This window comes from Desulfosoma caldarium (assembly GCF_003751385.1).
Classification (GTDB): Bacteria; Desulfobacterota; Syntrophobacteria; order Syntrophobacterales; family DSM-9756; genus Desulfosoma; species Desulfosoma caldarium.
The window spans coordinates 403516-460685 of sequence record NZ_RJVA01000012.1 but is presented as its reverse complement, the minus strand read 5'-3'; the positions used below and the strand labels follow the sequence as shown (position 1 = coordinate 460685).

At 57.0% G+C, this 57170-nt stretch carries 53 protein-coding genes (2 of these 53 only partly in view); 18 read left to right on the top strand and 35 right to left on the bottom strand.

Annotated features, from left to right (window positions below):
- A protein-coding gene (locus tag EDC27_RS10255; RefSeq protein WP_148045734.1) for a rhodanese-like domain-containing protein crosses the window boundary here: on the bottom strand, positions 1-79 show its 5' end (the start). 410 nt of this gene lie to the left of the window's left edge; the window shows 79 of its 489 coding nt (coding positions 1-79); its start codon is at positions 77-79; its stop codon lies beyond the left edge, outside the window.
- A 97-nt stretch (positions 80-176) separates the two neighbouring features.
- Positions 177-1460 carry an ACR3 family arsenite efflux transporter gene (arsB, locus tag EDC27_RS10250; RefSeq protein ID WP_123290510.1) on the bottom strand — a complete coding sequence of 428 codons (1284 nt, stop codon included), beginning with the start codon at positions 1458-1460 and terminating at the stop codon, positions 177-179.
- Between the two features lie 450 nt (positions 1461-1910).
- Here arsB and EDC27_RS10245 point away from each other — a divergent pair, with 450 nt between their 5' ends.
- Positions 1911-3212 carry a permease gene (locus EDC27_RS10245; protein WP_170161754.1) on the top strand — a complete coding sequence of 434 codons (1302 nt, stop codon included), beginning with the start codon at positions 1911-1913 and terminating at the stop codon, positions 3210-3212.
- A 38-nt stretch (positions 3213-3250) separates the two neighbouring features.
- Here the strand turns inward: EDC27_RS10245 and EDC27_RS10240 are convergent, their stop codons facing one another.
- The 7 genes from EDC27_RS10240 to EDC27_RS10210 all read right to left on the bottom strand — a co-directional run bounded on the left by EDC27_RS10240 (position 3251) and on the right by EDC27_RS10210 (position 8985).
- Complete coding sequence (locus tag EDC27_RS10240; protein WP_123290508.1) at positions 3251-3673, bottom strand: arsenate reductase ArsC; 423 nt, start codon at positions 3671-3673, stop codon at positions 3251-3253.
- Positions 3674-3702: 29 nt separating this feature from the next.
- Positions 3703-4227 (bottom strand): (Fe-S)-binding protein, encoded by a 525-nt coding sequence (locus EDC27_RS10235; protein ID WP_123290507.1) that lies wholly within the window; start codon positions 4225-4227, stop codon positions 3703-3705.
- Between the two features lie 123 nt (positions 4228-4350).
- Positions 4351-4776: a putative zinc-binding protein gene (locus EDC27_RS10230; protein WP_123290506.1), complete on the bottom strand. Its 426-nt coding sequence runs from the start codon at positions 4774-4776 to the stop codon at positions 4351-4353.
- A 25-nt stretch (positions 4777-4801) separates the two neighbouring features.
- Complete coding sequence (locus EDC27_RS10225; RefSeq protein WP_123290505.1) at positions 4802-5041, bottom strand: thioredoxin family protein; 240 nt, start codon at positions 5039-5041, stop codon at positions 4802-4804.
- A gap of 96 nt (positions 5042-5137) precedes the next feature.
- Positions 5138-5638, bottom strand: coding sequence for a thioredoxin family protein (locus EDC27_RS10220; RefSeq protein ID WP_123290504.1), 501 nt, complete (start codon positions 5636-5638; stop codon positions 5138-5140).
- The gene (locus tag EDC27_RS10215) at positions 5635-5997 is read right to left on the bottom strand and encodes an ArsR/SmtB family transcription factor (RefSeq protein ID WP_123290503.1); all 363 of its coding nucleotides are present in this window, start codon (positions 5995-5997) and stop codon (positions 5635-5637) included. Before EDC27_RS10215 ends, EDC27_RS10220 begins: the two co-directional genes overlap by 4 nt.
- Before the next feature lie 87 nt (positions 5998-6084).
- Positions 6085-8985 (bottom strand): insulinase family protein, encoded by a 2901-nt coding sequence (locus EDC27_RS10210; RefSeq protein WP_123290502.1) that lies wholly within the window; start codon positions 8983-8985, stop codon positions 6085-6087.
- A 179-nt stretch (positions 8986-9164) separates the two neighbouring features.
- On the opposite strand from EDC27_RS10210, the gene EDC27_RS10205 reads away from it, so the two are divergent.
- Entirely contained in the window at positions 9165-10121 is a 957-nt protein-coding gene (locus tag EDC27_RS10205) for a lytic murein transglycosylase (RefSeq protein WP_170161746.1), read from the top strand.
- A 415-nt stretch (positions 10122-10536) separates the two neighbouring features.
- Here the strand turns inward: EDC27_RS10205 and coaD are convergent, their stop codons facing one another.
- The 14 genes from coaD to EDC27_RS16030 all read right to left on the bottom strand — a co-directional run bounded on the left by coaD (position 10537) and on the right by EDC27_RS16030 (position 23160).
- Positions 10537-11055: a pantetheine-phosphate adenylyltransferase gene (gene coaD, locus EDC27_RS10200; protein WP_123290500.1), complete on the bottom strand. Its 519-nt coding sequence runs from the start codon at positions 11053-11055 to the stop codon at positions 10537-10539.
- A 95-nt stretch (positions 11056-11150) separates the two neighbouring features.
- Complete coding sequence (locus EDC27_RS10195; protein ID WP_123290499.1) at positions 11151-11477, bottom strand: NfeD family protein; 327 nt, start codon at positions 11475-11477, stop codon at positions 11151-11153.
- A gap of 31 nt (positions 11478-11508) precedes the next feature.
- Positions 11509-12078 carry a hypothetical protein gene (locus EDC27_RS10190; protein ID WP_123290498.1) on the bottom strand — a complete coding sequence of 190 codons (570 nt, stop codon included), beginning with the start codon at positions 12076-12078 and terminating at the stop codon, positions 11509-11511.
- Between the two features lie 216 nt (positions 12079-12294).
- On the bottom strand, positions 12295-12924 hold the full coding sequence (gene rsmD / locus EDC27_RS10185) for a 16S rRNA (guanine(966)-N(2))-methyltransferase RsmD (RefSeq protein ID WP_245994435.1): 630 nt from the start codon (positions 12922-12924) through the stop codon (positions 12295-12297).
- Positions 12925-12947: 23 nt separating this feature from the next.
- Positions 12948-13976, bottom strand: a complete 1029-nt coding sequence (locus EDC27_RS10180) for an aspartate-semialdehyde dehydrogenase (protein ID WP_123290496.1) — start codon at positions 13974-13976, stop codon at positions 12948-12950.
- Positions 13977-14060: 84 nt separating this feature from the next.
- Positions 14061-14564: a 3-isopropylmalate dehydratase small subunit gene (locus tag EDC27_RS10175; protein ID WP_123290560.1), complete on the bottom strand. Its 504-nt coding sequence runs from the start codon at positions 14562-14564 to the stop codon at positions 14061-14063.
- 128 nt (positions 14565-14692) lie between these two features.
- The gene (leuC, locus tag EDC27_RS10170; RefSeq protein ID WP_123290495.1) at positions 14693-15955 is read right to left on the bottom strand and encodes a 3-isopropylmalate dehydratase large subunit; all 1263 of its coding nucleotides are present in this window, start codon (positions 15953-15955) and stop codon (positions 14693-14695) included.
- Between the two features lie 24 nt (positions 15956-15979).
- The gene (gene pssA / locus EDC27_RS10165) at positions 15980-16816 is read right to left on the bottom strand and encodes a CDP-diacylglycerol--serine O-phosphatidyltransferase (protein WP_123290494.1); all 837 of its coding nucleotides are present in this window, start codon (positions 16814-16816) and stop codon (positions 15980-15982) included.
- Positions 16801-17478 carry a phosphatidylserine decarboxylase family protein gene (locus tag EDC27_RS10160; protein WP_123290493.1) on the bottom strand — a complete coding sequence of 226 codons (678 nt, stop codon included), beginning with the start codon at positions 17476-17478 and terminating at the stop codon, positions 16801-16803. The genes pssA and EDC27_RS10160 overlap by 16 nt, the downstream gene beginning before the upstream one ends.
- 466 nt (positions 17479-17944) lie before the next feature.
- Positions 17945-18946, bottom strand: coding sequence for a ketol-acid reductoisomerase (gene ilvC, locus EDC27_RS10155; RefSeq protein ID WP_123290492.1), 1002 nt, complete (start codon positions 18944-18946; stop codon positions 17945-17947).
- Positions 18947-18969: 23 nt separating this feature from the next.
- Complete coding sequence (gene ilvN / locus EDC27_RS10150; RefSeq protein WP_123290559.1) at positions 18970-19452, bottom strand: acetolactate synthase small subunit; 483 nt, start codon at positions 19450-19452, stop codon at positions 18970-18972.
- A 20-nt stretch (positions 19453-19472) separates the two neighbouring features.
- Positions 19473-21191: a biosynthetic-type acetolactate synthase large subunit gene (gene ilvB / locus EDC27_RS10145; RefSeq protein ID WP_123290491.1), complete on the bottom strand. Its 1719-nt coding sequence runs from the start codon at positions 21189-21191 to the stop codon at positions 19473-19475.
- A 1078-nt stretch (positions 21192-22269) separates the two neighbouring features.
- The gene (locus tag EDC27_RS10140; RefSeq protein WP_123290490.1) at positions 22270-22689 is read right to left on the bottom strand and encodes a hypothetical protein; all 420 of its coding nucleotides are present in this window, start codon (positions 22687-22689) and stop codon (positions 22270-22272) included.
- Between the two features lie 327 nt (positions 22690-23016).
- Positions 23017-23160: a hypothetical protein gene (locus tag EDC27_RS16030; RefSeq protein ID WP_170161745.1), complete on the bottom strand. Its 144-nt coding sequence runs from the start codon at positions 23158-23160 to the stop codon at positions 23017-23019.
- Between the two features lie 334 nt (positions 23161-23494).
- Here EDC27_RS16030 and EDC27_RS10135 point away from each other — a divergent pair, with 334 nt between their 5' ends.
- The 3 genes from EDC27_RS10135 to EDC27_RS10125 all read left to right on the top strand — a co-directional run bounded on the left by EDC27_RS10135 (position 23495) and on the right by EDC27_RS10125 (position 25755).
- Positions 23495-23971, top strand: coding sequence for an FKBP-type peptidyl-prolyl cis-trans isomerase (locus EDC27_RS10135; protein ID WP_123290489.1), 477 nt, complete (start codon positions 23495-23497; stop codon positions 23969-23971).
- Between the two features lie 27 nt (positions 23972-23998).
- Positions 23999-24646: an HD domain-containing protein gene (locus tag EDC27_RS10130; protein WP_123290558.1), complete on the top strand. Its 648-nt coding sequence runs from the start codon at positions 23999-24001 to the stop codon at positions 24644-24646.
- A gap of 257 nt (positions 24647-24903) precedes the next feature.
- Entirely contained in the window at positions 24904-25755 is an 852-nt protein-coding gene (locus EDC27_RS10125; protein ID WP_123290488.1) for a chemotaxis protein CheW, read from the top strand.
- Positions 25756-25949: 194 nt separating this feature from the next.
- Here EDC27_RS10125 and EDC27_RS10120 read toward each other — a convergent pair whose 3' ends face one another.
- The 7 genes from EDC27_RS10120 to EDC27_RS10090 form a co-directional block, all read right to left on the bottom strand.
- A complete protein-coding gene (locus EDC27_RS10120; protein WP_123290487.1) occupies positions 25950-26315 on the bottom strand; it encodes a hypothetical protein in 366 nt (121 codons plus the stop codon).
- A 27-nt stretch (positions 26316-26342) separates the two neighbouring features.
- On the bottom strand, positions 26343-27281 hold the full coding sequence (locus EDC27_RS10115) for an ADP-ribosylglycohydrolase family protein (protein ID WP_123290486.1): 939 nt from the start codon (positions 27279-27281) through the stop codon (positions 26343-26345).
- Between the two features lie 11 nt (positions 27282-27292).
- Positions 27293-29011 carry an ABC transporter ATP-binding protein gene (locus EDC27_RS10110; RefSeq protein WP_123290485.1) on the bottom strand — a complete coding sequence of 573 codons (1719 nt, stop codon included), beginning with the start codon at positions 29009-29011 and terminating at the stop codon, positions 27293-27295.
- 206 nt (positions 29012-29217) lie between these two features.
- A complete protein-coding gene (gene cbiQ / locus EDC27_RS10105) occupies positions 29218-30147 on the bottom strand; it encodes a cobalt ECF transporter T component CbiQ (protein WP_123290484.1) in 930 nt (309 codons plus the stop codon).
- Positions 30144-30761, bottom strand: a complete 618-nt coding sequence (gene cbiM, locus EDC27_RS10100) for a cobalt transporter CbiM (protein ID WP_123290483.1) — start codon at positions 30759-30761, stop codon at positions 30144-30146. The genes cbiQ and cbiM overlap by 4 nt, the downstream gene beginning before the upstream one ends.
- 461 nt (positions 30762-31222) lie before the next feature.
- Positions 31223-31579, bottom strand: a complete 357-nt coding sequence (locus EDC27_RS10095; RefSeq protein WP_123290482.1) for a hypothetical protein — start codon at positions 31577-31579, stop codon at positions 31223-31225.
- Positions 31580-31589: 10 nt separating this feature from the next.
- Positions 31590-31943: a carboxypeptidase regulatory-like domain-containing protein gene (locus EDC27_RS10090; RefSeq protein WP_123290481.1), complete on the bottom strand. Its 354-nt coding sequence runs from the start codon at positions 31941-31943 to the stop codon at positions 31590-31592.
- A 484-nt stretch (positions 31944-32427) separates the two neighbouring features.
- On the opposite strand from EDC27_RS10090, the gene EDC27_RS10085 reads away from it, so the two are divergent.
- Positions 32428-33960 (top strand): hybrid sensor histidine kinase/response regulator, encoded by a 1533-nt coding sequence (locus EDC27_RS10085; RefSeq protein ID WP_123290480.1) that lies wholly within the window; start codon positions 32428-32430, stop codon positions 33958-33960.
- Positions 33961-33991: 31 nt separating this feature from the next.
- Here EDC27_RS10085 and EDC27_RS16025 read toward each other — a convergent pair whose 3' ends face one another.
- Complete coding sequence (locus EDC27_RS16025) at positions 33992-35317, bottom strand: HEAT repeat domain-containing protein (RefSeq protein WP_170161744.1); 1326 nt, start codon at positions 35315-35317, stop codon at positions 33992-33994.
- A gap of 71 nt (positions 35318-35388) precedes the next feature.
- Complete coding sequence (locus EDC27_RS10075) at positions 35389-35943, bottom strand: shikimate kinase (protein ID WP_123290479.1); 555 nt, start codon at positions 35941-35943, stop codon at positions 35389-35391.
- Positions 35944-36279: 336 nt separating this feature from the next.
- On the opposite strand from EDC27_RS10075, the gene aroQ reads away from it, so the two are divergent.
- The 3 genes from aroQ to EDC27_RS10060 all read left to right on the top strand — a co-directional run bounded on the left by aroQ (position 36280) and on the right by EDC27_RS10060 (position 38684).
- On the top strand, positions 36280-36735 hold the full coding sequence (aroQ, locus tag EDC27_RS10070) for a type II 3-dehydroquinate dehydratase (protein WP_123290478.1): 456 nt from the start codon (positions 36280-36282) through the stop codon (positions 36733-36735).
- A gap of 190 nt (positions 36736-36925) precedes the next feature.
- Entirely contained in the window at positions 36926-37714 is a 789-nt protein-coding gene (locus EDC27_RS10065) for a lysophospholipid acyltransferase family protein (RefSeq protein ID WP_123290477.1), read from the top strand.
- Positions 37683-38684, top strand: a complete 1002-nt coding sequence (locus EDC27_RS10060) for a beta-ketoacyl-ACP synthase III (RefSeq protein ID WP_123290476.1) — start codon at positions 37683-37685, stop codon at positions 38682-38684. Before EDC27_RS10065 ends, EDC27_RS10060 begins: the two co-directional genes overlap by 32 nt.
- A gap of 122 nt (positions 38685-38806) precedes the next feature.
- Here the strand turns inward: EDC27_RS10060 and EDC27_RS10055 are convergent, their stop codons facing one another.
- On the bottom strand, positions 38807-41689 hold the full coding sequence (locus tag EDC27_RS10055; RefSeq protein WP_170161743.1) for a PEP/pyruvate-binding domain-containing protein: 2883 nt from the start codon (positions 41687-41689) through the stop codon (positions 38807-38809).
- A gap of 57 nt (positions 41690-41746) precedes the next feature.
- Between EDC27_RS10055 and EDC27_RS10050 the strand changes: the two genes are divergently transcribed.
- The 9 genes from EDC27_RS10050 (at position 41747) to glpX (ending at position 54545) form a co-directional block, all read left to right on the top strand.
- Positions 41747-42718, top strand: a complete 972-nt coding sequence (locus EDC27_RS10050) for a 4Fe-4S dicluster domain-containing protein (protein ID WP_123290474.1) — start codon at positions 41747-41749, stop codon at positions 42716-42718.
- The gene (locus tag EDC27_RS16785) at positions 42715-44880 is read left to right on the top strand and encodes a hydrogenase iron-sulfur subunit (RefSeq protein WP_170161742.1); all 2166 of its coding nucleotides are present in this window, start codon (positions 42715-42717) and stop codon (positions 44878-44880) included. The genes EDC27_RS10050 and EDC27_RS16785 overlap by 4 nt, the downstream gene beginning before the upstream one ends.
- Before the next feature lie 69 nt (positions 44881-44949).
- Positions 44950-46716, top strand: coding sequence for a 4Fe-4S binding protein (locus EDC27_RS10040; RefSeq protein WP_123290472.1), 1767 nt, complete (start codon positions 44950-44952; stop codon positions 46714-46716).
- Positions 46713-47990, top strand: a complete 1278-nt coding sequence (locus EDC27_RS10035) for a hypothetical protein (RefSeq protein ID WP_123290471.1) — start codon at positions 46713-46715, stop codon at positions 47988-47990. The genes EDC27_RS10040 and EDC27_RS10035 overlap by 4 nt, the downstream gene beginning before the upstream one ends.
- Before the next feature lie 13 nt (positions 47991-48003).
- The gene (locus EDC27_RS10030) at positions 48004-49365 is read left to right on the top strand and encodes an amidohydrolase family protein (RefSeq protein ID WP_211334859.1); all 1362 of its coding nucleotides are present in this window, start codon (positions 48004-48006) and stop codon (positions 49363-49365) included.
- 46 nt (positions 49366-49411) lie between these two features.
- Positions 49412-49861, top strand: coding sequence for a (Fe-S)-binding protein (locus EDC27_RS10025; protein WP_123290470.1), 450 nt, complete (start codon positions 49412-49414; stop codon positions 49859-49861).
- Positions 49862-49882: 21 nt separating this feature from the next.
- Positions 49883-50380 carry a 4Fe-4S dicluster domain-containing protein gene (locus EDC27_RS10020; protein WP_123290469.1) on the top strand — a complete coding sequence of 166 codons (498 nt, stop codon included), beginning with the start codon at positions 49883-49885 and terminating at the stop codon, positions 50378-50380.
- Complete coding sequence (locus EDC27_RS10015) at positions 50373-53519, top strand: FAD-dependent oxidoreductase (protein ID WP_123290468.1); 3147 nt, start codon at positions 50373-50375, stop codon at positions 53517-53519. Before EDC27_RS10020 ends, EDC27_RS10015 begins: the two co-directional genes overlap by 8 nt.
- A gap of 36 nt (positions 53520-53555) precedes the next feature.
- A complete protein-coding gene (gene glpX, locus EDC27_RS10010) occupies positions 53556-54545 on the top strand; it encodes a class II fructose-bisphosphatase (RefSeq protein ID WP_123290467.1) in 990 nt (329 codons plus the stop codon).
- A 78-nt stretch (positions 54546-54623) separates the two neighbouring features.
- Here glpX and EDC27_RS10005 read toward each other — a convergent pair whose 3' ends face one another.
- Positions 54624-56123, bottom strand: coding sequence for an ATP-binding response regulator (locus EDC27_RS10005; RefSeq protein WP_123290466.1), 1500 nt, complete (start codon positions 56121-56123; stop codon positions 54624-54626).
- Positions 56124-56408: 285 nt separating this feature from the next.
- Positions 56409-57170, bottom strand: the 3' portion of a protein-coding gene (locus tag EDC27_RS10000) for a DMT family transporter (protein ID WP_123290465.1). The gene runs 108 nt beyond the window's last position; 762 of the gene's 870 nt are visible here — the last part of the coding sequence; the start codon falls outside the window, past its right edge; it ends in the stop codon at positions 56409-56411.

Here is a 57170-nt window from a genome sequence, read left to right as displayed (position 1 = left end):
TCAAAGCCAAGCCCACCAGGGCCAGGCTCTGCCACACGGCCTGGCGCCACGGTGTGCCCACAAATAATCGTTTGCTCACCACCGATCCTTTTCTCGAAGCTTCTCTCACCTTGCCCGCAACGCCTCCGTGGCCTCGGGGCAAAAAGAAAAGAACCTATGAGCCCTTTCTCGGATCCTTACCGAATTCGGGCCTTCAGCTCCCTCAGTTCCTGCTGCATACGGCCGACGTCTTCCATGAGGCGTGCCACCGCTTCATGTAGGTTCATGCCCTTGAGCCAATCCGTGAACCAGTGTCGCGTGCCCAGGCAGATTTTGACCAGCATAAGCATCACCGGCACCTCGATCAGGACCCCCACCACGGTGGCCAAGGCCGCCCCGGAAGCCAGACCGAAAAGCAGCGTGGCCGTGGCAATGGCCACTTCAAAATGGTTGGAGGCACCGATCATGGCCGAGGGGGCCGCGTCTTCATAACGCAACTTGAGCGCCTTGGAGAGTCCGTAAGCGAGCCAGAAAATCAGGTTTGTTTGGATAAACAAAGGAATGGCAATCCAAAGGATGGTCAAAGGGTTGCCGACAATAACGTCGCCCTTGAAGGAAAAAAGCAATATGAGGGTGACCAGCAAGGCGATGATGGTCACCGGGGTCAGGACATGCAAAAATTTCTGTTCAAACCAATCTACACCCTTGGCCCGAATGATAAGTTTTCGAGAAAAATAGCCGGCTACCAAAGGCAGAGCCACATAGATGCCGATGGAAAGCACCAGAGCCTGCCATGGCACGGGAAGACGTCCTACGCCCAGGAGGAAGCCTCCCAACGGCCCGTAAAGAAAAAGCATGGTGAGGCTGTTGATGGCGACCATGACCAGCGTGTGACCGTCGTTGCCGCGGGCCAGATAGCCCCACACCAAAACCATGGCCGTGCACGGAGCGATTCCCAAAAGAATGCATCCAGCCAGATAGCTTCGCCATAAGGGCACTTCCAGCATTTTTAGGCCGTTGTGAAGCACCACCGTGCCCACGCCGTGGGTGGCCCCCACGGGAAGATCCAAGCCCAGCGGCATCTTGACATAGTCGACGGCGTCGGGACCAATGAGCCCCTTAAAGGCGTATCCCAAAAAGAATAATGCGATGGCGTACATGGTGAAGGGCTTAATGGCCCAGTTGACAAACAATGTCAGCCCGACAGGCTTAAGGTTCTTGCCCGCCATCAGCACTTCGCCGAAGTCGATCTTGACCATGATGGGGTACATCATAAAAAAGAGGCAAACGGCAATGGGGATAGAAACCACGGGGGCCTCATTGACGTAAATGGCCAAGCCGTCAAGATAGCGAGCCACCTCCGGAGCGACCCGGCCCAAAAAGATGCCCGCCACAATGCACAAAAGCACCCACACGGAAAGATACTTCTCAAACAGACTGAGACCCCGACCTTCCTTCTTGATTCCTGCCTCTGATGCCATGGCTGCACTCCTCGATTTTCCGTTGAAAGCCCACGGTACGCCTTTTCGCCTCGAAGAAGCACCGCATGGCGCCATAAGAATTGGCCGCCTGCGCCGCTTCCACCATCGCCTTTTTCGACCCCCACATAAAGGCCGCCAGCACGACCGAGACCTTCCCTCTACATTCCTTTCTTTTCATATAGGCGCGCTGCCGCCATGTCAAGGAGTTCCATAACCATCGCTCCGACTAAAAAATCTTTGGAAGACCTTCCGCCTTAACAAGGGGGTTGACAAATCATCATACATTGCTAAATGGTAATACGTCGAGGCAGCCAGGGGCTGCTCGGCGGCGATGTGGTCGCGTGACGGCATTATTCCATTTGAGGAGGTTGTGTCATGGCACGGGTCGATGCCTCGCAAACGAACGTTTCGTTGGAACAGGTCCAGGCCGAAGAAGAGGAAAAAAGTCAAATTACCTGGTCGGAGATTTGGAAACCGTTGACCTTTATTGTGGGCACCTTTCTCATCCTTTTTTGGCTGCCCATGGAAAGTCAGAGGTTTCGCGGCGCGGTTTTGGAATCCTTGGCCTTGGCCAAGTGGTACGCTCAGGAACACGTCTTGCTCTGTCTGGTTCCCGCTTTTTTCATTGCCGGGGCCATCGCCTGTTTTGTCTCCCAGGCCGCGGTCATGAAATATTTAGGCGCCGGCGCCAAAAAGGTTTTGGCCTACGGTGTGGCGTCGGTTTCTGGAACCATTTTGGCGGTGTGTTCCTGCACGGTGCTTCCGCTTTTTGCCGGCATTTGGAAACGCGGCGCGGGACTGGGCCCGGCCATTGCCTTTCTGTATTCGGGACCGGCCATCAACGTCTTGGCCATTGTGCTCACCGCGCGCATTCTCGGATTGCCTTTGGGTATCGCCCGTGCCGTGGGCGCCATTTTATTTAGCATCGTGATCGGGCTGTTGATGCATTTGATCTTTCGTAAAGAGGAACAGCTCAAAGCGGCCGCGGCGCTCCACATGCCGGCTCCGGACGTGGAAAGGCCTCTGTGGCAGAACGTGGTCTATTTTGCCAGCATGGTCGGTGTGCTCATCTTTGCCACCTGGGGCAAACCTTCCTCGCCCGTGGGTTTCTGGAACGCGGTCTACAACGTCAAGTGGTATGTCTGCGGCGCCTTTGCGCTCTTTTTGGGCTATCTTTTGGTGCAGTGGTTTCGCGTCAAAGCCTACAAGATCGTTTTTTCCGCCATCGCCGTGGCCGTCTTGGCCTGGCTGTTTCCTCACGAGCCCCTTATCGCCTTTTCGGCGGGCTTGGTGCTTTTTACGGTGTGTTTGGTCACGACGCGCGGTGAGACCGAAACCTGGTTTTTGTCCACCTGGGATTTCACCAAACAGATCACGCCCCTTCTTTTCGGCGGTGTTCTTGTAGCAGGCCTTTTGCTCGGCCGTCCAGACGGATCCGAAGGTCTGATTCCATCCCGGTGGGTCAGCGGACTTGTGGGCGGCAACTCGCTGGAGGCCAATTTCTTCGCCGCCATTGTGGGGGCGTTTATGTATTTTGCCACCTTGACGGAAGTGCCCATTTTGCAAGGGTTGCTCGGCGCCGGTATGGGCAAGGGACCCGCGTTGGCGCTGCTTTTGGCCGGACCGGCCCTGAGTCTTCCCAACATGCTGGTCATTCGAAGCGTCCTGGGAACTTGGAAGACCGCGGTGTTCGTGACTCTTGTGGTGATTATGTCCACCACGGCAGGCTTGATTTTCGGGGCGTATTTCTAGGCCCCCATGAATCGCTCAACCTTTTCCCTGGGCGCCAACTAGAGATCGAGGTTTTCGACAAAAGTTTTGATTTCGTCGCGAACCCGCCGATAGGGCGCCATGGCCTCCTCCTCTGTGGCGGCTTCGGCCGCCAAGAGAGGAGGATCGTCAAAGGGGACGTGTAACCGTTTCACGCTGGCGGGAAAATAGGGACAGGACTCCTGGGCATGGCTACACAGGGTGACCACGTAGGCGAAGTCCTGAACCGGCAGATCCTCCACCGATTTGGATCGCTGTCCTCTCATGTCGATGCCCACTTCCGCCATGGCCTTGACCGCGCGAGGATCTAGTCCTTTGGGATCCACACCGGCCGAAAAGGGTTCGTAGATATCCCCTTTGAGGGTGCGGGTCCAGGCTTCCGCCATTTGGCTTCGACAAGAATTCCCGGTACACAGAAAGAGAATGCGTTTTCGTTCCGCCACGGAATCTCTCCTTGGCCTGCGGAGGGCTGTCAGCCGGTGAGGTCAAAGGGCTCGAGGTACGTATGCAACGCCCGGCGCTGTTCCGGACTCAGATGTGGGCAGTTTTCCGGACTGCGGCCGCCTTCCGACACATGAACGGCAAAGACGGTGCAGGTGGGATACCCGCACTCGCCACAGTTTGTCTTAGGAAGATGTTTTAAAATAGCAAATACCTGAGGTTTCTTCAGCGGCTCGAACTTGGGCGTGATTTCCGCGCGCTTGTCCCAGATGCTGTTGATTTCCTCGCGCAGCCATTGAAGGATTTTGTCGGCTTCTTCCGGTTCTTTGAGCGCATTGATGGCGATTTGTCGAGGATGGACCGTAATGAGCTTGCCGTGGGCCTTGAAGGTCACCGAGGGAGGTTCACGCGTGAACTGGGATCCTCCCAAGACGGCGTTCAGGTAGGGAATGACTTCCCCAATATCCTGATCCAAGTGAGCGATGCAGTGAAGAGACTGAAAACTGGGATTGCATTCCGGGCGAAAGATTTCTTTTCGATAGCTGCGAAGCAACATAAGGCACCTCCTTAATTCAAGGTACCTTCCAGGTTGGGACGGCACCTTTGAAAAGGCGCCAAGGGCGGCGCCGTTTCAAGGGTGTCCCGAAAAACGTCACGCAGCAGGAAAGAGTGGCATGCATCAACCGCAGCAAATTGACCCGGAAGGGGCGTCTGTGGGAAGGTCTTTACAGGCTTCTCTCACAGCCGCCTTGACTTTTTCTAAAGTTCCACGTTCCAGGGTAAAGTTCTTGTTTTTTTCGATGCCAAGATCTGTCAGCACCACATAGGCTTTGAGGGGCACCTGGGCGTGTTCCAAAATAGCCTTGGCACAGCCCACCTGGCACCCATCGATGGCCACCATGGCCGGTATGTCTTTGGCAGACTGCACAAACCCCGACAAGTGCCCGCCGATGCCCGCGAGGCAAAACATCTTGCCAAATCCTTCCACGGTGAGTTCCACCGCGGCTTGGTTGGACAATTGCCCCACGTTGGACCCTCCCGAGCAGGCTAAAATCATCACGTTTCCTTGAGCACCGCCCCCGGTGGGGCAACACGGCTCCGTCATGGCACAAGCCTCCTTTCTCCCGCGGTCACGATGCCGCACGAATCCACGAGAGAACTTCTTCCTTTTTGGGAATCTTGCCCACGGATTTCACTTCACCGTTAACGACGACAGCCGGCGTGCCAAAGACACCGTAGCTGGCGATTTCCATGGCATCCGTCACATGTCCTACGGAAGCTTGGACGCCGGATTCCGTGACCGCTTCCTTGACCACCGCTTCGGTCTGTTGGCATTTCTTGCAACCGGGTCCCAAGACCTTAATTTCCATGCGTCACCTCCTTCATGCCCCTGCCATGCCGCCTCTGGCCGCTTGCCCGCTCTTGCGCAGCCTTGTTCATTCCAACATGGCAGGGCTTTCATGGATTCATTGCACGTCCTTGAGCGCCTGCAGCAGAAGCTTTTTCAGTTCGGCTCTCAAAGGCACGCGGCCGGAAAACACCACGCGGCCCTTGACCACCAGGGCGGGCACGCCCAAAATCCCCATCTCGCCGATGGCCACGGGATCCCGCACATGGTCCACGTTCACCGCAAGCTTTTCTTCACTGAGAATCTCCATCACCGTTTTTTCCAGCGCATCACACTGAGCGCAGCCGGGTCCCACCACCAGGATCGATGGCGCTTGCTCCGGCTCGTCTTGAACCGCTTCTCCCACAAAGCGCTGCCACTCACGGTACAAGGCCTTACCATAAGCATTCCGCGCACCGGATGGTATATAGTTATCTTTGGCCAGACGTTCCAGCAGCACCTCTTCCACAGCCTCGCGGGGTTGACCTTTGAGCGAATCCGCCAGTTCCTGCAGGGCCTCGTCGAGTCCCACCACGCCCACCGTCTGCCCGTCGATGCGAATTTGCCGTATGGACTTCATCGGGCTCTTTCCGTGGATCGTGTACACACGGCAGCGCGATCCAAAAAGGGAACATTTTGCAGTAGCTTTTGAATTTCCGGATCCTCGTTCAGCCAGTGCTTGAGGTTACCCAAAAGGGTGGCGGCATACGGGCTGCTGTGTCCGTCCGCAGGCCGATAGTTGACCCAGAGGCCGTCTTTGCGCTTTTCCACCAGGCCGGCATCCTCCAGAATTTTGAGATGCTTGGATACGGTCGGCTGCGCCAGGCCAAGCCCCGCTTGCAATTCACACACGCACAGTTCTCGACGCGTCAGCATCTTGAGAATCTTCACGCGGCTCGGATCCGAAAGGGCCTTCATGACCCGAAGGAAATCCTTCATGAATCCCTCCCCTCTTCTTAAATGCCGATATGGAAATATACAGAAAAGGCGATGCCGTCAAGAGCCTGTGCCCTTTTTTCATTGCGTCTACAGGACCTGGCTGATGTGCAGGGCCATGTCTTCGGAGGCCAGGGATTCTCGAGATCCCAGGACCACGATGCGGCCGGTGTCTCGCGCGGAGTCCAACAGTTCGCCAAAGGCTCGAAAATCATCCCGCGTGGTGGCCAGAACTTCGTCACGCATGCGTTGGCGCGCGGCGTCATCATCCCCGGCAAGGTGCCTCATAAAGGACGTGAATCCCTTGGCGTCGGGCAGCAGGTGCCGGTCCAGGTCTCCAATGACGCCGATGATGGCTTTGGTCAGTTCATCCTGGTGAAGCTCAAAGGTTTTGAGAAAATCCGCGCACTGGTCGTAGACGTGCAGCGTCTTGTGTACGTTCGGGTCTCTGTAGGACACCAGGGTGAAATCCCCTGAAAATCTGTCCAGTTGAGTGAAGGCGCCGTAGGCTCCACCCTGAACTCGCACGCGGTCCCAGAGATAACCCGTGCGCAGAAAGTGACTCACCACCAAGGCCGATCCTCGAAAGCGAAAGCCGGCATCGCGCAGGTTCAGACCCTTGGCCACGTAGTTCACGTGCAAAGGGCCCGTAAAGCCTTCTTTGTGGGGCATGCGGTTCGGAAGCCAAGAGGCGCGCGCCGTGTCATGGGCCGGAAGGCCGGCGAGAAGTTCTTCCAAAACGGGGGTAATCTCTTGCCGGGTGGCCTCGTCCACGGTCACATTGGCTCGAAGGTTCTTGGACGAAAGGATGGCATGGCGCACCTGTTCCAGATCGGCCAGAACCCCTTCCCAGTCACTGTCCACGCGTTCGCAAAGCTTTCGCACAAAGAACAGAGACTCGATTCCCTTCATGTTCTCTTCGGCCCAGTGGGCCGCATGCCATGGCGCCTTAACCCTTCGGGCCACAAAGCGATGCCCTTCGGGGATGAGCGACGCTTCACGGCGGGCTTTGGATTCGAGAGCGATTTGTCGAAACCGATCCCGGTTGTCCAGCCGCACTGCGGTCACCAGGTCGCGAAGGATGGCGCACAGTTCCGGCACCTGATGGGTGAGGGCCTTTCCTCGGATCAGAAGCCAACTGCCGACCCTATGGCCGTCGGCACACACGAAAGTGCTGGTTTGAACGCTAATGCCTCCGGTCTTGCGGCTGATGCGTTCATTGAGGCGGACATAGTCTTCCTTTTCCGTGCCCATTTCCAGAAGGGCTCGGCCTAACAGAGGCACATAGCCCAGAAGGTGGGCCGGCACGGCGCTCACCTCAAAAGCCAAGTCCAGGTAGACAATGCCGTTGGTGAACAGATCGTGGGTAAGTACGGGAACCTGGGCCAGCATGCAGTCTTCGGCGGGGATTTTTTTGTTTTCTCTTTCCAAATCTTCCAGTCGCAGTCGAGGAATGGTGGCCAGCGCTTCGGGCGGGTCGGGTGTTTCCTGTAATTGTCGCAGCGTTCGCGTTTCTTTCACGAGACGCTCCAGGTCTTGTGGGGACATGGACGCCTTGCGTTCGGCCAGTTTTTTGGCTTCCTCGGCCCGTTGACGTTCTTCCAAGGTTTCATCCGGTTCCAGAAAAAGGGTCGCTCGATGCGGATTGTTCACCCAGTAGCGGACCAGAAGCTCTTCTAAGAACCCTGTACCGCTCAATGCCTTTTCTTTTACCCAGTTCAAGGGGGTTTCAAAGGCTACGAGAGCCAGAGGGTCCCCGTCGTAGAGCCAGGTGGTGAGGGCGCGCAGCATCAGGGCGAGACCTCTGGGGTAGGGTCCCGTGTTGTTTTCACGCAGGCGAAATTCCAAGGTGTTCAGGGCCGCTTCCACAGTTTCCTTGGGAATGCCTTTTTCGGCCAGCTCCTTGACCACATTCAGAATCAGGGCTTCCACCTTTTCCAGATTTTTGGGCGCCACACCTTTGAGACCCGTGGAAAACATCATCTGTTGCAGTTCAGCCTCCAGACCCACGCCGGCCAGATCTTCCCCGAGGCCCGATTCAATCAAGGCGCGTCGCAGCGGAGACCCCGGCATGCCGAGCAGGACGTATTCCAGAATGTGAAGGGCCAGATGGGTTTCCGGCGGTTCCGTCTGAGTCAGGAGCCAGTTGACGGTCACCATGGCTTTGGGGGGCTGGTCTTTGCCCACGGCATAGGTTTTGTGCACGCGCCGAGGGGCCGTGAATGGCGGCTGCAGAGGAATGCGACTGTCCACGGAACGGGGTTGAAAATCTTTGAGCAGATCTTCCAAAACGGCCAGGCGCCGATCCGGATCGTCATTGCCGTAGAAGTAAAACCAGGCGTTGGATGGATGGTAGTAGGTTTCGTGAAAGGCTTTGAACTGTTCATAGGTCAGCGTTGGAATGACCTGGGGATCCCCTCCCGAATCCAACCCATAGGGCGTGTCGGGAAAAAGGCTCTGCTGGCTGTATTCCACCACCAGTCGGTCGGGTGAGGAGTAGGCGCCGCGCATTTCGTTGTAGACGACGCCTTTGTACTGGAGCGGGCTTTCGCGGTTTTCGAGTTCGTAGTGCCAACCTTCTTGCTTGAAAATCCATGGGGTGATCTTCGGATAAAAGACCGAGTCCAGGTAGACGTCCACCAGGTTATAAAAATCCTGAAGGTTTTGGCTGGCCACGGGATAGCAGGTCTTATCCGGATAGGTGAAAGCGTTGAGAAAGGTTTGCAGGGATCCTTTGAGGAGTTCTACGAAAGGTTCCTTGACAGGGTATTTGCGCGATCCGCACAGCACGGAATGTTCGAGAATATGGGGAAGTCCCGAGGCATCCTTGGGGGGCGTGCGAAAGGTGACCCCGAACACCTTGTTTTCATCGTCGTTTTCCATGGAAAGAATGCGAGCCCCCGTGGGAACATGGGTATAGATTTTCGCCTGTGTTTGGATTTCCTGAATAAACGTGTCGCGATGCAGCTGAAACGCACTCCTGTGCCCCATTGAAAGCCTCCTTTGCGTCTTCATCTTTTCCAGGTCGGCGAGGAGTGAAAGCCGCCCTGGAATCCTTTAGCCGTAAAGGTTTATTTCGACCACGATCCCTGGTAGAAGGAAAGCTTAGTCATGGCGGTCGGCAAAGGAAAGTGCTTTCTCCACGCGATGACCTGTTCAAGGAGGCTGCGGTGTTGGCTCCATCCTTTCGATCGTGGAAACCGGCGTGCGTTTCCTTGGTGGTGGCGGCTTCGGTGATTTTTTCAGGGCTTGCTCCTAGGAGCGTTCATGCGAAGGAGCCGCTGGATCGTGTGCGAAGACTGCTGGAGGCGGAGGGGTGTTCGAGGCATGCCCTATCCGTCCTTTTTTCTTCCGCGGAAAGCCCGGCCTATGGAAACGTGGCGCTGTCCATGAAGATTCGAGAAACGGCCCTCAACTATGAAGCCTTTCTGGATCCGTCCTCCTTGGCCAAAGCCGAACAATTTTGGCGCCTTCACGACGAGACCTTGCACCGCATCGGGGCGGCTTATGAGGTGGACCCATCGATCATCGTGGCCATTTTGCTGGTGGAAAGCGCTCTGGGTGAACGGACGGGAAACCATCCCGTGGCGACCACTCTGGCCACCTTTGCCCTGATGCTCGATCCCGACGAGAGGGAACGCGTTTGGGGTATGCTTTCGGCCCAGGACCGGGCTCGGTGGGCTCGAGACCGATTCCACGCCAGACTGGAACGGCGAGCCTCTTGGGCTCTCAATGAACTTCGCGCGCTCGTGACCCTCATCGACAGGGGCATGCCGGAAGCAGCTCAATGGCGCGGATCCTACATGGCGGCCGTCGGCTGGCCTCAGTTTTTGCCTTCTAGCCTATTACACTACGGCGCCGATGGGGACGGGGACGGCACGGTGGACCTGAACCGCCCCGAGGATGCCTTTGCCAGCATCGCCAAGTATCTCAAGAGTCACGGCTGGCGCAATGACGCCGTGCCGGAACAGCAGGAAAAAGTCGTCCTTAAATACAACAACAGCCGGCCCTATGCCCGGACCGTTCTCGAGGCGGCTCGGCGTCTTCGGGATTTGAGAATCGCCGAACACAAGAAAACCTCCACATCGACACCCGCTCAGGCCCTTTTCCCAGACCCTTCTTCTTAGCGGAAAATTTTGAACGCACAGTTTTTTTTCGTGGAACCCGGCTGCCCATCCTGCCCTTTGTTTAACACACGGCCGAAAAACCCTTCTAAATCGCGGGTGCCCTTCCTGAAATCGCGGGCGTTTCGCCGGTATAAGGAGCGGGCGATCCGTAAAAATTCATCACGCTGGGCGCACCCTCCTTAAGAAAATTCTTCGGCATTTCCGAAAGTGGAAGCACCGGGCAATATGGGATGAACGGGCGGTTGAAAGCGGATGAGAAGGCACGCTGGAGAGACGGCGCACACCTTCTAAAAATTCACTTGAACCTTGGGGGATGCCCTCCCGATGAAGCGTTTTCTCACGTCCATCTCACGAGGGCCCCACAAAGCCCAAAAGCCGAGAGTCAACACGCAGCCATGGGCTGGTCAAACGCGCCTCAGGGCATTGCGCCCACGTGGCCCTTTTGGGCGCGCAATCTTTCGATGAGCTTTTTTTCCACCACTTCGGGCACCAGCCCTTTGACGTCCCCACCCGAGACCACAACTTCCTTGATGATTCGAGAACTGATGTAAATCCAGCGCATGCCGGTCATCAAGTACAACGTCTCAATCTTGTTGTTTAATTTCCGATTCATAAGGGCCATTTGAAACTCGTACTCAAAATCGCTTACTGCCCTCAGCCCTCGCAAAATGGCGCGAGCGCCCACGCGATCCACATAGTTGACGAGAAGGCCGCTAAAGGTATCGACGTCGATGCGGTGGGCAAGGGGATGGTCCGCAAGGGATAGGCGGATCATGTCCATTCGTTCTTCCAAAGAAAACAGAGGATTCTTGGCGGGGTTGCTGGCAACGGCAATGATGACGCGATCGAAGATTTTTAACGCCCGCTCGAGGAGATCCAGATGCCCGTTGGTGATGGGATCGAAAGAACCCGGATAGACGGCCAGCTTGTCCATGCCCCCTCCTTCTTCAGTTGCTCTCACTGAGACCTCTTCTTAGCATCCCTCGCCTGCAAAGGAAGGAAGGAACATAGCGCCACGCTCCTCGAAAGTCAAAGCTTAGGGCAGGTATCGTTCTCTTGTGCCACGGGCACGACCGTCAGAGTGAGCGAATCGACCTGCGTGATGCGGACAACATCTCCTGGGGCCAGCACCTTCGAACTTTTCGCCTTCCATTCTTCACCCTCGAGGCGCACGATCCCCGTGGTGCGGTTCCAGCGAAGAACCTGGGCGTGCTTTTCCAGCATGGATTCCATTCCAATGAGCGGCGATCGGCGGCGCATGCTCCAGCTCCACACGAGAGGAAAGATCACATGCTCGACCACTTCGAACACGAGAACCCCCAAAGCGATGACCAGGAAGAGTTTTCCGCCGTCCATTGGACTCCCTGCGAACCCTTTCCGGCGGTGTTCAGTCCAGGAACTGATGGCCGAGGAACAACAATCCAAAGACGCCAACCACGACAGCGGGATGGGTGTGAATGGCGCGGACCTTTCGGATCAAGGGTTGGGGAATGAGGCGGAATTTGAGGATCATTCCGCTAAGGCCCAAAAGAGTCACCAAGAGCACGGCCCATTCGGGAAGGCTTGTGGAGCGGCACCACGAAAGTCTGAAATGGATGAGGGCCATGATGATGGCCCCGGTGTTCAGAACATAGTGATAGGGCATGAGATCTTTTTTCAACCAGGAGTAGATCTTGCCGGCCGTCTTTTGAAAATTTCCCGACGTCTTGGTCAAAAGGAACCGACGCGTTAAAAGGGTTCCCGCCACGGGAAAATTGGCCACGGCGAAAAGCCATGCGGCCATCTGGCCTGTGTTTTCGTTCCCGTGGTCTTCCTGGGATTTCCCTGAGGTATGTTCCTTGAGTTTGTTAAAAAATTGATGTTCCTTTTTTTCCCGGTGATCGGCGAAGGCACTCACCGACACCACGGCCGAGACAAAAACAATGACTGGGATCAGCACACCTGTTCTTTTCATCATGTCCCGCCCCCTTGCCGTTGGTTCCCTAGCCCATCGTTGCGTTTGTCCGCAACGCCCGTGCCCTGATCCATACCACACTTTTGATGCCGGCGCCAGCACGGATCCTTGATATCCATGAATAGGCTGTGCCCACCGCCTTCCTCTTCCTCTTCCCACCGAACCAGGAAAGCGACGGAATCAGAGCGCAGGCTTTCGGCCCTCGACCGTTCTCTGGGCTCATCCTTCGCCCTCAGGCGCTTCATCCATTCGGGCGAAAAAAGTGAGGCACACAGTGCCGTAGCGGCGCCGGTCCACCAGGTGCCATAGGGAAACCCTGTCCGGGACGGCGTCCTTTTCGTGGTGTTCGGCAATGATTAGAGCATCCGGAGCGGCCACAGCATCCAGTAGGGCCAGAATCTTGGGAATCCAGCCTAGACCGTAAGGCGGGTCCATGAAGATCAGGTCAAAGCGGCGTTTCTGGGCTGCAAGACGCGACAGGGCCACAGGCACATTCACGGCCAGTACTTCCACTTCCGGGAAGGTCACGCCGCAGCGATCCACGTTGGATCGAAGGACGGCGAGCGCTTCGCGGTGCTGGTCCACAAACACCGCACAGGCGGCTCCTCGGCTCAGCGCTTCCAGCCCCAAGGCTCCTGTGCCGGCAAACAGATCCAGAACTCGGCTGTCTCGAACGCGCTGGCCCAAAATACTGAAAAGGGCTTCCCGCACGCGGTCCGCCGTCGGACGCACCCCGTGGGACTTGGGGCGTCTCAGGGTTCTTCCGCGAAAACGTCCCGCAATGATGCGCATGCAGTTGTTTGGCTTTCGGCACAAAAGCCCTTCGATCGCAACCTTGCTGGCCCTCACGAAAGGCGCGTCAGGTCGTGCATCTAAGGCACACGCAGCAGGCCTTGCTTGACCAAAATTTCCGCAATCTGCACGGCATTGGTGGCTGCGCCCTTGCGAATGTTGTCGGCCACAATCCACATGACCAACCCGTTTTCCACGGAAAAGTCCTTGCGAAGGCGCCCGACGAACGTCTCGTCCCGTCCGGCCGCATTCAAAGGCATGGGGTATTCGTTTTGCGCCGGGTCGTCCACAACCACCACGCCTGAGGCCTTTTTCAAGAGGTCCCGCGCCTCCTGAACACTCAAAGGCTGGTGGGTTTCGACAGCCACCGATTCGCTGTGTCCGTAATAGACCGGCACCCGCACCGTGGTGGCGCACACCTGAATGGACGCGTCTTCAAAGATCTTTCGCGTCTCGTTGACCATCTTCATTTCTTCTTCTGTGTATCCCGTGGGCAAGAAGGCCCCGATATGGGGCAGACAGTTGAAGGCGATCTGATGCGGGTAGACGGCTCGAGGCAGAGGCCGGCCCTGAAGGAGAGCCTGCACTTGCGCTTCCAGTTCAAAGACCGCCTTTTGCCCTGTTCCGGAAACTGCCTGAAAGGTCGTGACCACGATCCTCTTGATCCGCGCGGCATCTTGAATGGGTTTGAGAGCCACCACCATCTGAATGGTGGAGCAGTTGGGATTGGCGATGATGCCCGGATGTCCTTGAAGGGCGTTCGGGTTGACTTCCGGAACCACCAGGGGAATGTGAGGCTCCATGCGAAAGGCGCTGGAATTGTCCACGACCACGCACCCTGCTCGGGCCGCCATGGGCGCAAAACGTCGACTCACTGTGGCTCCCGCCGAGAACAGAGCCAATTGCACGCCGTCAAAGGACCGCTCGGTGAGTTCTTCCACGGTGATCATTTTGCCGCGAAACGGCACCTTCTTCCCCACAGACCTGGACGACGCCAAGGCCTTAATGGAGGCCACGGGAAAATTGCGCTCCTCCAAAACCTTGATCATCATGGTTCCCACGGCGCCTGTGGCGCCGACCACGGCCACTCGATAACCCTGCTCACTCATTCTCGATTACGCTCCTTAATTCCAACCATTTCGAAGGCACGGGAGCACGCTCACGGACAGGTTCCGTTCATCCCGCCTTTAGTTTCACAATTCCGTCAGATGGTGTTTCTTCACATAAGCCATCAAGCCTCCGGATTGAAGCAGTTCAATCATGAACGGCGGCACCGGTTCCGACCGGTACGTTTTGCCTTGACGATCATTGCGGATTTCTCCTGTTTCCAGGCACACGGTCAGGGTATCCCCTTCCCTCGCATCGCGCACCGCGTCCGCGCACTCCAAAATGGGAAGCCCCATGTTAAAGGCATTACGATAAAAAATCCGGGCAAAATTGACCGCGATGACACAGGCCACTCCCGCGGCCTTGAGGGCGATGGGCGCATGTTCCCTTGAGGAACCGCAGCCGAAATTCTTGCCCGCCACGACGATATCTCCAGGCCGCACCTTGGACGGAAACAGGGGGTCCGCATCTTCCATGCAATGTTTCGCCAGTTCAGAAGGATCCGAAGTGTTCAGGTACCGAGCCGGTATGATGGCGTCCGTGTCCACATCATCTCCAAAGAGCCACACGCGCCCCGTGATCTTGGTCATTCCGTTTCCGCATTCATTGGCACACACCATGACGCGCTCCATGCTTCTGAAATGTTCACATTGTATTGAGGACCCATTTGGCATCCGCCGAGGGAAACCTTATGGGCAGCGTGGTCCCATAGGACTCCTCAGCGCACTTCGTCCGGATGGGCGATGCGGCCAAGGACGGCCGATGCAGCCGCCACCGCCGGCGAACTCAGGTAAACTTCACTTTCCGGATGGCCCATGCGTCCCACAAAGTTTCGGTTCGTGGTGGCCACGGCGCGTTCTCCGGCGGCCAAGATGCCCATGTGCCCTCCCAAACACGGCCCGCACGTGGGCGTGCTCACGGCCGCTTCCGCATCGAGAAAGATTTCAATGAGCCCTTCCTTCAAGGCGTCATGATAGATCCGCTGTGTGGCCGGAATGATGAGACATCGCACAGAGGTATGGACTTTTCGGCCTTTGAGCACCAAGGCGGCTTCGCGAAGGTCTTCAAGGCGCCCATTGGTGCAGCTGCCGATGACCACCTGATCGATGGCTATGGATGGAAGTTCGGTCACCGGTTTCACATTTTCGGGAAGGTGCGGCAAAGCCACCATGGGATCCAAGGCAGAGACGTCCCATTCGTGAACCACATCGTAGGAAGCGTCCGCATCTGGGGCAAAGAACCTGTAAGGCCTTTGAGCTCGATCCTGAACGTAGTCTCTGGTGATGTCATCCGGAGCGATCAGGCCCACCTTGGCTCCCGCTTCAATGGCCATGTTGGCCATGGTCATGCGATGGCTCATGGGCAGGCGCTTGATGACCGGGCCCGTGAATTCCATGGCCATGTAGCGAGCGCCGTCCACGCCGATCTGTCCAATGGTGTAAAGGATCAGGTCCTTGCCGCCCACCCAGGGTTTGAGCTGTCCGTGATAGATGAGCTTCATGCTTGCAGGGACCTTAAACCAGGTGGTGCCGGTGATCATGGCCGCCGCCAGATCCGTGCTGCCCACGCCGGTAGCAAAGGCCCCCAGAGCGCCATAGGTGCAAGTGTGGCTGTCGGCTCCGATGATCACATCGCCCGGAAGCACCAGCCCCATTTCGGGAAGTAGGGCGTGTTCCACGCCCATGCGGCCTACGTCGAAGTAGTGAACGATGCCGAATTCCTTGGCGAAATCCCGAAGCATTTTCACCTGAATGGCCGAGGCAATGTCTTTGTTGGGCGTGAAATGATCGGGAATCAGAGCGATTCTTTGGGGGTCGAAGACCTTGTGCGCTCCGGTGCCGCGAAACGCCTTGATGGCAATGGGAGCGGTGATGTCGTTGCCGAAGCAGAAATCCACGGGCACTTCCAGAAGTTCCCCGGGATGCACGTGCGATCGGTTCGTATGGGCAGCGAGAATTTTTTCCGCAAGGGTCATGGGCATAGGGCGTTCCTTCCACTTCGAAGTTCAGCAGGCCGAGGATCCGTTTTCCTTGGGCAATTCGTGCGCAGAAGGGCCGTTTTCGGCCGTTTTGACGCGCTTTACTTTGCGATATACGTACCGCACCGGCCCCGAAAGGACATACACCGTAAATAGAATAAAGAGCATCATATACGGTTGAGCCGCCACCACGGTGACCAGAAGCACCAAAACGAAAAGCACGGGCAGAGGCCGTCCCTTGACCACTTCCAATTCCTTAAAGCTGTCATAGGGAATGCTGCTCACCATGAGAAACCCCAGTCCATAGGTTTCCAGCAAAAAGACGATGTGCACGGGACTAAAGTCTGAGCCCTTAATCTTCAACAGAAACAGCACGGTGGTTGCCACCATGCAAGCCGCTCCTGGAATGGGCAGGCCCGTAAAATATTTCTTACTTCCCGTGCCCGCCTGGACATTGAAGCGGGCCAGTCGCAGCGCGCCGCAGGCCACGAAAAGAAAAGCGGCCAGCCACCCTAAGCGCCCGAAGGGCTTGAGGGCCCAAAGATGCATGAGAAGCCCGGGACCCACTCCGAAAGCGACCAGGTCCGCCAGGGAATCGTATTCGACACCAAACCGGCTCGTGGCTTTGGTCAGCCGGGCGATTTTTCCATCCAAAATATCAAAGACGCACGAGACGAGAATGGCGATGGCGGCATTTTCGTAATGGCCATTGATGGAGCTAACGATGCCGTAAAAACCGGCAAACAAATTGGCCGTAGTGAAGAGGTTGGGCACCACGTAAGTCACCGACCCCGCTTGCCCATCGTCGGACCATCGGCGCTTCTTTCGCCGCTTGGCATAAAGCCGATTTACGGAATTCGACACAGAATCGTCTCCCCGGCAAAGACCTTTTGACCCTTGCGGACCAGGACTTCGCCTGTTGAAGGAATATAGAGGTCCAGTCGAGAACCGAACCGAATCATACCGAAGCGTTCACCACGGCGCACCGTGTCTCCCACCTGGGGCCAACAGACGATGCGACGGGCAATGAGGCCTGCCACTTGGGTCACCACCACCGAGGCTCCGGATGCCGTTTCGATGCGTATCCAGTTCTGCTCATTTTCCTTGCTCGCCTTTGCCTTGTCCGCCGCCAGGAATCTTCCTTTCTGGTAAAAGATGTCGGCGATGCGACCGGATATGGGAACCCGATTCACGTGCACGTCAAACACGTTCATGAAGATGCTGATCTTCCAACATGGCTGCCCCGTAAAACGCGGTTCGCTGGTTTTTTCCACCACGATGATGCGCCCGTCCGCCGGGGACACCACATCCCCTGGTCCCGCGTTGGACCATCGCACGGGATCCCGAAAGAAGTGCACCATGAGCACCGTCACTGCGGCCGAAAGAATGGCGGGAATGGCCCAGTCCAACAGGGCGAAGGTGAAGGTGACAAACATGCCCGTGAGCACGTAGGGAAGGCCTTCCGGAATGAATGGCACGTGATGTTTGAGGTGTCGAAAATCCGCCTCCGGTTGCGAATCGTTCATGTCCTTTTCCCGTCAAAACCATGAGCCGTGGGCCACGGTGCTCTCAACTGAATTTAGGCTCATCGTACAACCGATATTGCTCCCGCGAAGCTTGTCCCCGGCAGGAGCGAAGGTGGCCGTCACTTTCCGATGTATTGGGTGCCCCCAAACCGCCTCCACGTCACTGCCGCACAAGCGGGAGTCCACAAAGGCCGAAAACTTATAGATCCCCGCTTTTTCCCCGGGATGTCGGTGTGGGCTGAAATATTCGCGCCTTCAATAGGCGTCCGGTCCCCGCTTTCGCGGGGATAACCTGGCGTTTCTCGCAAGTGACGCGGATTTCAGCGGGAGCCACGCCGTGTTTCGCGCAGATGACGCGGCGTTTTCACAGCGTCAACCAAATCTATCCCCGAACACTTAAGGCGATTGGTCAAAGCAAAAAGCCTTCCGCACATTCTAAGCCCCAAGGGCATCTAAGGGCATGCGGCTAGGCGAATTCCTTGGCGTTCAGGAACGGCATCATGGCTCGAAGCCTCTTGCCCACCTGTTCCACCAGCTGGGCCCGCTCCCGCTGGCGCATGGCGCGAAACATGGGCGTGCCCGCCTGGTTTTCCAGGATCCATTCCTTGGCAAAGGCTCCTGTTTGAATTTCCTGAAGAATCTTTTTCATTTCCCGGCGCGTTTCTTCCGTGATGATGCGCCGGCCGCGCGTGTAGTCGCCATATTCGGCCGTATCGCTGATGGAATAGCGCATGTAGGACAGGCCGCCCTGGTAAATGAGGTCCACGATGAGTTTCAATTCGTGCATGCATTCAAAGAAGGCGATTTCCGGCTGGTAGCCCGCCTCCACGAGGGTTTCAAAGCCCGCCTTGATGAGTTCGGAAACGCCGCCGCACAGCACCGCTTGTTCCCCAAAGAGGTCCGTTTCCGTCTCCTCCTGAAACGTGGTTTCCATGACACCGGCCCGCGTGGCTCCGATGCCTCGAGCGTAGGCCAGCGCCGTCTGCAGCGCCTGACCACTGGCATCCTGGTGAACCGCCACCAAAGCCGGCACGCCGGCGCCCCGCACGTATTCGCTGCGCACCAGATGACCCGGACCTTTGGGCGCGACCATGACCACGTCCACATCCTTGGGTGGCACAATCTGCCCAAAATGAATGTTAAATCCGTGCGAGAAAAGAAGCGTCTTTCCTTGGGTCATGAACGGGGCGACGTCTTCTCGATACAGCTTGGCCTGAATGTGATCGGGGACCAGCATTTGAACCACATCGGCCTTTTCCGCTGCTTCCCGAGCACTCACCGGCTGAAAGCCGTCTTCTACAGCCTTTTCGTAGTTGGCCGATCCCGGCCGCTGCCCGACAATGACTTGAATGCCGCTGTCTCGAAGATTCTGGGCCTGCGCGTGCCCTTGGCTGCCGTAACCGATGACGGCCACCGTTTTGCCCTGAAGATACCGCGCATCAGCATCCGCTTCGTAAAAGATCCGCATAAAAGCCCCTCCTGGCATTTAGGTCAATGTTTTTTGGCGCGCGCAAGCGCGGCCTTACCCGTTCGTGCCACTTCCACGACGCCGATCTGGCCTAGGAGTTCCAAGATCGCTTGAATCTTGCCGTCATCCCCGGTGACTTCGATGGTGTAAAAATGGGGGCTGACATCCACCACCTTGGCTCGAAAAATGTCTACAATGCGAAGAACTTCGGCGCGCGTGTGTTGTTCGGCGCGCACCTTGATCAAGGCCATTTCCCGTTCCACGAATTCTGTGTCGCGAAAATCGTAGACCTTGATCACGTTGATGAGCTTGTTGAGCTGCTTGATGATCTGTTCCAGAATGTGCTGGTCGCCCATGGTCACCAGAGTGATGCGGGAAAGACCCGGTTCATTGGTCTCGGCCACGGTTAAGGATTCAATGTTGAACCCTCGGCCGCTGAAAAGCCCTGCCACCCGCGACAGCACACCGGGTTGGTTTTCCACCAGCACGCCAATGGTATGCCTCAAGCCGTTCTGTCGTGTCATGCTCATACCAGTAACATCTCCGATATGTTTTTGCCCGCCGGCACCATGGGATAGACACCCTCTTCCGGATTGACCCAAAAGTCGATCATTACCGGCCGTTTCGTAGAAAAAGCTTCCCGCAGGACCGGCTCCACCTCTTCGGGCTTGGTGGCCCGAAGCCCCACAGCGCCGTAAGCGTCGGCGAGTTTCACGAAATCCGGGGAAGCATCCAGGCAAGTGGCGCAGTAATTCTTGCTGTAAAACAATTCCTGCCATTGGCGGACCATACCAAGAAATCGGTTATTCAAAATGGCCACCTTGACGGGCAGTTCATGGCACACGGCCGTTATCATTTCCTGAATGTTCATCTGAATGCTGCCGTCGCCGGCCACATCAATCACCAAGCGGTCTGGAAAAGCCGCTTGCGCGCCGATGGCTGCCGGAAGCCCGTAGCCCATGGTGCCCAGGCCGCCTGAGGTGAGAAGCGTGCGGGGTTTGGTAAAATGAAAATACTGAGCTGTCCACATCTGGTTCTGGCCCACTTCCGTGGTGATAATGGCATCTTCGGCGGCCAATTCGAAAATCTTTTCCACCACGAATTGAGGCTTGATGCCTTCCTTTTCCTGCTTGTAGGCCAGTGGATACGTCTCGCGCCACTGGCGGATTTGTTCGAGCCACGGCGTGCGAATTTCGTCCACGTTGGCAATGGGCTCTTTTCCCGCCAGTTCATTGAGTTGCTGCAGGGCCTTTTTGCAATCGCCCACAATGGGAATGTCCACAACCACGTTCTTGCTGATGCTGGTCGGATCCACATCGATGTGAATAATCTTGGCTTTGGGTGCGAAGCCGGAAATCTTTCCCGTCACGCGATCGTCAAAACGGGCGCCGATAGCGAAGAGCACATCGCAGTTCTGTACAGCCATGTTGGCCCGAAACGTTCCATGCATGCCAAGCATGCCCAGCCACAATGGATGCAGCACCCTCTGTCCTTTGTCGTTTTTGATTACGGCGGGAAAGCCACCCAAACCCATGAGGGTCGTCGTCACGGGCGCGCGAAGCCTTTCAGCCAGGCGTAATAGTTCCTTGTGAGCACTGGAAATGATCACACCACCTCCGGCGTAAAAGACCGGACGTTTGGCCGTCTTGAGCAATTCCCAGGCCCTGAGAATTTGGCCTTGATGTGGGTCGACGGTCGGCCGATACCCCCTGAGATGCACGGCCTTGGGGTAGCGAAATTCCGTGGACGATTGAATGACATCCTTGGGAAGATCCACCAACACAGGGCCGGGGCGGCCGGTGCGTGCCAGGTAAAAGGCTTCTCGAATAACACGGGCCAGATCTTTCACATCCTTCACCAGATAGTTGTGTTTGGTGCAAGGACGCGTGATGCCCACAATATCCACTTCCTGAAAGGCGTCGTTGCCGATGAGCGGTGTTGGCACCTGACCGGTGAAGACCACCATGGGCACAGAATCCATGTACGCCGTGGCGATGCCCGTCACCGTGTTGGTGGCCCCGGGTCCCGATGTCACCAAACAGACCCCCACCTTGCCCGTGGCCCGCGCATAGCCGTCGGCCATATGAGCGGCCCCCTGTTCATGACGGACGAGAATGTGGCGAATGGGATGATTGCGCATCTCGTGATAGATGTCCAAAATCGCCCCGCCCGGAAAGCCGAAAATGATTTCCACGCCTTCCTTTTTCAAACATTCGAAAAAAATCTGGGCTCCTGTCAGTTTCATGGGCTTCCTCAAAAGACCTGGAGAACACCGCGGCCCACGCGCCGGGCCACCACGGCCTCCCAAAGGGTTTGATGGTGGCTAACTCCTTTTGTTCCTTTACCTTTCCTTGCGAGTGAAGCGTCACTTTAGAGAAATTGTTCAAGAGTGTCAACGACTGCGCATTCCCCCCAATCCACCGCCTATCAACGGGCGAAGGTCGGCGGGGCTTTTCTCGAGGGCCATTTTTGCGTTCTGACGTTTGTTGCCCAGGGTTTTATGCCGTCGGACCGTGATTTTTATAAAAACGTGCAATGACTCCTAGGAATCAAAACCGAATTGTGCGTTATTGTGATCATGCTACCCTTGGTTTGTCTGTCCGGATCACGTGGTGCCCCGGTATCCATGGGCGTGCCCCAAAGGCAGACACAGGGTGGGGGCATTTGGGCAGGGGACATTTTCATTCCGTGCTCATACCGAAGGGTTGAGATCGCTTTAAACCGCTGCACCCCATCCGAAAACGACATCTGCACCCCATTCGGCAACAATATTTGGACGACATTTCGCAACAACACTCGAATTCCAGATCCGGCCACCCCAACGTAGGGGCAGCCCTTGTGGCTGCCCCTGATTTGATCAGGCACAAGGGCCTGCCCCTACGCGAGGCATCCATGCCGATTGCCAGGGAATTCGGCCGTTTGACAGGGCATTTATTCAGATGTGCCACAGATCGTCGGGTTCTAATGTGGTGGCCGATGGATTCTCGCGGTCTATAGACCAACGTTGGGGGTTGTCCGGTTGACATCGTGCTCGCGTGCCACATTGACGGTGGTTTTAAGGCCTTTGAGAATCTTTATCACCATCTCCCTTTGACGATCGGCAGTCCATCTTTGCCTTCAAAGGGGCTTAACCACGCTTTCTTTCACCACACGCCCCCATTTGCAGACCAAATCGACTTTCAATGGCTGGTCCTGTCCGGTGCGGTCTCACGTATGTGAGGACCGGACGGTGGACCGTGGCTCCGGCTCAAGCTTTTTCCCGAGGAGAATGTGAAAAGAGGCGTGCAGAAGCGTGGGGCGCCTGAATGCAGGAGGATGGGCAGCTACAGGAGATGATAGCTCCTGAGAATAGATGCCAGATCCTCGTTTTTGGCAGCAAATTCGCGCAGGGCCAGGATCACGTCCCGAAGACGGCCTTCCCGCTCCAGGTCCTCCTTGGTCTCCTTTTTCGCTTGCGAGATGATGGTTCGCCGCTCCCAATAAGCGAACCCGATGACCGCCACCACAAGGGATGTGAAAATGCCGGCGAGAATGTAGAGAAAGTGAATGAGCTGATCAAAGCGTTTATCCACTTGCTCAATGCGTTTATCCATCTCCAGCATGCGGGTGCGCAATTCGACGAGCAGATCCCGATCTTGGCGTGTGAATCCGGGCTCTTGGGCGAGCAGCGGGACGGAAGCGTTCAAGACCCCGAAAACCGTGACCATGAGAACCACCAGCCATGCGCGTTGTTGTTTTTTCATCGCAGTCTCCTTCAGACGCTTTACTCGTTTGATTATCACGAGGCGTCGAGATTGGCAAGATGAGCGCAGGTCACAGAACCCAGCGTCTATTGACCGGCAGAGGTTGGCGGCGCCTACGCCTACGGGACTCTCGACACCTTTTCCGAGTCGCGACGTCAACGCCGAGGCAGTCCAAAGGCTTCACCCGGCGAAGCACTGGGCATAACCCTTCGTTGACCTACAGCTCATCAAGATCCGCGACGCACTTTCCCCCTGGGAAATTGAGCAAAATCGGCGCCATGACCATGTGCTCGTCACCCCACCCTTGACGGCTCCCCTCCCAAATCTTCACATGACATGCCGCCTGATGGCATCGCGCATTCCTCCCACCTGCGCCAGGTCGAGATAGGCGGGAAACCCGACCGTCGCGGTGAGTCCGGTAACACGGCCCTGTTCTTTCTCCTCGAAAGGAGGAACGCCCTGTGCCGTCATCTTGCACCTCGTTGGGTATAGCGTGTCTCTGGAATCCGCATCCTATTTAACGTAATGTATGTGCACCAAGAGGTTTTTTCCCCTTTTTACTGATAGTGGATCTGGGATTGACAAGAGGCGTTGGGTGTAGGAAGGTGAGATGGTCCATAGACTGGCGAGGCCGACCTCGGGTTTTTCGAAGCCCCTCGCAGGAACGCCTTCGAAGAAGCGGGGCAAACCGCAAGACCCGATCGCGCCGTGCAGCCCTCTTCGGGATCCTACAGTAAGCGGATTTGCGCGTAGGCTGCCGGCGACTGTAGTTTGTTGTGCTTAGTAAGACCTAGAGGCTGTGCTCATGAAAGTTCAACCCCACTGTTCGGTGACGCTTCACTACACCATGGAACCGGAGGACGACGCGCCCTTTCCTTTTCCCACTGGCCCCTTTCGCATGGAATGCCTCATTGGGCATGGCGTGCTGCTTCCGGCTTTGGAAGAGGCCCTTCTTGGAAGGAATGAAGGGGAGACGGTGGAGGTGCTGCTGCCGCCGGGGGCTTTTGGGCAGGATTCTTCTCCAAAGCGTTTGGTGCCCTTGTCTGTGGAAGACATTGCCGAGCACGGCCCACATGAACCGGGTGCCATTCGGCACATCATGGACGCCCAACGCCGGCTGCAACCCTTTCGCGTGGTGAAGCAGGACGGTCGCCTGGTGTGGGCGGATTTCCGTCATCCCTTTGCCGATCGGTCTTTTCGGTTTCGCGTTCGCGTGGAAAAGGTTCGGTGGGCCACATTGGATGAGATCAAAAACGCGGCCCGTCATGGTGCTCACCATTGACGCCTTGAAAGCATGTTAATGGATTCCATGAAGGACCAAGGCCCTACCGTCGAGCCTTTCGACCAAACTTCCCAATCTCCCGCGGATCTTCGTGCTGTGGCCCATTTCTTTTTCGAGATGGGCATGCTGAAGCGCACGGCCCGTTCCGGGTTTCAATTTTTGGGCACAGGCAAGGAATCCGTCGCCGACCACTGTTTTCGCGTGGCGATCATCGGTTTTGCCTTGGCGCGCCTCAGCGGTCATGAGGACCCATACCGCGTCTTGTGCCTGTGCTTGTTTCACGACATGGCGGAAGCGCGCACGGGCGACATGAACTACGTGAACAAACAATACGTCACCGTCCACGAAGACAAGGCAGTGCGGGATCTTACGGGGCGCCTTCCCTTTGGCATGGAACTGCGCTCTTTCATGGACGAATACCGAGCAGGCCAAACGGAAGCCGCTCGTTTGGCCCACGATGCCGATCAGTTGGACCTCTTGCTGGAACTCAAACAGCAGCAAGACCTCGGCAACGCTTATGCCACCGAATGGATTCGCTATGCCGTTGAGCGTTTGCAGACCCCTTTGGGTCGCCAAGCGGCCCGCGTCATTCTGGAAACCGACTCCGCTGCTTGGTGGTTTGACGGACACGACGACTGGTGGGTGCCAAGACATCGGCATCAAAAAAAGCCCTGAGAAGTGCCCTAGCCCCTCGCAATTCGGGATGGCCGCCGTTGTTCTGAAGCTGATTCCGCGAAAGTGAAAGCCTGCGCCGTGGGGCCACCTCCCTTGAATGGACGACACACCACGAGGCCTTGACCCATGCCGGGGCGCTGTTGGCGCAGGAAGGGCCCCGTCGGGCCGTTCCCATTCCCAACACATTTTCTGATGGGCTCTTAGGTGTTTAGGGATACCAACGACACTGACATTGAAGGCTTGGGAGGTGCCTGAATATGACGGGATTGGAGGACAAATCGTCCAAGGTTCAGAATGTGGCCTACAGAGGTTACATCGATGGATCCGTAGACTTTTTCGGCCCGCAGATAGAGGTCTTAACGGGTTATCGGCGAGATGAATTTCTTTCTCGTCAAGTCAAGTGGACGGACATCATTTTTGAGGAAGACAGACATCATGTGAAAAATGCGTTTGTTCAGGCTCTTAAAGGGGATAAGACCTATAGTCGTCAATATCGTATTCGGACGAAGAAAGGGGACGTGCTCTGGATTCAAGAATGGGGCCAGATCGTCTGCGACGACCAGGGCAAGGTGGAATATGTCCTCGGGATTCTTGTGGACATCACAGAGCGTAAGCACTCAGAAGAATTGGATCTTCGAATAAAGAAAAGAACAGGGAAATATCTCGTATTCATCCTGAACAAACAAGACTTTGCGGTTCCCATTCAAAGGGTGAAAGAAATTGTGGGGCTTCTCCCGATTACTGCACTGCCTCAGGCTCCGCCGCATATCCGCGGTATCATCAACCTTCGTGGAAAGATCATTCCCGTAGTTGATCTGCATTTGAGGCTCCAAGTGGATTCCCAAGGGATTGGAGAGAGAGCGGCCATCATCATTTTGGATGTTGAAGTCGCCAACACGATTATTCCCGTTGGGGTTCTGGTGGATGCCGTCTCTGAGGTGTTGAACATTCAAGGAGAGCATATCGAAGAGATGGAAGAAGTCTTTTATGAGGAAAACAGTAAGATTTTCTCGGGAATGGCCAAAGTGGATGGCAAGGTCAAAATCATCTTGAATGTGGACCGTGTGATAGAAGTGGAAGACCTGGAGACCCTCCCCGTCCAAAGCTGAATGCCTAGACGATTCGAGAGAGGGAAAACGACGTTTCGCTCCGTTTTCTTCTGTCAATGGGACTATGGCCGTCCGTGATGCCTCCTGGTGTTTGTGCCGAGGCCCTTCAGAAGGGTTGGCATTCTCAGGAGAGGTTGCCGAAGGACAAGAGCGAGCGAAGCGACGAGGATCCATTCGGCCGGCATGGTCTGGACTCAGGGTTTCTTTTTCAGCTTGCGTTCCCTAAGCGAAACCACGTTGGACGTCGTCTGTTCTGCAGATCCCTGGCGGTTCTGGGCGCCTTCGCTCCGCCCCGGCGCTTCACGGTCGGCGCCGGAGGCGTCTTCAGCAGGGGCTTCCACTTTCACCAGGCGCATGGGATGTCCGCCCATGGTGAATTCTTCGCCGTTGATATAGGCTTCTCGAAGAATCCAGGTCACGGTGATCAGCGGCACTTGAAGCACCAGCATCTTCACCTGCCACCAGTCCGGTTTGGGATCCGGCGCTATGTTTTCAATGCGAGCAAAAAACGCCGGTTTTCCTTCGATATGAACAAGCACCACATCGCCTTCACGCGTCATGGATCCTCTCCGTATCAGATGTTTCAGTCATGATCGCAGGGTTTCTTGGATTCGTGCGCCATCGATCTGTTCCATCAGCGTGCGGATTTTAGGTCCCGCGCGAAGCGCTTCGATCCATTCTTGAGGAATGGCCCGAAGCCCGTGATGCGCTCCCAGCACCATGCCCACCAAAAGGCCTCGGCCGGCGGAATCCCCACCGACCATAACGTTCTGAATGAGTCCCTCGCGCAGATCTTCGGCATATCGGGCGATGCAATGCACCACGGACGGAAGGGCTCCGTCCACAGCACAGCTTTGCCCGAAATCCAAAACGGCGGCTTCCGTTTCCATGGATGCGCTTTCCAGGCCGTGCCGCACCCATGATGCAAAAAGCTCCGGCAGAGAAAGCTTTTGCAAGGCGCTTTCCAAAGCGTCTTGCGGGTGCTTTCCCACAAGCACCTCTTGGGTGACCACCGTCCAGTAGGCCGCGGCCTCGACCACCATGGCGTTATTGTGGGTCATGGCCGTTTGGGCTCGCGCTGCGGCCACGCACGCTTGGGGATCGTCTGGCATGGCATAGAGGATCGGCCCTATGCGAGCCGCTCCGGCCAAATCCGTCGATGCCGACCCGGACGCCTCCGGCCCGTATCCTTCGGCGAAGCGCTGCAGGGTGCCCTTGGTGGCCTTGTCCACATAGCCTGTGTAGTTTGCGAAAAGTTTTCGCCATCGGGAGGCAAAATCCTGAAGGTCAAAGCGAGCCCGGCAGGCAGCGACGGATTCCAGAAGCACCAGCATCTGATCGCCGTAGTGGGTGAAGTCTCCTGCCGACTTTCCGGGATGGTAGGAATTCGGTCCCGGCGTCACGTAGCGTTCCAAGCGCCCGAAGCGCTCTTGAATCGCTTTGGGATCGTAGATCCAATGGGCTCCTAAGGCCAAAGCATCGGCGGCAAAGGCCGCCCAAAGCATTCCTTGGCGTTTTTCGTCCATCGCGCATTCCTTCACCCATGCTCATGGTGCTCAAGATCACGCATGGCCAGAATCTGCCGGCAGCATCGATTGTGGTACGTCACGTCTAATCCATAACGCGATTGCAGTCCGTCGTCCATGAGGAAATTTTCCGTGGAAAGGTCCTGCACCAAACAGCCCTCATGAAGGAGCAGGATGCGGTCGGTGAGGGAGGAGACAAAGCAGATGTCGTGACTGATGAGGATCAGGGTCGTTGCCAGCTCATCCAGGATTTCAAGAAGCCGTTTTTCGCTTTCCGGATCCAGGTTGGCCGTCGGTTCATCCAAAATGAGCACGCGAGGTTCCATGGCCAACACGGCGGCAAGAGACAATCGCTTGCGCTCCCCCGCACTGAGCTGGTGTGGCACTCGATGCTCCAGGCCTTTTAGGCCGACCAGATCCAGTGCCGACCGAACGCGGCGCCCCAGTTCCGGGTCTTTTACGCCCAAATATTTCAGCCCGAAAGCCACCTCGTCCCATACACTGGCAGAAACCATCTGGTCCATGGAGTCCTGAAAGACCATGCCCACGGAACGCCATAAGTGCTTTTTGACGCGCTTGTCCACGCGTTGGCCCTGAAAACGATAAAGACCCCTTCCGGTGCGAATCCCCAGAAGCACCGACGCCAGGGTGGATTTTCCCGCGCCGTTTTCTCCGAGAAGCGCGATGCGCTCGCCGTCGTGCACCTTCAAAGAAACCTTTCGAAGTCCCCACGTGCCATCGGGATAGCGGTACGAATAGTCGTGCAGTTCCAGAAGCGGAACGTGGTCGACGCCTGCCGCCCGGTCCATGACACAGAATGGCGGCACGGCTTGCCGTGAGCCGGCTCCTGATAGGCCATGCGATTGGGGTTCTTTTCTTACCACGGCGCTTCTTGAGTCATCGGAGTGATGATCCAATGAGTCATGGTCGTGGGCCAAGGCGCCTTCGTGCCCATGGCGGCAGCACTGGACGCGGAAACTGAAATCCAGTCCATGTTCCTTGAGGGAAGCGCGGTGGGCGATGAAGTCATGAAAATCCATGTCGTGATGCAGGCTTCCACGGTGAAGCACGACAGCCCGATCACAGAACCCGTAAAGAAACATGAGGTCGTGGCTGATACAAATGAGCGTTCCCGAGAAGCGATGAAGAGCTTCCAGAAGCTTTTCCGTGTTCTTGGAATCCAGGTTGGCCGTGGGTTCGTCGAGAATGAGCACCGAGGGGTCGCAGGCCAGAATCGCGGCCAGAGCCGCCCGTTTTCGCTGGCCGTAGCTCAAATGGTGAGGTGCCTTGGCGGCATAAGGGCTTAAGTCCATCAGGGCCAGCATTTGGGAGACGATGGCCGCGGTCCGTTCCGTCGGGACACCCGCATTGAGGGGCCCAAAGGCCACATCGTCCGCCAGGCGTGTGCAAAAGAGATGATCGTCCGGGTCCTGAAAGAGCAGGCCCACGTGGCGCCGCAGATGGGCCAGATCCTCTTTCATTACGGGTCGGCCTTCAAACCACACACGCCCCTGCGTGGGGCTGATGAGGCCGCAGAGCATTCTGGCCAGAGTGGTTTTGCCCGATCCGTTCTGGCCAACCAGGGCAATTTTTTCCCCATGGCCGAAGCTCAAAGAGACGCCGCGCAAGGCCTCTTGACCGTTCGGATACGTGTAGGAAACGTTCTCAAGGTGAAAAAGGACCGATGGCGCAAGGGGTTTTACGGGAATCGGAGCTGCTTGCCAGTGCATATTAGAACCTCAAAGGGCGCCGCGTGAAGAGTCCATGAAAAAAACCGGGGTTCCCATTCGGCAGGTTCTCGAAAAAATGGCCTTGGGGCTCATGGGCGTGGGATCGTCGCCCCTGTGATAACGAGCCATTGGTGAATGATTTTCCCTTCGAGCGCCATGGTCACCAAATCAGGACGTGCCGATTCGTTGCTATATCGGATAGAGGGCTACCCAGGCCAGCGGTCGGCCGCAAGCACGCCCAAAGACGCCACAGCCCATGCCGACCCCCATGCCCAATCCGCAGGGGTGAGCGCAAACCGCACCGTGGACGGAAACACGCCACGATATCCCCGGCATAGCATGGCTTCATAGACCCTCTGCGTGCGTTCCATGCTGCGGACAAAGAGCATGCCCACAAAACAACTGAGGTCGTGCAGAGTGTACCGCCCCGTACGACTGCGAAATCCACGGACCGTCATGCCAATCCACATGCGCTGCATTTCATGCCGAAACACGAACACGTATCGATACATTAGAAGAAGCATCTGGCACAAGGTCACAGGGACACCCAACCTGTGCACGGCCGCCATGGTCACCGAAAATGGTGAAGTCCTCAGCATGGGTTCCATGATCAAGGCGACGATCACGGCCTTGGCCCCAATGCGCGCGGCCAATTCCAGACCTCGAAGATTCAAGGCGACGTAAGAGACGCCCTCGATGACGAGCCGCCCATCCCCTTCGCGAAAGGGCACCGTCAAGGGCATGATCACGAGAAGCATGAGCACAAAACCGCTGATGGCGCCAAGGCGCTGCGCCGCCCAGCGCCAGGGCGTGCGTGCCACAAGGACGGACACCACGGCGATGACCAAGCCCATGAAGACACTGGTCCACCGGTGGACAGAAACGGCGATGAATGCGAAAAGGGTCAGGGAAAGAATCTTGACACGCGGATCCCAGCGATGAAAAAGGGACCGGCGGGCCTCGTCTGCGTCCAGTTCGGGCAAAGGCGTGTCCAGTTCCGATGCCGGCGAATGCTCCCGCATCGACGCCTTTTTTACCCGAGCCACATGCCTGAAGAACCAGAAAGCCGCAAGGATTGCGGCCATTCCGCCCAATCCCGCCCCTAGCCATTCCCAGGGAAGGACCACCGTGTTCACGCGCCCCTCCGCTCCATGGGCGCCCACAAAAGCTCCGGCTTCACCTTTTGAAGAAAACCGACCACAAAGGCCGAGACCACCCCTTCCACCACAAGAACCGGCACGTGGGCCAGTATGGCAATCTTGGCCACACCGAAAAAGTCTTCACCCCCCGTTGCCAATAAAGCGGCGAGAATCAGGGCAGCCAGAGCCACGGCCGTGCCGGAAGCCAATGCCGCTACCACGGGCATTCCCTTGCCTTGGCGGCCTGACGCGCGCCGATACAACCATGCAGCACACCAGGCCGGCAAGCCCATCATGAGGCCATTGGCCCCCAAGGCGGTGAGCCCTCCGAATTGAAACAGCAGTGACTGCAGGACCAATCCCAAGAAAATGGACAAGAACGCGCTCCAACCCGTAAGGATTCCCACCAGACCGGGAAGCAAGAGATGCACACTGGTGGGGCCAAGAGGTACATGAATGAGGGAAGCCACAAAGAAGGCCGACGTCATCACGGCAATCTTGGGTAAATTGTCCGGGTCGGTTTTCTTGAGACTCACAGCGACGCACAACCCCGACGCCACAAAGGATCCCACCGCCACGGCCGTGGGAAGAACACCGTCGGAAAGATGCATAAGGCAAATCCTTTCCTTTTCGGCAGGCCGCCTGCTGAAACGTGCTCCGAAAGAGCGCTCGAAAACGTCTCCTTCGCAAAAGCTTCATTGTGATTCACAGTCGGCCCGCATACCCCGATGCTGAAAGGTCGCTCGAAATGCCTTCCTCTGGGGAACCGTTTTGGCATTTCGTGAAGCTGCCATGCGGCCCCACGCTGTGCTTGGGCGCCTGCCTGATAGATTTAAGAGAAAACTCCTATCGCGGCGTGCGCCGCTCCTCCAGGTTTTGCTGCTGGTGTGCGCCGCTCTTACGAGATCCATGACCTTAGACGTTGGATCCCGCCACTCGCGCGAAAGCGCGAGTCCACACGCCACGCGAGACCAGCCGGATTCTTAGACCTTGCGCATGGTCACTCCCGCGAAAGCGGGAGTCCATAATGGCTCCACACGTTTCAATTCCCTCCTACCCTTTGGTGAAGGTCCTAGGAGGTTCTGGAATGACGTAACCTGCGCGCCTGCATATAGTAAGCGACGCCGAAAATGCCCAAAATATAGCCGATCCCCCCAAGAATGTCCTTGAAGTCCGGCTCCTGCATGGCCGCCTTCAGGGCGGCCATCTCCCTTTTCATGGCGCGCAATTCCTGGCTCATTTCCCTTTGTTGCGCCTGCAGCGCATGAAGGAGCTGAATCACATCCTGTGCTTGCGAGGCATTCTCGGAAGGATCCGCGGGCTTTATCTCCTGAGCCTCCAAACCGGCCGTGGCCGACTGCTGGCCATAGGTCATTGCCCCTGCCAGGCCAAAACAGAGGATAACCAATCCAAGTAGGCCTTTTGCCATCACCGTCCCCTCACATCTCGGTTTTCTTCAGCGTAAACACCGCTCGATGACCCATGGAGGCGTTGAGTTCGAGGGTAAGGTCCGATTTTTCCGACGGCACGGCGAATTGGGCCTTGCCTTGAGCATCTGTGGTTCCTTCAAAGACCTGAGTGCCCTTGGCATCCGTGACGCGAAGTTTTCCCTTGACAACAGGGGATCCGTCGGGAAAGTAGCTTTCCACATACACGGTTCCGCCCTCCGCGTAGGCAAAAAGGTTGACCTTATGCCCCCAGGCAACAACCGGCAGGCATGCGGTCAGGGCTATCAAGATACAGCAGGCGGCCAGGATCGTTTCAAGCCTTGAATTCCGTTGTGCCGTAAGCATCGCTTTCCCCCTTTCGTCCACTTTCGGCCGAGATTTCGATCATTGACCCATGTTAGACCTGAGACGAACAATTCCTGTTCGAAGCTCCGTTGGCGCGACGTTGTGGGGCGAGTCCTTGCCCGTAACACAAAAGGCCGAACGTCCACCACCAGACGCCGGCCTTCGTGACCGCTTTCCAAGAGTGCGACCAATGCTTTTGAACCTACAACTTTGGGCTTCAGCCCAAGAATTCCGAATTCGTTCGGAACCCTTAACATGAAGCATCCTAATTCCAAGAACAAGCGTCGTCAAGATCGCCGAACGGACCCGCGCCAGGCACACATCGTTGGTTTCGATTCCTTCGTTGCCATAGGAAACAGGGCAGCGTTTTTTCGAAGGCTTAACCCTTGAAAGCTTAAAAAATGTTTGCGTTTCTGACCTAGCTTCTATATAGGGGCGCCAGTTAGAAGTGTGAAACTTTTCTTGTGCACGAGGTGTGCACCCCATGAAAGAAAAGCTTTCGAATCCCCTTGCAGGGAAGGATTCGGAGTTTCTGCAGCTCCTACGCGAAGCCGTTTTTTTTGTGGATTCTCAAGGACATATTGTCTATGCCAATCCGTCGGCTTGCCTTCTTGTGGGTTATGATGAAGAGCACCTCTGCCGAGCGCATGTGAGCCTTTTTCTGCGCCCTCAGGATGTGGGGCGCGCTTTGGGGGAAGCTTCGGAGCAGTCCAAAAGGCCGACGCGGCGTGGGGAGTACCACTTGGCGCGCGCCAATGGGACCTCGATATGGGTGGAAATGAGTGCCGTGGCGTTTCCTTCGAGCCCTCAGGGTCTCATGGTCTGGATTATGAGGGACGTCACGGCGTGCAAGGCACTGGAAGCGGACATCGCGAAACGTACCAAACTGGAAGCCGTGTCCACCATGGCCAGCGGCATCGCCCACGATTGGAACAACATTTTGTCCATCATACTTGGCAATCTGGATCTGGCGCTCAGCAAATGCCGCCCGGAAGATCCCATCACGCCCATGCTGCGCAGCGCCAACGCGGCGGCTTTGGAAGCGCGGGAACTCATCTTTAAATTTTTGTGCTTTGCGCGAAGCGCCGTTCAGGAAAGAACGACGATTCATGCCGGCTCTTTGGCCGAGGAGGTCTGTCGAACGACTTTGGCTGGAAAACCGGTGACGGGCCAGGTGATGTATGACAACGGCCTGTGGAGCCTCAAAGGGGATCCACAGCTCCTGCGTACCCTTTTGGCAAACGTGCTGGACAATGCGCGAGCCGCAAGCCCCGTGGGCGGACGTATTCTCGTGCGTTTGAAGAACACCCACGTGAACTCCGACGATCCTTTGTGCTCGCAGCTTAATCCAGGACCCTATCTTCGCATCGACATTCAGGACGAAGGGCCCGGAATTCCTTCGGAGATTTTGGATCGCGTCTTTGACCCGTATTTTTCCACCAAACCGCGCGGTACACAAAAGGGCATGGGCATGGGTCTTGCCGTGGCCTGGGGCATCGTCCAGAGCCACGGCGGGCACATTGCCATCACGTCGCGAGATCAGGTGGGCAGTAGGGTCACCATCTATTTACCCGCGGTTCCCGACTCGAGACCGCTTGCGGCGGGTCTGACCGAAATGGAAGGGCCTCTACGGGCCAAGATTCTGGTCATGGACGATGAACCCATGCTGCGTCAACTGGCCGAAGACGTCATGGAATATCTGGGATACCAATGTGAAACAGCGCGGCATGGCAAGGAGGCCGTCGCCAAGTACAAGCAGGCCATGGACGCGGGAGAACCCTATGATCTGGTGATCTTGGACCTCACCGTGAAAGGGGGCCTGGGCGCGATTCCGACCATGGCGCAACTCCTGGCCGTGGACCCCAAAGTAAAGGCGGTCGTCTACACGGGATATTCCGGGGATCCCATTCTTGAAAACTACAAGCTTTACGGCTTTCAGGGAGCCTTGCCCAAACCGTACGCCGTCAAGGACATGGCTGACCTGATCCGCCGGGTTTTGGGAAAGAGAGAGCATTGAGATCGACGCCCCCCATCTTTTCGCCGCCCCTTCACACGGACCCGCGCTCCATGTTCTGCACCAGGTCTTGAATGGCTCCCTGAATCTTGCTGAGCTCCCCGAGCCTGGCCTTGGCCTTTTCAAGGTATGGCAAGGCCGCGGGGTTTTTTTGCCGCCCAAGGGCTTGCGCCGCCCAGTTCACCACATAGGGGCTCTGGTGTTCCGTCATGCGCGCCAAAATCTGAAAGCTCTCTTCCGTGTGCACAGCACCCAACACCATGAGCAGGCCGGTTTTCAGTTCGTCAAAGGCTGTGTTTTCCATAAGGGTCTTTTCAATGACGGCGACGGCCGCTTCCCCAATCTCTTCTAGATACTTCAAACACATTTGCGAAAAGTAGGGAAACCGAAACATGGACAGTTCGGCCAAAAGCCGCGCCGATGCCTCGTGTCCTGAAGTATGGATCAGTTCCGGTACAAACAGGCTGGCCCAGGAAAAATTGTAGCACAGAGGCAGAAGATACGGGACGGCGGCCGGGCCTTCCTTATGAATCTCCTCAACGACGGCGGCCAGGGCGGTTCGGCGCACCTCAAAGCCGGTCGTGTCCTTTTGAGGGAATCTCCTGAGGTCGTTGGCGACTTTGAGTCGGAAGACACGCTGCCTGAGCCGGTTGTTGTCGTCGGTGGGGAATTCCTTGGCGTAGGCGCGGGCTCTTTGAGCGATCCACAACTTTTCGAGCCACGTGCTGGGCGAGTAGAAATGCACCAACTGCGCCCGCTCCAACCCTTCCCTCTTATGGTAGCCGTTTTCCTGAAAGAAGTCTTTTTCTTCCACGGCTACCTGATAGCGGGTGCGGGCTCGGTAAAAAGCGGCGTCGTAGTCTCCCTGCCCCAAGCAGGCAGCCACGACGATGTCATGCAGCCGATCATCTTCCGGAAATTTTTCTAAGCGCTGTTCGGCCAGTTTTCGAGCCTTGCCGTAGGATTCTTTCATAAGGGCCTGAAAGCCCTTGGTGATGTCTTCCTGAAGTTTTTCCCTTTGCTGAAGGCGCTTCTCGAGCTTGTGCAGTTCTTCTTTGGGTAAGGTCTTGCGCGCTTCGTCGTGAAGAGCCATGCAGCATTTCTTGTATTTTTTCCCGGAACCACAAGGGCAGGGATCGTTTCGGCCCACTTTGCGCACGATAAATTCATCCGCCAGCGCCATTTGACGCCGGGAGATCTTGTAGTCGGTGATAAGCTTGTCCAGGTCTTGCTCTCGAAGGCCGTAGCGCGCGCAGACCGTTTCGCGGCTCACCCCTTGAAAAATATCGTACACAGGCTGCCAAGGGCTTGGGGTCGGTTCCGCGGAACCGGAGGACGGGGAGGGCAGTTTTTCGGTCATAGAGACGATCCTTTCAGCAAAGGGCTATCCACGTTTTTCAGCTTCAGGGCCGAAGCAGGCCATGTCTACCATCAGGAAACGGTTCTGTCAAAATCGGCCGAGACTTCATAACTTTGAAGAATCTTTCGCGCAAGATCTTCCAGACGCAAGGTTTCCACGTCGAGCACTAGATGCGCGGACGCCGCGTACCAAGGGTTTCTTTGCTGAAGCACTTCCGCGGTCTCCTGGACGACGGACCGGCCCGTAAGCGAGGGTCTTTGAGCCGTCGTCTTATCATCCATGGCGAGGCGATGGCAGAGAGTTTCCAGACGGCAGCGAAGCCAAACGGTGAAGAAGTCTTTCTGCAATCTTTTTCGATTGATCTCGCTTTCCACGACGCCGCCTCCCGTAGCCACCACAATGTGGGTTTGTCGAGAAAGTCTTTCCAGAAGCTGAGCTTCTTCGTGACGAAACCTTTCCCACCCGAACCGCTCGACCCAGGCGGCGATGGAATCGCCAAAGGAGCGCGTTAGTTCCTCGTCCATATCCACGAAGACCCAATCCAAAAACCCAGCCAGGACAGGGCCAAGTGTGCTTTTACCGGAAGCTCGAAAACCGATCAGGGCAAGGCGTTGGGGCACAGCCATGAACCATTTTCCCCTTCGCGACCTGAGTCTTTTTACCGTGTTCGCCTCTTAGCACGAATCCCCAAAGACCTGCACAGACAAGGTCGTAAAGAACGTGCCCGAGCAGGCACCGTCGACAAGCCGCACGAATAGCAAGAGCACCTCACGCCGTGCGGCGCTTCATGGAAAGCAACCCCAAAGGTCGTCATCCGGCACGTTCCTAGGATGTTTTTGGCCCTATGGCAAGTCATTCCCGTTTCCCTGCCTTAAAAAAACATTAGGCACAGAGGTTGAGCCTGGGCTAGAAAAAGGGCGAGAAACACACCCAGGCACGAGACAACAAGGAGACCTCAGAGCATGAAGAAGGTTTTGGTGCTCCACGGTGTCAATCTCAACATGTTTGGCCGAAGAAATGCTCGCCATTACGGCACATGCACGCTTGCAGAAATCGATCGCGCCTTGGTGGAGCTGGGAGCAGCACTAGGGGTGCATGTGGAGACGTTTCAAACCAACCAGGAAGGGGATCTGGTTGAACGCATTCACGCGGCGTTGGACGATGGCACCGACGCCATTGTGATCAATGCGGGGGCTTGGACCCATTACAGCTACGCCCTGAGAGACGCCTTGGAAATACTCTCCATTCCCGTCGTGGAAGTGCACATGTCCCACATCGAGGCACGGGAACCGTTTCGTCAGCAGTCGGTCTTGGCCCCTGTGGTCAGCGGGTGCATTTCGGGCTTTGGCCTTCAGAGCTATCTTCTAGGGCTTCGAGCCGCCGTGAGCTTGTTGGCACGGGATGAAACGGCGCCTTGACGCCGCCTTTCGCATTGGACTAGGAGGCTGACGGAGAAGGCGCTTTCTGCTTGATGGTGGAGGAACGCCCAAAGGCGCGGAAAATTTTCGCAGTGCGCCGGTTGTCCAAAACAATTCTCGGACAGGGTCCTGAGCCCTTGGGTGAGGCCAAAGGGTTCGCTCTGTGTGGCATAAAACAAGATGTGACCCCATGAAGAGTTGGTCGCCTGACCATCCGCTGCTGCGACATCTTCCTTGCTGGGGAGCGTCGCTCCTTTCGGCCTGGCATCGCACGTGCCGGTTTCACGTCGTGGGAAAGGCCCATCTTCACGCCGCGCTGAATCGGGATCCTCCCGGTCTTTTGACCACGTGGCACTTTGCCTTTCCTTCGGTGCTCTATTTTTTTCGGCACGTGAACGGAATCCTCATGGTCAGCCGATCCCAAGACGGGGAATGGGCCGCTAGGCTAGCCCATTGCCTGGGTTTTCAGACCGTTCGAGGATCTTCGCACCGTGGAGGGGCCGAAGCTCTGCGTGCCATGCTGCGAAAGATTCAAGACGGTTACCCTGCGGGACTCATTGCCGACGGTTCCCAGGGCCCGCCGCTTCGCGCCCAAAAAGGCATCGTGTGGCTCGCTTCCGTCACCGGACTTCCTCTAGTGCCCTTGAGCCTGGCCGCCGATGCGGCCTGGCGCCTGCCCAGCTGGGACCGGACTCTGCTTCCTAAACCTTTTGCGCGCCTTGTCATTGCCGCGGGTAACCCCATTCATGTGCCGCGCCGCACAGCCGGTCAAGACTTGGAACCCTTTCGACGTCTGTTGGAAACCCGTTTGCATGGGCTAACCGAGCTTGCCCAGGAGTGCGTGTCGCGCGCCGAGGTGCTTGCAGCGGTGCCTCGAGGCGGTGGATGGGCTGAAGGGTTTCACAACCACGGCCTGGTGCCAGAACGCGACAAAGAAAGGAGGGGCTATGATCCGCAGCGCCATTGCCGGCATCGGTAGCTACGTTCCGCCGAAAGTGGTTACCAACGACGACCTGGCGCAGATGATGACCACCAGCGATGAATGGATTCAGACTCGAACGGGCATTCGAGAACGTCGCTACGCCGACGAAGGGATCAAGTGCTCGGATCTGGCTCTGGAAGCCTGCCGCAGAGCCCTTGACGACGCGCAGATGACGCCGGCGGACATCGATTTTCTCATTCTTGCCACCCTCAGCCCCGATCACCACTTTCCCGGCACGGCGTGTTACCTGCAGCCCAAACTGGGCACGGGCCCCATCGGTTGTTTGGATGTGCGCAATCAGTGCACCGGATTCCTGTATTCGCTGACGGTTGCCGACGCCCTGATTCGCGCCGGTATTTACCGTAACATATTGATCGTCGGCTCGGAAGTTCACAGCAGCGCTTTGGACTTTTCTGACCGAGGTCGCGATGTGACCGTGCTGTTTGGAGACGGTGCCGCTGCCGTGGTGCTTTCCCCCTCCCCTTCTTCGGACCGCGGTGTTCTGTACACGGAACTCCATGCCGACGGCCGCTTCGCCCGCGCTCTGTGCATGGATATCTGGGACATTTCAAAAAAGCCCTACCTTTCCGAAAAAACCGCAGCCAGCGCAGACATTTGGCCTCAAATGGATGGCAAAACCGTTTTCAAGCATGCGGTGACGCGCCTGTGCGAGGTCATTCAACACACTCTCGACGTCAACGGCCTCAAGGGCGACGACATCAAGTACGTCATTCCCCACCAGGCCAACATGCGCATCAATCAAATGGTGGCCCAAAGGCTTGGATTTCCCGAGGAGAAGTTTCTTCACAACATGCAGCGCTACGGCAACACCACGGCAGCTAGCATTCCTTTGCTCTTGGATGAAACCTACCGAAACGGCATGCTTCAAGCCGGAGACATGCTGCTTCTGGCGGCTTTTGGATCCGGGTTCACGTGGGGAACCGCCGTGGTGCGCTGGTCGCGTTAAAAATCGACGGAGGTTTTAGAGCGACATAGGAGCGGTCCTCTCAGAACGTGTCTAGGCTGCCGGCATCTATGGCAGCCTTGTTCGAGAGGGGCAAGGGTTTAGGCATGGTGGAAGATGGCTTTTCAGGTGGATAAATCTTCCAGGCAGGTCGCGGTTTGGGCTTCGATGCCGAGAAATTCCTTGAGCCCGGACACGACGCTTCGTAGGTCTCGAGCCTTCATGCGGATTCCTACGGCCGCAATGACGGAATGGCGCCGGTACGGGTCCACTTCGAACTGCCATGGCCGGACAATCGACCCCATGCCCTTGGCTTTCAGGAAGGCCTGAAATTCCTGGACCTGCCGGCACAGTCTTTCGTACTCGTTCCGGCCATAGACGACCCCGTCGAATTCCCCAAAAGAACACCGACCAAAGGCAATCACATAGAGGGGCTCTTGACCGGCATCGTCCTCGGATTTTTCGCGCATGATGCGAAATTCGGGATAAGGTGCAAATCCAGGATCCACATGATAGAGGTCCACGAATTCCCCTTCGGCCACGGCGCTTTGAAGGGTCATCGGACAGCCGTGTTTGGTTTGATCCAGATAGGTCCGCAAATACCGACACACCACATTGAAGTCTTCATCGGGAATGGCCAACCCGATGCTCACAATCCGCGCATGCCCTTGCCCCAAAGGCGGTTCCCCTTGAATGATCCGCAATTTTTTTCTTAATCGTGGGTTGATTTGCTCCAGATAGGACAAAAAATGGCGCGCCAGGACTTCCTTTTCCGCATACTTCATGAGGCCCGGATTGACCTGTACGCTGTCCAGATCCTGATCATATTCGAAATTACTGGCAAAGATCAGGTAGTAGTAATGGGGCACGCGCATGAGATGAAACCCTTCGGCTTCAAACTCCTTGACCACGCTCATGGTCCTGTTTTTGATAAAGATGTCCCGAATCACATCCCCTTCGGTTTCACCGCGTTCCATGGCCTTGGCTACCATGATCTCGTGAATCCAGTGGGTGCGCCACGTGGTACAGAGCATGAGGGCTCTGAGGATTTTCAGCACCTCTTCGCCCAGCCGGTGTCCTCGATACACCAGGGGAGGCCCCAGGTCGAACTGATCCACTCGGACGTCTTTGAGGGCCAAGGTGCGTTCACGGTCCCTTTCGGGAATGTAGGCCAGGTAGGTTCCAAAGGCGTGCATGAGTTCCTTTTCGGAAACGGTCGGGTCCCCCTCCTTGATGCGCGTTTCCAAGCGTTGATAGTGGGCCAGCTCCAGTTCCATCTGATAATGAATATCTAGCAGAGACTCATAGTCCAGGTTGTGATAGCCGGCTTGATCGAATTGCTCCCGTAGGTATTCCCAGTCCACGTAGAGTTTTTTTCGGATTTTTCGATCCATCAAAAAATCGTGGGATTCCGTAAAGCCCACGATGCCGCGTTCACCGTCCACAAAGATGTCGCGGCCCATGTAGGCGGCCAGGGTGCATTCGGGATTGAGTTCGATGCGGTCTTCATCCACCAGAAGCAGAGGGCGCCCGTGCACATCCGTCACATTGATGAGGTAAGGTTTGCTGTAGGCCACGGCGGAGACGGCTTCATGGCCGGTGACGTTGCCGTCGCAGCGAATGATGCCCCGCACGTTGGGATGATTGACGGCCAGATCCGTTTCTCCGTAGGGTCTTTTGCGAAGCATGATCACCTGTCGGCCTTGGCGGGCCAGTTCCAAAGCCTCTTCCGTTCCAAAAACCAAGGTGCCGTGATCCGCCGTGTCCGTGATGGGCTCCCCCACGGCCAGCACCCGATAGTCTCGAAAGCCTTCGCGAAGCATTTTTTCCGGCTGTTCCAGGGCCGTGTTGATAATGAGCGAAGCCATTTGGATGGTGGTTTTTCCTTCGTCCACCAAGTCCCACATGGCACGGGCCGTGGCGGAAAAGGTCATGCGTAAAGGACGGCGCTGCAGGATGTAGAGCTTGCGATCCTCCACGGTAAATTCCACATCAAGAGGCCTTTTGGCCCGAGTTTCCAGGCGATCTCGAACGAGCATGAGCAGCTCGTAGACGTCAGGAAAGCGCTCTTGCAAATCTTTTCTGTGCAGGAGTTCCTTGCGAAGTTTTCCCGACACGATCTTGTCGCATTGTACCTTGGGCGCCCACTCGATGAGCGGTGCGGCCGCTCCGGTTCTCGGGTTGCGCGTGAACAGAACGCCCCCCAGGCACCCATGGTCGTCACGATTCCCAAAAACCATACTTTGCACAATCACCGCCGTGCCCATGTCATCCGGAACCTTGGGACTTCGGCTGAGCCGCGCTTCCACGGCCGTTTCGGCCATCCAGGAATGGAACACGCTTTCAATGGCCGCTCGAAGTTGCCGCAGGGGATCCGGTTCCATTGGAGGCGCCGATCCTTCCACAGGGGATTGGAGCAGGACTTTCTTGTAGGCGTCAATCAGGGGAAAAAGGTCATCCACAGGCACGGACCCCTCATCGCCCACGTGGAATTTTTGCAACACTTCAAAAAAGCGTTCGTAAGGAATTCCCAACACCACTTCGCCGTACATGCGCAGAGCTTCCAGGTAGGTTCCCAACAGAAAGCCTTCATCTTCCCCAGCTTCGATCAAAGCGGTCACGATTTCGTCGTTCAGTCCCACGTTAAGGATCGTGCTGATGGCCCCAGGCAAGGACACGGGAGCGCCGCCGCGCACTGCGACAATCAAAGGCATGCGGCCGCTGGTGTCGCCATAACGGCGCCCCACGCGCCGTTCCAAGTCGGCAAGGGCCATGGTCACGGCCACAAACAATCCGTCCGGCAGGCATCCACCGTTGTCGTGAAAAGCACGCCAGGCGTCGGTGGTCAGAATGAATCCGTCGGGAACGGAGATGCGGTGTTCCATTCCAGGAAAATCCGATCGAAGATTTTGAAAATCTTCCACCAGTTTGGCTCCCTTAGCCCCCAGTTTGTCGATCTGGGAAGGGTCCGCCTTTTCAAAAGAAACCACCATGGTCTCGTAGGGCATGAAAAACTCCTTGACTTCGGACCAGATAGAACCGAAGAGCTCAATGCTCTTCATTTGATGCCACAGCTATGCTACAAAGAAAAGGAATGTGAATTTTTTCGAGTGCCCACTCTTCTGGCGGAACGCACACACGAGCGCATGAAACTCGAAGACGCACACCGCATCGACTATACCGTTCGTTTTTATCATGTGACGCTGTCTTTGCACATCGACCGGGAGCGCTGTATTCGATGCGACCTCTGCTCCCTGGCCTGCCCTCGAGAAGCCTTGCGGATCGATGCGGATGAGCACGGCCTGCAGATTTATCTGGATCATCATCGATGTGTTCTATGTGAAGTCTGTTCTTATGTGTGTCCCGTGTCGGCCGTGTCGCTGCGTTACAAAGATCATGACAAAGAGCTCCTGCGCCGTTCCGACGGTTTGCCTTCTTTGCCGGAAAAGCTCTGCGTCCACGTTGATCGTTGCCCCCACCGCTGTGAGGTTTTGGAACAAGAAGAAGACCATTGGTGCCGTCAGCAGCGCCGCCTGGTGGAAAATCGCCAAGGGGAATGCCCCAAGTATTGCTTTCGGTGTGTGCAGAACTGCCCTCGAGGCGTGTATCGGGAAACGCACACGGGCACATCACCCGATGGCACTCTCTGCCTGCGCTGTGAACAGTGCCAGGACCTATGCCCTTACGGTTCCATCGAGGTACAGCCTCTTTTTCGTGGCACCGTGTTCTTGGATTCCAATCGATGCCCGGAAGATTGCAGGCGCTGTATCGATGTGTGTCCGGTCAAGGTCATTGAGCGCCGTGAAGGACGTGTCACGCTTCTTCGAGACACCTGCGCCCTGTGTGGGGCGTGTGCCAATGTGTGCCATCGAGACGCCGTGCGCGTGGTGCGTGAGGCCGTGCTCGTGTCACACGAGACCGCAAGCCCCTTGTGGGACCGAATCCGAGACGCTCTCACAAGCGCCCTGAACCCTGAGCGCGACGCGACGGAATCCGCACCGGATTGTTCGTCCACGGCATGGTCAAACATTCCATGAGTGCCATCGGTGTCTATATCTGCCATTGCGGCCACAACATTGCGGGAGTCCTCGACGTGGAGGCTCTGCGCGAGCGCGTGTGCGATGTTGTTGACGTGGCGGTGGTCAAGACCCACGTGTTTTGTTGTTCCGAACCGGGCCAAAAGGAGATTCAGGAGGACATAGCCAACCACGGTTTGGAAAGAGTCTTGGTGGCGGCATGTTCGCCGAGGCTTCACGAAGTGACCTTTCGACGGACGATCGCCCACGCCGGCCTCAACCCTTATTTACTGGAAATGGCCAATATTCGGGAACAGTGTTCCTGGGTTCATCGCGGTCCCGAAGCTTTGGAAAAAGCCTTGGACCTGATCTTAATGGGCGTGGCTCGGCTTTCTCGGCTCATTCCTCTTTCAGACCGTGAAGTGCCGGTCACGCGACGTGGACTGGTTATCGGCGGCGGCGTCGGAGGTATGAGCGCCGCTCTGGAACTGGCGGACTGCGGTATTCCAGTGATTTTGGTCGAAAAGAGCGAAAGGCTGGGCGGCCACGCTGCACGTTGGCGAATAAGCCCCCCCGAAACTGACCCCCTTTCGTGTTTTGTTCGGCCTTTGATCACGCGTTCGCTGTGCCATCCTCGCATTCGCGTCCTTGAAGGCTGCACCGTAGAAGATGTTCGAGGCTACGTGGGGCATTTTACCGTCTCCTTGCGGAAAACCGACGGCATGGAGCGCTTCACTGAGGACGTGGGGGCCATCGTCGTGGCCACCGGCTTTGAACCCTACGAGCCGCACGTATCTCGTTACCCTTTTGTGGTCCTGCCCCACGTGCTGACTTCGGTACAGCTGGAAGAGATGTTCTCTGCAAAGGCCCGCGATTCAGGAGTCTTGCCTTCAGCCCTTCAAGGGGTGCGCTCCGTTGCTTTTCTTCAGTGTGTGGGATCCCGCCTGGAAGACGAGTATCCCCATTGCTCGCGCATCTGCTGCGCCGTGACCTTGAAACAAGCCCTGGCCCTCCGTGCCCTGGGCCTGGAGGTTCGAGTCTTTCACCGAGATATTCGACTCTACGACAAGAGCCAGGAAGAAGCGCTTTACGGACTGGCTCGGCGGTCCGGCGTCCTGTTTCATCGCGGCACAGTCACGGCGGTCGAGCCTCACGTATCGGGAAGGCTTCTCGTGGCGTGGCATGATGAGTTTCTTGGGGAAGATTTTCGGGTTCCCGTCGATCGATTGGTCTGTGCGGTGGGACTGCGGCCTCGTTCCGATGCTGAATCCCTGCGCACGACTCTTCGCCTGGCCTCAAGCCCGGACGGATTTTTGCTGGAATCTCACCCGAAACTGCATCCTTTGGAATCGGCCGTGGAAGGCGTATTCTTGGGGGGGTCTTGCCAAGGCCCCAAGGACGTTCGAGAAACCGTGGCGGCCTCTATGGGCGCCGCCGCCAAGGCTTATGAACTTTTGTGTCAGGATGTTCTACGATTGGACGGCATGATCGCCGTCATCGACCAGGACCGATGCATAGGCTGCGGTGTGTGCGCCACCGAATGCCCTTACCAGGCGGTGTCCTTGCAGGAAGACGCGCAAGGAAATCTGAAAGCTTTTGTGGAAACGGCGGCGTGTAAAGGCTGCGGTGTGTGCGCCGGGGCCTGTCCCTCAGAGGCGGCCGACCATTTGGGGTACTCGACCGAGGCTCTTAAAGCTGTTGTCGATGCGGCGCTGGCCCACAATCCGGAAGAAAAGATTCTGGCCCTGTGCTGCCATTGGTGCGCCTATGCCGGTGCCGATGCCGCCGGCGTTTCGCGCCTGCCCTACCCTGCCAACGTGCGCATTGTTCGCGTGCCCTGTTCGGGCCGTGTCAGTGTCTCCCTGGTGCTCCATGCTTTCGCCCAAGGTGCGGGCCGTGTCGTGGTAGCCGGCTGCCATCCTCCAGGGGACTGCCATTACATTTCAGGAAACCTGCGTTTTGAGAGCCGCATTCCACGGATTCGAAAAGCCCTGGCCAAGAAAGGCTATGATCCGAATCGCTTTGTCTGTCAGTGGATTTCAGCAACGGAGGGCCCTCAGTTTCAGCAGTTGATTCGACGTCTGGCCGAGGAGATGGCCTTCGATGTGACGGATTCGCACCATCAGGCGACCGAGAGCGGCACCGCACCCATTGAGGCGACAGGTCAGGAAAACACCCATTAAACGCGTGGAGATAGGCTCTGCGATGTCTTTTGAAAAAAGACGGAACAGCGTGGCGGAAATGGATATTCCATGAGCGGATCAGCCGGCAAGAGTTTCAATGAAATCCATGACCGAGATTTCGGGGTTCAGATTGTGCTGTGCCGCTGTCCGGAAAGACACGGGCATTTGGACCTGGATCTCGTCGCTCGGCAATTGCGCGCCGATGGCTTTGCGGTACGCGTCGTGGACACGCTGTGTGACCGCCAGAGCTTCCTCCAAGACGTCGTGACGCCCTTGAGAGAGCACCGAAAACGGCTCATTCTCGGAGCCTGTTCTTATTCTTTGATCGGCGACCTTTTGGAACAGACTTTGGGAGCCGAAGCGAATCTGTCCTGGAGCTTGATCGACCTCAAAGAAACCCGCGACGCACCGGCTCTTTGCGGCGCTATTCAAGCGCGCCTTCGGGCTGTGGAACAGGCCGCCTCGTCGCGAGGATCGGCGTTTCGTGGGCACGGCAACGCCCGCTCTTTGTTTCGCCCCCTTGGCGACAAGGCTCCTCGACGTGTTTTGGTGGTGGGCGGCGGCGTGGGAGGCTGTCAAGCGGCTTTGGACCTTGCCGGGATGAACATTCCGGTCACCGTGGTGGAAGCGGAGGATTCTTTGGGCGGCGCCATGGCTCGACTGGATAAAACCTTTCCCACGCTGGACTGTTCCATCTGCATTCTGGGACCTCGTCTCGTCGACACGGCGTCCCATCCCAACATCACCGTCTGGGCTTCCAGTCGAGTCCGAAGAATCAGCGGGCGCCCTGGTCATTTTCTGGCAGAAATCGAACATCGCCCACGCTACGTGGACATGACGCTGTGTTCGGGATGCGGTGCGTGTGCCGAAGTGTGCCCTGTCATTGTGCCCAGTGCTTGGAACGCCGGCCTTCGGCCTCGAAAAGCTATCGGGATCGTCTTTGAGCAGGCGGTCCCTTTGCGCGCCGCCATCGAAAAAGCCTATTGCATCGAGTGCGGCTTGTGCGTGAAGGCATGTGAACGGGAAGCCATACGCCTGGACGAGAAACCTCGAATCAGCCGCCTTCATGCGGCAGCCATCATCCTTTCGGAAGGGGCACGCCTTTTCGACGCGGCCCGCCTCGGCTCCTACGGATACGGTCGTTTTCCGGAAGTGCTCACTAACATGGAATTCGAACGCCTGGTGTGCGCCACGGGGCCCACCCAAGGCGCTCTGATCACCCCTTCCGGGTCGAGACCCACATCGGTGGCTTTCATTCAATGCGCCGGTTCTCGAAACCACCGATTCCTTCCCTATTGTTCCGTGACGTGTTGCACGGCAAGTATCAAGGAAGCCATGCTCGTCCTCGAACATGAACCGAACGCGCACGTGACCATTTTTTTCAACGACATTCGCACGGCGGGCAAGAGCTTTGAAAGCCTTCTGGTGCGGGCTCGCGAACGGGGTGTGCGTTTCGTGAAAGCCCTTCCGGACCGCGTGGAACGGACGCAAGCCCACGGACCGTTGACGGTGCATTATCGAACGGCCTTGGACCCTGAAAGCCAAACCCTCGAAGCCGATTTGGTGGTTTTGGCCTTGGGGGTCCAGGCACCCAACGCGGATTCACGATGGGTTATGCGTTTGGCGCCGCAAAGAGATCGTGATGGGTTTTACCGGGAAGCTTTCTATTGGGGAGGCCAGATTCACAGCACGGTTCCCGGCATCTTTCTTGTGGGAGGATGCCACGGCCCCAGGGATATCACGCAAACCGTCACCGAAGCGTCTGCGGCGGCGGTGCAGGCCGCCAAATGGCTGCGGCACATCACCAGGGAGCCGAAAATGAGCGACACGCCATGACGGAAAGAGCCGTTTTTTCTTCTCTCGTGTGCTGCGGGTGCAGTTGCCTGTGCGACGACATCGATGTCGTGGTGGAAAACGGCCGCGTCGTGGAAACCATGAATGCGTGCGCCTGGGGAGCCGCTCGGTTTTTGGGATGGAAAAAATTTAGTGTGTCCATCCCTCGAGCTCGCTGTGGCACCTATCGAAGGCTGGGCTCTCATCGCCGTCAGGCCATAAAGAGGCAGGAAGCCATCGCCGAATGTCGTGATCATCTGTTTCATGCGCAGCGCGTGGTGGTCTACGGGTTGAGCCAGATGTCCGTGGAAGCCTTGGCCCTTCTCATGCAAGGGCTCCGCGGGTACCAAACGCTGTGGATTCCATCGGACGGCCTTGTTTTGGAAGCCTTTGTGAACCTTTATCGCCGGCACTCACCGCCGACGACCACTCTGGAATGCGTTCGCAACCACGCGGACTTCGTGCTCTTTTGGGGAGCCAACCCCTTGCGAAGTACCCCCAGACTTCTTGCTCGCTATGCCCTTTTTCCACGGGGACGATTCACCGAAAGGGGGGCGGAAGATCGTGCGGGGTGGACCGTGGACATTCAAAGCACGGAAATGGCTCGCGTCACCAAGCTGCTGTCGATTTCCCAGGATGGGGAAACGACCTTTCTTCGGGCTTTACACCAAGCGAGTCTCGGCCAGCCTGTGGGCTCGATGGCGGGCATTCCTTCTAAAGATGTGACGGCCTTGCTCAAGGATCTGGAAAGGTGTCGGTATCGTGTGTTTTTTTTGGGTCGAGGGCCTTTGTTTCACGCGCACGGTGCGGCTGTCCTGGAGGGCCTGGCCTCCTGGGTGGAAGATTTAGGCGCGTCAGCGCCCACGTTTCTTTTGCCCTTACCGACCGATTTCAATAGTGGGGGGGTTTTGCTTACTTTCTTGAGTTGCGCCGGCTTGGCTAACCCTTTGTGGCACCTTCAAGGTGACCTACACGGTTGGAATCCGAAGCCCGGCGATGTGCTGTTGGCCTTGTCCGGCGACTGTTTCTGGTTTCTGACGGAAGAGCAAAGGCAGGCCGTTCGGCAACACCGCATTCCTGTTTTGGCTGTTTCCGCCTACGAGACCATGACCACGGCCGAAGCCGATGTGGTGGTCTCCGTAGGGCTGCAGGGTTTGGATGCTTCCGGTTCCGCTGTTCGAATGGACGGGGTGTCGCTTTACATAGAAAAGCTGTGGGACCGCGATCTGCCCTCGGATAAAGACATGATGCAGGACCTGTTTGATCTATCGCCATGAAGGATAGAGCCCCTTGAAAACACGGATCCTTCAATCCGGCACCGTCTATGATATCGCTCTGGGCTGTGAAGGAAAAATTCAAGACATTGCCCTGTGCGGGGACAGAATCATTCCGCTGGACCAGGTATCCCATGTGGACGAAGTGGTGGACGCTTCAGGTCTGGTGGTGACGGCGGCTGCGCTGGATTGCGCCGCTCATGTGGCCTTTCCCGGCGTGTGGTCTCTACGGGCTAGAGGGCTCTTTCCCGACGCCGAGACCCTAGCTCTTCGGTATGCTCAAAGAGGCTTCGGCCACGTTCACGAAAGTTGGGTCACGGTGGAACACGCGGGCCTGGCGCATAACGCGTGGGCTCAGCTCTCGCCCCTCAATGTCTCCATCGGGCTGTGTCTACCCCTCTATGATCTCACGCCATGGATCGAAGCCCAGGACGCGCAAAGCGTGGGCCGCGCCATGGATCATGTGTGCCGTGCTCTGGGTTTGCGAGGACTGTATCTTCCCGAACCCCGGCTTCGGTTTCGAAACGAAGTCTATAAACATCGGGAAAAATCGGCTAAGGAGCTCCTTCCCTTTCTTCGTATTGCCTGTGCATCCCTTTCGGGGCCTTTCATGATGCCCGCAAAGGCCCTTCTCGAGGAAGAAGCGGATATCACGATATCCGGGTTTCATGGGCAGCGGATCGCGGCGTGCTTGGACCAGGAACACCTTTCAGCGTCTGAGACCGTCTCCCGGCTTGTTCAGTCCGGCATGCAAGGGGATCTCGGCCTCTCGTGGCCGGAGAAGGGTGTTCAGCTAACGTGGGGCGATGAGTTCTCCGGCATCCAAGGATTCGTCTGGGACGTGGGAACGTTCGTGTTTCTTCAGGCCAAACCTTTGCCGGAAAAAGATTTTCAAAGCGACGAGGTTGCCTTGGCCCTTATGGCTCATGCCATGGAAAAGGGGTGGGCTTTTTCGTGTCGCCAAGCCAACCTGGCGCTCGTCCAGGATTGGAAAGCGCTGGTCCATGCCGTTTTGAAGTGCTGGACCGTGCGGGAGTGGCTGGCGGCCACGCGAGTCCATGCGGCCAAGGCCTTGGGATTGGCCGACAGAGGGCACCTATGCCCCGGCGCTCAAGCCGATGTTGCCTTATATCCACAGCCGGAAGACGACACACCGGCCGGCTGGGCTCAAACTTTCAGCCAGTGCCAGCGGCTTTACGTGAAGGGAAGACTGGTTTATGACGCCTCCCTTGGGCATCGCATGCTTCGATCCGAGCTTGAATCAAAAAAAGGCCCAGAACAAACAGAGATGGACCAGGGGTTGTTGCATCCTATTTTCGAGGGACTGAGTTTGCGCCCACAAACTTTAATCCGTTTGGTTGCACGGCATGGATCATGAGCGCTTTGTGTAAAGGCGACCGAAAAGCCCGCGGGATCGTAGGTTCATGAAGCAAAAAATTCTTGAACACCTTCCCAAAACGGACTGCCAAATGTGCGGCATGACCTGCGCCGACTTTGCCGCCTTTCTTCTGTCGGGGGACTTGACCCCTCAGGAGTGTCCGGTGCTTCAGGAAGACGCCTACGCGACCCAAAGGGAAGCTTTGGCCGAGATTTTGGCGAGCCTGGCGGCTCGAGCTAAATCGGGGCATCTGATTGACCCCGACAAGTGCAGCGGCTGCGGCATCTGCCTCATTGTGTGCGAATACAATGCCGCCAATGACCCGGAAAGTCGTCAAGGCAAGGGTCCTTATTCGACGGCCAAAGTCGTGCTGCGCATCGTCAACGGTCGGGTCATGCTGGCCGACGAGACCTTGTGTACTCGATTGTTACAGGCTGCGGACAAGTGCACCAAATGTCAGGATCATTGCCCGACGCAGGCCATTGTCTTGGTGTGAAGGGGAAGAGAGGCGAGCCTCATGGAAGCGAGCGATGGGAAAAAGGCCGTGACGGTGGAGCTTTTGACCGGCGATGCGGGTTTTGCGGAAGAAGTCATGGCCGCTCCGGGGGGCGAAACTTTGTCGCTGTGTTATCAGTGCGGCACCTGCACCGGGTGCTGTCCGGTGAGTGCCGTCGATGAAGAGTTCAGTCCGGCCCGCATCATCCAGTGGATTCGCCTGGGCCTGCGCCCTCATGTTTTGGCCTCTTCCAAGATCTGGCTGTGCCTTCGATGCCACCGATGCTCTTTTTATTGCCCTCAGGGCGTGCGCTTTGCGGACATCAACGCCGCCCTGGCATATATGGCCGTCCGGGACGGCTTCGTGAGCGAAGTTAAAGCAGATCGATTGCGGGCGCTGGAAGGGCGTTTGGCGGCCGTACGCTGCGCGCTCATCGAGCGTGCCCTGAACATTCCCGACGGCGAAACCATCGATATGGACGCGTGGCTTCAAGACGTGTTGAGGGACCTGCATGGTTAGGGGGGGGTGCCGACAGGAACGCGCAGACGCCGGGCCGCACCAGACCATCATGGTTCTGGGCGGGGGAGTGGCCGGGATGCACGCGGCGCTGCAGGCTGCCGACCTGGGGCATGAAGTGGTCCTTCTGGAAAGAGATCTCGCCTTGGGCGGTCACATGGCCCAGCTGGACAAGACGTTTCCCACCCTGGACTGTTCCCTATGCATCTTATCCCCGAGGCTTCTAGCCCTGGGACGCCACCCGAAAATTCGCGTGTTGGTACGGGCGCGGCTGGATCGTGTGGAAGGCTATGCAGGCTCTTTTATCTGCTCTGTCATCCTGGAGCCCACCTATGTGGATGCGTCCAAGTGCATCGGCTGCGGCACCTGTCAGCGTGCCTGCCCTGCCCAAAGACCCGACCCCTACAATCTGAACCTCGGCCTGACCAAGGCCATTCGAACCCTTTACCCTCAAGCGTATCCCGCCGTTCCGGCCATTGACCCCACGGTCTGTTGGCATTTTCAGGGCAAAACATGTTCCCGATGCGCCGACGTGTGCCCCACAGGGGCCATCCATTTCACGGACCGGCCGAAAGCGCTTCAGCTTCAGGTGGGCGCTTTGATTCTCGCTGGGGGCTTTGAACTGTTAGGCCCCCAAGACCTTCACGATCCTCATTGGGTCAAATCTCCACATGTGCTGACCAATCTAGAGCTGGAGCGGTTTCTCAGTGCCACAGGTCCCACGCGCGGCGTTTTACATCCTTCAGGGTTGGCCGAGCCGCCTCGGCGCATTGTGTTTGCGCAGTGCGCGGGATCCAGGGATACCGAGCGTGGTGTGCCCTATTGTTCCGATTACTGCTGCGCCGCGGCTTTGAAACAGATTCAAATCACGGCTTCCCTTTCCCACGTGGAACGCATCACGCTGTGCGCCATGGACGTGCGGGCTCACGGAAGGGATTGTGAGCCATTCTTTCGACGGGTTCAGGCATTGGAAAAGGTTCACGTGGTCCATGGCAAGGTGGCCCGCATTGTTCCCAAAGGAAAAGGTGACGGCGTTGAGGTCTGGGCGGCTCATGGTGGTCTTTCCTGGCATACGGAAGCGGACCTGGTCGTGCTGGCCATGGGCATGCGCCCGTCGCGGGAAGCCGTGGCGATGGCCCAAAGCCTCGGCCTGCAGATGGACCCTTACGGTTTTGTTCGCATCAAGGAGCACCACACGGTGCATACCTCCCTAGACGGCGTGTATGCCTGCGGCACTTTTCTGGGCCCCAAGAGCATTCCGTCCACGGTGCAGGAAGCGTACGCCGCGGCTGTGGCGGCCAGTGCTCGATTGTCTGCGGGAAGCGAAGCGCGAAAGGCATTGTGGCCTGTTCCTCAGATTCTCGATGGTCCTTCAAGGGAACACCTTAAAGCCGCCAAATCCCTTCGAACCAACTCAGATCGAATGGACCGAGAAGAACCCCTGCGCATCGGGGTGTTCGTGTGTCGATGCGGGACCAACATTGCCGGTGTCATCGATACGGGCGAGCTCATTCACTGGGCAAAGAAGCTCCCTCAGGTAGCCTATGCCACAGAAAACCTATTCTCCTGTGCGACGGATGCCACCACGCGCATGGCGCGAATCATTCAGGAAAAGCATTTGAACCGCGTCGTCGTGGCGGCCTGTTCTCCTCGAAGCCACCTTCCCGTATTTCAAGAAGTTTTAGCCAAGGCGGGACTACCTTCAGGCTACGTGCGCATGGTCAACATCCGCGAACAATGCTCGTGGGTGCACAAGGACTTCCCTGAAAAAGCTTTGGAAAAAGCCAAGGCGCTTGTGACCGGAACGGTTGCGCAGATGAGCGCCGCGCAGCCCGCACGGATCATCGAAATTCCCATCACACCATCCGCGCTGGTTTTAGGAAGCAGCGCTGCGGCGCTCACCGCCGCGCTGCGCCTGGCGGACAACGGCATTCAGGTTCTGGTGGCCGAATCGGGACATGTCTTTGGCGGTCGCCTGACTCAGGCTTATTTCGGCAAGATGGACATCCGCCCGGACCGTTTGTACCGGCATTTTCTCAGCCGCATTCGCACGCAACCTCGGATTCGCGTTCTTAGGAACACGCGTCTTGTGGATTGTCGAGGAAGCTTGGGCCATTTTCAGGTGGAACTGCACCGGCACGATTCTGGAACGGATGCGCTTGTCGAAAAGGTCAAAGAAACATTTGGAACGATTCTCATCGCCATGGGCGCTCAGGTTTGGAAGCCGGAAAACCTTTACGGATACGGCACCCTTGCCCAGGTCATGACCCAGTCGGAACTGGCGGCGGCCATGGATGAAGGCCGCTTGGATTTGCGGCAGGCTCGCCGCGTGCTCATGATCCAATGCGCGGGTTCGCGAAATGATGAACGCCCCTACTGCAGTCGATCTTGCTGCCAGCAAGCCGTGGCCCATGCCTTGGAAATTCACGAACGCTTTCCGCATGTGACCATCACCATTCTTCATCGCGATATGCGCACTTACGGCCTAGCGGAACTCAGCTACCAGAATGCCCGTCGCGTGGGCATTCAGTTCCTGCGTTACGATGAAAAGCGACCTCCGCGCGTAGAACCCACACGCTTCGGCCGGCGCTCCACGGTGGATGTGCATTGGGTCGATCCCGACACGGACTGTTCCTATCATGAACGCGCAGACCTTCTGGTTCTCAGTACACCCACGGTGCCCAGCCCCGAAAACCAGCACGTGGCCTCCATTCTTCGAGTGCCCCTCAGCGCAGCAGGGTTTTTCATGGAACGGCACGTGAAACTGGCGCCTGTGGAAACCGCTGTGGAGGGCATTTTTATTGCCGGTCAATGCCATTCCCCCAAGACCCTTGCAGAGGCTTTGGTGCAAGGCAATGCTGCAGCGTCTAAGATGCTGGCCGTATATCGCCAAGGACTTGTGCGGCGCCCTGCTTTTGTGGCGGCCATCGATGCCGGCCGGTGTTCCCGCTGTCTCAATTGCGCCGCTGTGTGTCCGGCCCAGGCCATCCAGGTGCCGCCCCTAGGGCCTTTGTCGGTGGATCCAGGAGCCTGCCGCGGCTGTGGCTTGTGCGTCGCGGAATGCCCTGCCGGGGCCATCGATCTGGCGGGAACCGAGAGCAAAGGGTTGCTCCAGGGCTTGGCGTGGATGGTTAAGTCGTAGAGGATGTTTCAAGAAGATTCTTGCAAGGAGCCGATGATGCAGACGGAAGCCCCAGAAAGAAATTTGGGACTTGATCTGGTTCGAGTCACGGAAGCTGCCGCCCTGGCTGCGGCGCGATGGCTTGGCCGTGGGAATGGCAAAGCTGGAGACAAGGCCGCCGTGGACGCCATGAGGTTGAGCTTCAACGCGGTGGATATTGACGGTGTTGTGGTGATCGGCGAAGGGGAAAAGGACAAGGCCCCCATGCTGTACAACGGGGAGAAGTTGGGTACGGGTCGAGGACCCAAGGTGGATGTGGCCGTGGATCCTGTCGAAGGCACGCGCTTGCTGGCTTATGGTCGACCCAATGCCATCTCCGTGGTGGCCATGGCGCCACGGGGATCCATGTTTAACCCAGGTCCCGCATTCTACATGAGCAAACTGGTCGTGCCTTCGGCGGCACGCCATGCCATCGACCTGGACGCCTCTCCCGAAGAAAATTTAAAAAACATTGCCAAGGCCCTGGGAAAAGACGTGAATGACTTGACCGTCTTTGTTTTAGACAAACCGCGCCACAAAGAACTCATCGCCCACATTCGCAAGGCCGGTGCCCGCATTCAACTTCATACCGACGGCGATGTGGCCGGAGCCCTCATGGCCGTGCTGCCGGAAACCTCCGTGGATGTCATGATGGGTACAGGCGGGACGCCTGAAGGTGTCCTCGCGGCCGCGGCCATCAAGGTGGTGGGAGGTGAAATGCTTGGGCGCTTGGACCCCCAATCGGCCACGGAAAAGGAGGCCCTGCTCAAGGCAGGTTACGATTTGCAACGGGTGCTCAGCACACAGGATTTGATTCGAAGCGACGATGTCTTTTTTGCGGCTACCGGCATCAGCGGGGGCGACTTTCTTTCTGGAGTGCGTTTCACGGGCCCAGGCGCCATCACCTACTCCGTGGTGATGCGCGGCAAAACCGGCACGGTGCGCCGCATCGAGGCCATTCATTCCTTTGACCAGCTCATGCAAATCAGCGCCATCAACTACAACTAACGCGACGTGAAAGCCCAGCAGAAACCGAGGGAAAGGCCTTCTCGAGCAACAGTGCATGGGCCATAAACAACAGGGCTTTCAGGGACGTTTTGTCGCTTCCGCCGGCGTCAAACGCGAGTCGTAAGACTCGGCTTCCCGCTCCTGGAATCTCGGCAAGGAGACGGTGAAGACGGCATACGGTTCTTCCCAAGAAAAATTGAGGACGCCTCCCATGGAGCGAATCAGTCGGTAGCTCAGAGGCAAACCGATGGTCTGTCCCCCTTCGTCAAAGGGGAGGAACAAAGCATCGGGATGTATGGCGACGGGTTTACGACATGGATTTTGGAAACGAATCATCACGTACTGAGCGCTGCGGTAAGCCCGCACCACCAGTTCGTCGCCTTTCTGCATGGCATGAATGGCGTTTCGGACCAGATTGATAAAAACTTGCAGCAGCGCGTTGGCATCCACAGACAGCGGCTCCAAACCGGGCTCCACCTCCAGTCGGCACCGCATGCCTTTTCTTTCCAGTTCCAGGCCCATGAGTTCCTTGCAGCGGTGCAGAATCTCTTCCACAGCGTGTTTGCCTAAGGAAATGTCCACCGGGGACAGATAGTTTCGAATGCGGTCCAGAATCCTTTCCAACCTTCGGCATTCGTCCAAAATGATGGCGGCTTCCGACGCTTCGGGATAGCGACTGTGCAATCGCCGAGCAAAGCCGCCGATGGCCACCAAGGGGTTTCGAATCTCGTGGGCCACTTCCGCCGCCACGGCCCCTAAAGTCTTGAGCTTTTCTTTTTGAACAAGGGCCTTTTCTAGAAGGACACGGTCCGTAATGTCCACGGCGATGCCTTCCAATTGCTTGAGGCGTTCAAGCTTTGCCGAAGCGGCAGGCACAAAGGTCTTCATTAGGCAATGTAAAACATGGCCTTCGCGATGCCTGAGCCGGCATTCCAAAAATCCGGCATCCCCCAGACCTTCAAAAACCCCTCGAACATGCATGGCAAACTGATCGCGATCTTCCTCCACCACGCGCTCCAATAACCACCCTGCTCGATCCACCACTTCCGAAGGATCAAAACCCAATACCGTGCGGCACGCTCGATTGACAAAGCCCAGGCCAAAATCCTTTCGCAGCGAAAAGATCATCATGGGCGCATGTTGCACCAGGTCCGCATAGCGCTGCTCGGCCTGACGAATCCTTTCTCGAAATGCCTGTCTTTCCCAATGTCGTCGAAGGCACATGAAGACGTCTTCTATGCTGAACGGCTTGCGAATGAAATCGGCCACGCCAATCTTGATGGCTTGCACTGCGTTTTCAAGAGTCCCGTAACCGGTCATGATAACCACATCCAGGTGAGGATCTTTCGCTTTAAGCCGCCCCGTCAGTTCAATGCCGTTCATGCCCGGAAGTTCAATGTCCAAAAAGGCCAGGGAACACTCCTTGCTTTCGGCCAGCGTCAAAGCTTCCATGGGATTCGAGGCCAAAAGGGGGTTGCACCCTTCGCCTCTAAGCACTTCGCCCATGAGTTCCAAGACACTGGGATCGTCATCGACCACCAGAATATTTCTGATTGTTGACGCTGCGTCGCCGTGCATCGGTGCCTCCCCAGCCGTTGGCTTTTGTGGTCCGGTGGTGTTCAATGCCGTCGTGGGTGCCAGTCACGCCAAATGGTTTATTTCATTTTTGACCAAGGCGCCCGTAAAAAAAAGGGGGCCGAAGCATTTTTTCAAGGCGTTCCGCAGACCCGCACAAGACCGTGGGTAAAGGTGCACGGCGGGCGATCCGGACGGTTTTTTCTCTGGGAACAAGCCTGCCCGTGCGGAGATGGCATGGTGCAGGCTGGCGAAAAAAGCACCACAGAGGGCGTGGGGATGAAGAAATTAGGCTCGGTTGGTGAGGGTCACACCGAGGCAAATGGCCAAGGCACCCACAATCAGGGAGGCTTCCACCTGCTCGCCCAGAAAAAGGACGGCCATCGCCATGGCACTCAACGGCACCAGGTTGATAAAAACCCCGGCCCTGGCGGGCCCGATGGCCTGAATGCCTTCATAATACCAGCGAAATCCCAAGAACGATCCGAAAAAACCCAGGTAAAACATACCGATCCATGATGTCCAACTGAACGTCCACAGATGAGACCAAACGCGTTCGGCGCTGGCCGGAATCGCCAAAAGTGCCGTACCCGCAAGGCATGAATAGGCCACGGCGATTTCCGGAGAAACCGCATTCATGACCCTTTTGCCCATTAAGGAATAGGCCACCCAGCTGGCCACGCAGCCTAAAATCAATAGATCGCCCACACCAATACCCCCGTGCCATAGGCTCCAGGGATGGCCTCTGGAAATGACGATCACGGCCCCCAAAACCGAAAGGGCAATTCCTCCACATCGCCTCGCTCCCAGGTGTTCCTTGAAAAGGATGGCGGAAAAAAGGGCGATCATGGCCGGATTGCAGGCGATGATCAAAGAAGCACGACTTGCAGGAATGCGTTTGAGGCCGGAAAAGAAAAAAGCGTTATAGGCAAAGATTCCCGTCAGCCCCAAAACCAGAAAAGCACTCCAGTGTTTCAAAGGAAAAGACATCGAACGGCCGCGCCTTAAAAAAGATCCAAAAAGAAAGACAGAAGCCCACACGAAACGCAG

What these genes read in the sequence shown, in the direction of transcription:
- coaD (WP_123290500.1), bottom strand. Translation starts at nt 11,055, where the DNA reads ATGGACAAGCTGGCCGTCTATCCGGGTTCTTTCGATCCCATCACCAAC.
- EDC27_RS10035 (WP_123290471.1), top strand. Translation starts at nt 46,713, where the DNA reads ATGACGGAAAGAGCCGTTTTTTCTTCTCTCGTGTGCTGCGGGTGCAGT.
- EDC27_RS10015 (WP_123290468.1), top strand. Translation starts at nt 50,373, where the DNA reads ATGGTTAGGGGGGGGTGCCGACAGGAACGCGCAGACGCCGGGCCGCAC.
- EDC27_RS10195 (WP_123290499.1), bottom strand. Translation starts at nt 11,477, where the DNA reads ATGGACGGCGGAAAACTCTTCCTGGTCATCGCTTTGGGGGTTCTCGTG.
- EDC27_RS10120 (WP_123290487.1), bottom strand. Translation starts at nt 26,315, where the DNA reads ATGACGCGTGAAGGCGATGTGGTGCTTGTTCATATCGAAGGAAAACCG.
- EDC27_RS10140 (WP_123290490.1), bottom strand. Translation starts at nt 22,689, where the DNA reads ATGAAAAAACAACAACGCGCATGGCTGGTGGTTCTCATGGTCACGGTT.
- EDC27_RS10005 (WP_123290466.1), bottom strand. Translation starts at nt 56,123, where the DNA reads ATGCACGGCGACGCAGCGTCAACAATCAGAAATATTCTGGTGGTCGAT.
- EDC27_RS10130 (WP_123290558.1), top strand. Translation starts at nt 23,999, where the DNA reads ATGAAGGACCAAGGCCCTACCGTCGAGCCTTTCGACCAAACTTCCCAA.
- EDC27_RS16785 (WP_170161742.1), top strand. Translation starts at nt 42,715, where the DNA reads ATGAGTGCCATCGGTGTCTATATCTGCCATTGCGGCCACAACATTGCG.
- EDC27_RS10055 (WP_170161743.1), bottom strand. Translation starts at nt 41,689, where the DNA reads ATGCCCTACGAGACCATGGTGGTTTCTTTTGAAAAGGCGGACCCTTCC.
- EDC27_RS10060 (WP_123290476.1), top strand. Translation starts at nt 37,683, where the DNA reads ATGATCCGCAGCGCCATTGCCGGCATCGGTAGCTACGTTCCGCCGAAA.
- EDC27_RS10085 (WP_123290480.1), top strand. Translation starts at nt 32,428, where the DNA reads ATGAAAGAAAAGCTTTCGAATCCCCTTGCAGGGAAGGATTCGGAGTTT.
- EDC27_RS10175 (WP_123290560.1), bottom strand. Translation starts at nt 14,564, where the DNA reads ATGACCAAGATCACGGGGCGCGTGTGGCTCTTTGGAGATGATGTGGAC.
- EDC27_RS10040 (WP_123290472.1), top strand. Translation starts at nt 44,950, where the DNA reads ATGAGCGGATCAGCCGGCAAGAGTTTCAATGAAATCCATGACCGAGAT.
- EDC27_RS10095 (WP_123290482.1), bottom strand. Translation starts at nt 31,579, where the DNA reads ATGGCAAAAGGCCTACTTGGATTGGTTATCCTCTGTTTTGGCCTGGCA.
- EDC27_RS10225 (WP_123290505.1), bottom strand. Translation starts at nt 5,041, where the DNA reads ATGGAAATTAAGGTCTTGGGACCCGGTTGCAAGAAATGCCAACAGACC.
- EDC27_RS10190 (WP_123290498.1), bottom strand. Translation starts at nt 12,078, where the DNA reads ATGATGAAAAGAACAGGTGTGCTGATCCCAGTCATTGTTTTTGTCTCG.
- EDC27_RS10025 (WP_123290470.1), top strand. Translation starts at nt 49,412, where the DNA reads ATGAAGCAAAAAATTCTTGAACACCTTCCCAAAACGGACTGCCAAATG.
- EDC27_RS10065 (WP_123290477.1), top strand. Translation starts at nt 36,926, where the DNA reads ATGAAGAGTTGGTCGCCTGACCATCCGCTGCTGCGACATCTTCCTTGC.
- EDC27_RS10125 (WP_123290488.1), top strand. Translation starts at nt 24,904, where the DNA reads ATGACGGGATTGGAGGACAAATCGTCCAAGGTTCAGAATGTGGCCTAC.
- EDC27_RS10075 (WP_123290479.1), bottom strand. Translation starts at nt 35,943, where the DNA reads ATGGCTGTGCCCCAACGCCTTGCCCTGATCGGTTTTCGAGCTTCCGGT.
- arsB (WP_123290510.1), bottom strand. Translation starts at nt 1,460, where the DNA reads ATGGCATCAGAGGCAGGAATCAAGAAGGAAGGTCGGGGTCTCAGTCTG.
- EDC27_RS10215 (WP_123290503.1), bottom strand. Translation starts at nt 5,997, where the DNA reads ATGAAGGATTTCCTTCGGGTCATGAAGGCCCTTTCGGATCCGAGCCGC.
- glpX (WP_123290467.1), top strand. Translation starts at nt 53,556, where the DNA reads ATGCAGACGGAAGCCCCAGAAAGAAATTTGGGACTTGATCTGGTTCGA.
- EDC27_RS16025 (WP_170161744.1), bottom strand. Translation starts at nt 35,317, where the DNA reads ATGACCGAAAAACTGCCCTCCCCGTCCTCCGGTTCCGCGGAACCGACC.
- EDC27_RS10230 (WP_123290506.1), bottom strand. Translation starts at nt 4,776, where the DNA reads ATGACGGAGCCGTGTTGCCCCACCGGGGGCGGTGCTCAAGGAAACGTG.
- EDC27_RS10090 (WP_123290481.1), bottom strand. Translation starts at nt 31,943, where the DNA reads ATGCTTACGGCACAACGGAATTCAAGGCTTGAAACGATCCTGGCCGCC.
- EDC27_RS16030 (WP_170161745.1), bottom strand. Translation starts at nt 23,160, where the DNA reads ATGACGGCACAGGGCGTTCCTCCTTTCGAGGAGAAAGAACAGGGCCGT.
- leuC (WP_123290495.1), bottom strand. Translation starts at nt 15,955, where the DNA reads ATGCCCATGACCCTTGCGGAAAAAATTCTCGCTGCCCATACGAACCGA.
- EDC27_RS10210 (WP_123290502.1), bottom strand. Translation starts at nt 8,985, where the DNA reads ATGGGGCACAGGAGTGCGTTTCAGCTGCATCGCGACACGTTTATTCAG.
- aroQ (WP_123290478.1), top strand. Translation starts at nt 36,280, where the DNA reads ATGAAGAAGGTTTTGGTGCTCCACGGTGTCAATCTCAACATGTTTGGC.
- EDC27_RS10180 (WP_123290496.1), bottom strand. Translation starts at nt 13,976, where the DNA reads ATGAGTGAGCAGGGTTATCGAGTGGCCGTGGTCGGCGCCACAGGCGCC.
- EDC27_RS10050 (WP_123290474.1), top strand. Translation starts at nt 41,747, where the DNA reads ATGCCACAGCTATGCTACAAAGAAAAGGAATGTGAATTTTTTCGAGTG.
- EDC27_RS10135 (WP_123290489.1), top strand. Translation starts at nt 23,495, where the DNA reads ATGAAAGTTCAACCCCACTGTTCGGTGACGCTTCACTACACCATGGAA.
- EDC27_RS10020 (WP_123290469.1), top strand. Translation starts at nt 49,883, where the DNA reads ATGGAAGCGAGCGATGGGAAAAAGGCCGTGACGGTGGAGCTTTTGACC.
- ilvC (WP_123290492.1), bottom strand. Translation starts at nt 18,946, where the DNA reads ATGCGGATCTTTTACGAAGCGGATGCTGATGCGCGGTATCTTCAGGGC.
- cbiM (WP_123290483.1), bottom strand. Translation starts at nt 30,761, where the DNA reads ATGCATCTTTCCGACGGTGTTCTTCCCACGGCCGTGGCGGTGGGATCC.
- ilvB (WP_123290491.1), bottom strand. Translation starts at nt 21,191, where the DNA reads ATGAAACTGACAGGAGCCCAGATTTTTTTCGAATGTTTGAAAAAGGAA.
- EDC27_RS10235 (WP_123290507.1), bottom strand. Translation starts at nt 4,227, where the DNA reads ATGTTGCTTCGCAGCTATCGAAAAGAAATCTTTCGCCCGGAATGCAAT.
- EDC27_RS10110 (WP_123290485.1), bottom strand. Translation starts at nt 29,011, where the DNA reads ATGCACTGGCAAGCAGCTCCGATTCCCGTAAAACCCCTTGCGCCATCG.
- EDC27_RS10115 (WP_123290486.1), bottom strand. Translation starts at nt 27,281, where the DNA reads ATGGACGAAAAACGCCAAGGAATGCTTTGGGCGGCCTTTGCCGCCGAT.
- EDC27_RS10220 (WP_123290504.1), bottom strand. Translation starts at nt 5,638, where the DNA reads ATGAAGTCCATACGGCAAATTCGCATCGACGGGCAGACGGTGGGCGTG.
- EDC27_RS10160 (WP_123290493.1), bottom strand. Translation starts at nt 17,478, where the DNA reads ATGAACGATTCGCAACCGGAGGCGGATTTTCGACACCTCAAACATCAC.